Below are 57,671 nucleotides of genomic sequence, written 5' to 3'. Positions count from 1 at the left end.
AACTCGCGTTCGCCAAGCGGGACGCCGAAAGCGGCCGGGGCGAATAGCGCGGCAGCTGATGTGTCGACCTCGCTGACCACAGTCGGGGGTTGCGGTCAGCGAGGTCGGTGTCCCGCCGGTTCCGGCAGGCACGCCCGGATAGTCGTCGGGTCAGCGCATTTCGTTACCACCGGCGCGCCGTCGCCGTGTCGCCGCCGATCGGCGGGGGTTTCGATGCATACTCGACATTCTCGAGTGGTTGCCGCATCGGATGCGGCAGACGAACCGGAGGAATCCCTTGAACGACCACCACGTGCAGCTCTTCTCCGAGCTGCACAGCACCGCAGGATCCCAGGCAGGCGGAGAAGACGCCGGCGAGGCGCTACGTCCCGTCGACCCGGAACACCGCACCGCCACCGAAGTGCACCGCGCGCTGTTCAGCGACCAGTAGCGGGGCCGCACGGTAGCCCCGTCGTGGGTCGTCCGCGCGTTCATTAGACTCGACGGGTGACCAGTGCAGCTCCAGAAAATCCCCAGAACCGTGCCGATGCCCTCCCGAAGAGCTGGGACCCCAGTTCCGTTGAGGACGATCTGTATCAGGGCTGGGTAGACGCCGGTTACTTCCGTGCGGACCCCGACAGCGAGAAGCCGGGGTACTCCATCGTTCTGCCGCCGCCCAACGTGACCGGCAGCCTGCACATGGGTCACGCTCTCGACCACACGTTGATGGACGCGTTGAGCCGACGCAAGCGGATGCAGGGCTACGAGGTGCTGTGGCTGCCGGGCATGGACCACGCGGGCATCGCGACGCAGACCGTGGTCGAGAAGCAGCTCGCCGTCGACGGCAAGACGAAGGAAGACTTCGGCCGCGAACTGTTCATCGACAAGGTCTGGGACTGGAAGCGGGAGTCCGGTGGCACCATCGGCGGCCAGATGCGCCGCATCGGTGACAGCGTCGACTGGAGCCGCGACCGCTTCACCATGGACGACGGGCTCTCCCGCGCCGTCCAGACCATCTTCAAGCGCATGTACGACGACGGTCTGATCTACCGGGCCGAGCGACTCGTCAACTGGTCGCCCGTGCTGCAGACAGCGATCTCCGACATCGAGGTGAAGTTCGAGGACGTCGAGGGTGAGCTGGTCTCCCTGCGGTACGGCTCCCTGAACGACGACGAACCGCACGTCGTGGTCGCCACCACCCGTGTCGAGACGATGCTCGGCGACACCGCCGTCGCCGTCCACCCCGACGACGAGCGCTACAAGTATCTGATCGGGACGACGCTCGAGCATCCCTTCACCGGCCGCGACATCCCGATCATCGCGGACGAGTACGTCGACCCCGAATTCGGCACCGGCGCCGTCAAGATCACTCCGGCGCACGACCCCAACGACTTCGAGATGGGCCTGCGGCACAACCTGCCGATGCCGACCATCATGGACAAGACCGGCACGATCGCCGACACGGGAACGCAGTTCGACGGTCTCGACCGCTTCGAGGCGCGGGTCAAGGTGCGGGAGGCGCTCGCCGAGCAGGGCCGTGTGGTCGCGGAGAAGCGGCCCTACCTGCACAGCGTCGGGCATTCCGAGCGCACCGGCGAGTCCATCGAGCCGCGCCTGTCGCTGCAGTGGTGGGTGAAGGTCGAGTCCCTCGCGAAGGCGGCGGGTGACGCGGTCCGCAACGGTGACACCGTCATTCACCCCGCGAGTCAGGAACCGCGATGGTTCGCCTGGGTCGACGACATGCACGACTGGTGCATCTCGCGGCAGCTGTGGTGGGGTCACCGGATCCCGATCTGGTACGGCCCCGACGGCGAGGTCGCGTGCTTCGGACCGGACGAGACCGCGCCCGAGGGCTGGGTGCAGGACCCCGATGTCCTCGACACCTGGTTCTCCTCCGGGCTGTGGCCGTTCTCGACCATGGGCTGGCCCGAGAAGACGCCCGAGCTCGAGAAGTTCTATCCCACAAGTGTTCTCGTCACCGGTTACGACATCCTGTTCTTCTGGGTGGCGCGGATGATGATGTTCGGCACGTACGTGTCGGAGGACGACGCGATTGCCGGGCGGGGCGAGCGAAGCGACGGGGTGTTCAGCGAAGGCAAGTCCGGACCGCAGATGCCGTTCGAGGACGTGTTCCTGCACGGCCTCGTCCGCGACCAGTTCGGCAAGAAGATGTCGAAGTCGCGGGGCAACGGCATCGACCCCCTCGACTGGGTCGACCGCTTCGGCGCCGATGCGCTCCGCTTCACGCTGGCCCGCGGCGCCAACCCCGGCAGCGACCTGTCCGTCGGCGAGGACCACGCACAGTCGTCCCGGAACTTCGCGACCAAGCTGTTCAACGCGACCAAGTTCGCCCTCATGAACGGGGCCGCACCCGCGCCGCTGCCCGCCCGCGGCGAACTGACCGACGCGGACCGGTGGATCCTCGACCGACTCGACCAGGTGCGCGGCGACGTCGACACCGCGTTCGACCGGTACGAGTTCAGCAAGGCGTGCGAGGCGCTGTTCCACTTCGCGTGGGACGAGGTCTGCGACTGGTACCTCGAGTTGGCCAAGGTGCAGTTCGCCGAGAACGACACGGTCGGGGCGAACACGAGGGCAGTGCTCGGTAACGTCCTCGACGCGCTGCTGCGCCTGCTCCACCCGGTCATCCCGTTCGTCACGGAGACCCTGTGGAAGGCGCTCACCGGTAGCGAGTCCGTCGTCGTGGCGCAGTGGCCGCAGGCAGCGGAGGACGCCGCGGATGTGGTTGCGGCGCAGCGTGTCGAGGACATGCAGCGACTGGTGACCGAGGTGCGCCGGTTCCGCAGCGATCAGGGTCTCAAGCCGTCGCAGCGGGTGCCCGCCCGGATCAGCGGGATCGCCGAGGCCGATCTGAACACGCAGCTCGCCGCGGTCACGTCGCTGGCCCGGCTGACGGACCCGGAGGACGGGTTCGCCGCGTCGGCGTCGGTGGAGGTGCGCCTGAGCAAGGCGACCGTCACCGTGGACCTCGACACGTCCGGCAACGTCGACCTCGGCGCCGAGAAGGCGCGGCTGGAGAAGGACCTCGCGGCCGCGCAGAAGGAACTCGCGGGAACCACCGCGAAACTCTCCAACGAGGCGTTCCTGGCCAAGGCTCCCGACGCCGTCAAGGACAAGATCCGGACGCGTCAGCAGATCGCGACAGAAGAAATCGAACGCATCACCAAGCGATTGAAGGAGCTGGAAGGCGCGTGACCTCGCCCGACTTTACGCCGGAGGAAGTCAGCCCCGTCGACCTCGCGGAGTTGACGCTGGTCGAGGCCGAACTCGACAAGCGGTGGCCCGAGACGAAGATCGAGCCGTCGCTGAGCCGAATCGCGGCGTTGATGGACATCCTCGGGTCACCGCAGCACGGGTACCCGGCGATCCACGTCACCGGCACCAACGGCAAGACGTCGGTGACGCGGATGGTCGACGCACTGCTCACCGCGTTGAACCGGCGCACGGGCCGCACCACCAGCCCGCACCTGCAGCTCGCCACCGAGCGGATCAGCATCGACGGGCGCCCGGTGTCGCCGCGCCGCTACGTCGACACGTACCGGGAGATCGAACCGTACGTGCAGATGATCGACCAGCAGTCGCAGGCGGCGGGTGGCCCGGCGATGAGCAAGTTCGAGGTGCTCACCGCGATGGCGTACGCCGCGTTCGCGGAGGCGCCCGTCGACGTCGCCGTCGTCGAGGTGGGCCTCGGCGGGCGTTGGGACGCAACCAATGTCATCGACGGGCAGATCGCGGTGATCACCCCGATCAGCCTCGACCACGCGGAGTATCTCGGCGACGACCTCGCCGGGATCGCGCAGGAGAAGGCCGGCATCATCAAGAAGGGTCGCGAGGACGCGCTCGTGCCCCGCGACACGGTCGCCATCCTCGCCGAACAGACGCCGGAAGTGATGGACGTGCTGCTCCGCCGTGCCGTCGAGGTGGATGCCGCGGTCGCGCGGGAGGGCTCCGAATTCACGGTGCTCGCCCGGCAGATCGCCGTCGGCGGCCAGCAGCTCGAACTGCAGGGCCTCGGCGGGGTCTACACCGACATCTTCCTGCCCCTGCACGGGGAGCACCAGGCGCGTAACGCGTCCCTCGCGCTCGCGGCGGTCGAGGCGTTCTTCGGTGCAGGCCCGGAACGGCAGCTCGACCAGGACGCGATCCGGGAGGGGTTCGCCTCGGTCGTCAATCCCGGCAGGCTCGAACGCGTGCGCAGCGCACCGACCGTCTTCCTCGACGCCGCGCACAATCCGGACGGCGCCCGTGCGCTCGCCGCCGCGCTGACCGCCGAATTCGACTTCCGCAAGCTCGTCGGCGTCGTCAGCGTGATGGGGGACAAGGACGTCGACGGCATTCTGTCGGCGCTGGAACCGGTGTTCGACGAGCTCGTGGTGACCCACAACGGTTCGGCGCGGGCGATGGACGTCGAGGATCTCGCCAATCTCGCGGTCGCAAAGTTCGGCGACGAACGGGTCGTGGTGGCGCCGACCCTCGCGGACGCGCTGGAAACGGCCATCGGACTGGCCGAGGAGGTCGCCGAGCCCGGTGAGGCAGTATCGGGGGCGGGCGTCGTGGTCACCGGATCCGTGGTGACCGCCGGTGCGGCCCGCACCCTCTTCGGAAAGGACCCAGCGTGAGCGAGCAGGACCCCCGTGCTTCGGAACCGGAGTTCGGCCCGCCGACCAAGGACCCGTGGAAGGGCTTCCGCGGCGTGGTCGCGGGATCGCTGATCCTGGAAGCGATCGTGGTGCTTCTCGCCCTGCCGGTCGTCGCGACGGTCGGCGGCGGACTCACCTGGTGGTCCGGGACGTACCTGGTGGGGCTCGCGGTGCTCATGATCCTCGGGGCCGGCCTGCAGGGCCGCCCCTGGGCGATGAAGTACAACCTGTTGTTGCAGGTGGGGCTCCTGCTCGGTTTCTTCGTCCACGTGTCGATCGGTTCGGTCGGGGTGGTCTTCGCCATCCTGTGGGGCTACCTCCTCTACTTCCGCCGGAATGTGCGTCAGCGAATGGAGCGGGGCCTGCTGCCGGGGCAGCGCGGCTGACCATTTAGGCTGTGCGCCGTGACTGAGCGCACCCTTGTACTGATCAAGCCCGATGCCGTTGCCCGCGGATATGTAGGAGAAATCCTCGGTCGTATCGAGCGGAAGGGTCTGACGATCTCCGCGCTCGAGCTGCGCACCGCTCCCGGCGACATCGCCGCCGCCCACTACGCCGAGCACGAAGGCCGCCCGTTCTACCCCGGCCTGCTGGAATTCATCACGGGCGGCCCGCTCGTCGCGGCAGTCCTCGAAGGTCCCCGGGCGATCGCGGCGTTCCGGCAGCTCGCCGGCGGCACCGACCCGGTCGAGAAGGCTGTTCCGGGCACGATTCGCGGTGATTTCGGGCTCGAAGCCCAGGAGAACCTCGTCCACGGCTCCGACTCGGTCGAGTCCGCCGAGCGCGAGATCGCCCTCTGGTTCCCCCAGCTCGCCGCCAGCTGACCCACCCTCTCCACCCACCCCTCGATCCACCGACCTGCCCTCCGGGCCGGCGGCGCCATCGCGAACGGAACATGTTCCAGAACGATACGTGCGCCGCTGGCACGGACCGCGGCACACGTGTGGGATACTGAGGGTGGTCGGACCGCAATTTGTGCACCACGTGGCTTCGACCGGATGACACCACGGCTCGATGCCCTTCATCGCTGCCCCTACGTCAACAGGAAATACCTGGGCGTATCGGCACGCTGGATGATCAGGCGCTCGCACCGCGGACCACGGCCATCCGCAAGGCACTACATGGGTGTGCAGTGAAAACGGACACTGCACGCGCTGTGTGGAGCGAGACCAGACAATCTCGCGCTCACATCTGGGGCGCGAGTACACATACTGCGCCCTCGCGTGGCCGCGTGACATTCCCAGACAGGGGAGTGGACGCGCCCGGGGGCTGAGGAGACTACGTGGCCGATCAAGCGCCGCCCACAAATTCAGAGCCGAACGATACGGCCACCGCCGGGAGCGCGGTTCCCGCTCTTCCGGAGAAGATTCGCGTTCACGCCCTCGCGAAGTTGCTGGGCGTGACGAGCAAGCAGGTTCTCGCCGAGGCCGCGGCCCTCGGATTGGAACTGCGCAGTGCGCAGTCGAGCCTGCAACGCGACATCGCCGAGCGGGTATACGCCGGATTCACCGCTGCGGAGACCACTCCTGCCGAGGCGCCCGCCGAGGTTGCACCGGAAGCGGCGGCCCCGGCTGCGGAGGCCGTCGTCGAGGTGGCTCCGGAACCGGTTGCGGACGTCGAGGGAGCGGTCGCCGAGAAGGCTGCCGAGGCCGAGAAGGCTGCCGAGGCCGAGCAGCCGGAGGCACCGGAGGCTCCCGCCGAGGAAGCCCCGGCCCAGGAAAGCCCGGAACCCGTCGCCGAGGAGGCCGCGGTTTCCGAACCCGACCTCGGGCACGACCTGTTCACCACCGCCGCCTACCAGGCCGAGGCGCCCGCTGCCGAGGAGCCCGCCGAGACTCCCGCCGTTTCTCAGGTCCCGCTCTTCCTGCAGCCCGACCTCGCGGCGGTCGAGACGCCGCCGCGTCGCCGGCGCAGTCGCCGGGACGCCGGGACGCCCGAACCCACCACCGAGCAGCCGCCCGTCGCCGAGTCGCGCGAGGATGTCGCCGAGCCCGCGAAAACCACGGACACCGGAACCGCCGACACCGAATCGGACGAGTCCGACGTCGACGGCGATCAGCCGCGTCGTCGTCGACGTGGCCGTCGCGGCCGCGGCCGCGGCCGGGGCGAGCAGCCGAACGAACAGGACACCGATACCGACACCGAGGGTGCCGAGGCCGAGGAGTCCGCGGGCGAGGACAAGGGCCGCGAAGACACGGGCACGGAGAAGGGCGCGGAGACACCGAGCCGGGTGCCCGAGGAGGAGCCGAAGAAGGAGTCCGAGGAGAAGCCCGCGGACGTCGAGCAGGCGGAAGCGGAGTCCGGGGACGAAGAGACCGGTGAGGGTGACTCCGACGGTTCGAGCCGTCGCCGCCGCCGTCGTCGCCGTCGCAAGTCCGGTGGCGAGGGGTCGGGAGACGCCACGTCCGAGGACGATCCGCCGAACACCGTCGTGCACGAGCGTGAGCCTCGCAACAAGAGCCGCTCGAAGGACGAGGTCCAGGGGATCACCGGTTCGACGCGGCTCGAAGCGAAGCGTCAGCGTCGCCGCGACGGCCGCGATGCCGGCCGCCGCCGTCCGCCGATCCTCACGGAATCGGAGTTCCTGGCACGCCGCGAGGCCGTCGACCGTGTCATGGTCGTGCGCGACCGCGTCGCCACCGGGCAACCGCACGCGACGACGCAGGTCGCCGTGCTCGAAGACGGTGTCCTCGTCGAACACTTCGTGACCACGTCGGCGTCGGCCTCGATGGTCGGCAACGTGTACCTCGGGCGCGTCCAGAACGTGCTGCCCAGCATGGAAGCGGCGTTCATCGACATCGGCCGCGGCCGCAACGGCGTGCTGTACGCCGGTGAGGTCAACTGGGAGGCCGCCGGGCTCGGTGGCAACTCCCGCAAGATCGAGCAGGCGCTCAAGCCCGGCGACCAGGTGCTGGTCCAGGTCAGCAAGGACCCGGTCGGGCACAAGGGTGCGCGGTTGACCACGCAGATCAGCCTCGCGGGCCGGTTCCTCGTCTACGTGCCCGGCGGCACGTCCACCGGGATCAGCCGCAAGCTGCCCGACACGGAACGCAAGCGCCTCAAGGACATCCTGCGCGACATCGTGCCCTCGGACGCCGGAGTCATCATCCGGACCGCGTCGGAGGGTGTGAGCGAGGAGGAACTGGCCCGCGACGTGACGCGCCTGCAGGAGCAGTGGGCCGGGATCGAGGCTCAGGCCGCGAAGGCGGAATCCGGCAAGTCCGGCAACCCGCAGGCCCTCTACGAGGAGCCCGATCTCCTCGTGAAGGTCATCCGCGACCTGTTCAACGAGGACTTCTCGAAGCTCGTGATCGAGGGCGAGAAGGCCTGGTCAACGGTCGAGTCGTACATCAAGTCCGTCGCGCCCGACCTCATGCCGAGGCTCGCGCAGCACACGTCGGACAACGGCGTCGACGTCTTCGAGGCGCACCGCATCGACGAGCAGCTGGCGAAGGCGCTCGACCGCAAGGTCTGGTTGCCGTCCGGTGGCACGCTCGTGATCGACCGCACCGAGGCCATGACCGTGGTCGATGTCAATACCGGCAAGTTCACCGGTGCCGGCGGAAACCTCGAGGAGACCGTCACCCGGAACAACCTCGAGGCTGCCGAGGAGATCGTCCGGCAGATGCGCCTGCGGGACATCGGCGGCATGATCGTCGTCGACTTCATCGACATGGTGCTCGAGTCGAACCGCGACCTGGTGCTGCGACGTCTGACCGAGGCCCTGGGCCGCGATCGCACCCGCCACCAGGTGTCCGAGGTGACGTCGCTCGGGCTCGTGCAGATGACCCGGAAGAAGCTGGGCACCGGTCTGGTCGAGGCGTTCTCCACGACGTGTGAGCACTGCCACGGCCGCGGCATCATCGTCCATGCCGAGCCGATCGAGGTGAAGACGTCCGAGGACACCGGTGCACGCGGGTCTTCCCGCGGCGGCGACGCCGGCGGTTCCCGCAAGAAGCGGGGACGCGACAAGTCGTCCGGCGGGGACACTCCGCAGGCTCCCGTGCACGAGGAGGCCCCGACGGTGGATGCCACCGTGAAGCGGGCCCACCCGGTCGCTCTCGCGATGGCACACCACCATCACGAGGAGGAGGAGGCCGCGCACAAGGCGGAGGCTGCGGCCGCGGACAAGGCGGAGCTGCCCGGGATCGAGGAGGCCGTGGCCGAGGCGCCCGCAGCGGTGGCTGCGGAAGCCGTCGTGGCACCCGAGGCCGAGGTAGCCGTCGTCGAAGAGGCTGTCGTCGAGGAAGCCGTGGAAGCTGCGGCCGAGGCGCCCGTCGTCGAAGCGGCACCGGCCGAAGCGGCTCCGGTCGCCGAGACCCCGGAACCCGTCGTGGAGCGCGCACCCGAACCCGCACCGGAACCCGAGCCCGCACCGGAGCCGGTGGCCCCGACGCGGCGCAGGAGTCGCCGGGTGTCGAGGGCAGCGGCAGCGCCGGTGTCCGAAACCCCGAGTGCCGGGACCGTGTTCGTGATTCCGACGCCGGAGCCCGGCGCGGAGCACGTACCGGAACCGGAGCCGGCCATGTCGGCTTCGACCGTGAGCGGACCGGCGGCGTCCTCGTCGGACGGCGCGGATCCGCAGGCAGCGCCGCGCAAGCCGCGGCGTCGACGGGCCGCGGCACGTCCGGCAGGCCCGCCGGTCGACGCCGACCACTGACGAGGGAACGCGGGAAGGCAATCGACGCCGGTTTGTACGGAACGGTTGCCTTCCTGTAACCTTGACCAGTCGCTACTCGGCGATGAAGGTCAGCTGTGCCCTCACCTGTGAAGGCTGCGCGATCTCGACCGAGCTAGCCGTCACACCAGACCAGTCGCGCACACTGTGGCGCGAGCAAGTTCGAAGAAGCAAGGGGTAGCCCTCCGATGGCAACGTACGCGATCGTCAAGACCGGCGGAAAGCAGTACAAGGTCGCTGTTGGTGACCTCGTCAAGGTCGAGAAGATCGAGGGTGAGCCCGGCACTGCTGTCTCGCTTGCTCCCGTTCTCGTCGTCGACGGATCCGATCTGACGACCGACGCCGACAAGCTGGCCAAGATCTCGGTCACGGGTGAGGTCGTCGAGCACACCAAGGGCCCGAAGATCCGGATCCACAAGTTCAAGAACAAGACCGGCTACCACAAGCGTCAGGGCCACAGGCAGAAGCTGACGGTCCTCAAGGTCACCGGCATCAAGTAGCTAGAGCTTCAGAGCTGATTTCACCCGAGGAGGGTCAAGAACATGGCACATAAGAAGGGTGCATCCAGCTCCCGTAACGGTCGCGATTCAAATGCTCAGCGACTCGGCGTGAAGCGTTTCGGCGGCCAGTCCGTCAGCGCCGGCGAGATCCTGGTGCGTCAGCGCGGAACCCACTTCCACCCCGGCGTCAACGTCGGTCGTGGCGGCGACGACACGCTGTTCGCTCTCTCCGCCGGTGCCGTCGAGTTCGGCACCAAGCGTGGACGCAAGACCGTGAACATCGTTCCGGCGGCGGCAGAGGTCTAGTCCTGCCGCGAGTATGCATCGTCCCGTGAGGGACGTTTCAAGCTCCCAATAGGGGCGGACCTGGGTCGAGATACCCGGTCCGCCCCTATTGTTCGTTTCAGAGATCAACACAGTTTCAGAGATCAACACAATTGACTGAGGAAGGATCCGGCAGTCATGTCCCGATTCATTGACCGCGTCGTGCTGCACGTCAGCGCCGGAAAAGGCGGCAATGGCTGCGCCTCCGTACACCGGGAGAAGTTCAAACCGCTCGGTGGCCCGGACGGCGGCAACGGCGGGCGTGGCGGTGACGTCGTGCTCGAGGTGGACGGCAACGTCCACACCCTTCTCGACTTCCATTTCCACCCCCACGCGAAGGCCACCAACGGCAAGCAGGGGATGGGAAGCAACCGCGACGGCGCCCAGGGCGACGACCTGATCCTGAAGGTCCCCGACGGCACCGTCGTCCTCGACAAGGACGGCCGGATCCTCGCCGACCTCATCGGTGTCGGCACCCGCTTCGAGGCCGCCCAGGGCGGCCGCGGCGGGCTCGGCAACGCAGCCCTCTCGTCCAAAGCACGCAAGGCGCCGGGCTTCGCACTCCTCGGAGAGGAGGGCGTCGAGCGGGAACTGGTCCTCGAACTGAAGTCCGTCGCCGATGTCGGGCTGGTCGGATTCCCGTCGGCGGGCAAGTCCTCGCTGGTGTCCGTGCTGTCGGCGGCGAAGCCGAAGATCGCCGACTACCCGTTCACGACCCTGGTGCCGAACCTCGGCGTGGTGTCGAGCGGCGACACCACGTTCACGGTGGCCGACGTGCCCGGGCTGATCCCCGGCGCGAGCGACGGCCGCGGACTCGGGCTGGACTTCCTGCGCCACCTCGAGCGGTGCGCCGTGCTGGCCCACGTCGTCGACTGCGCGACCCTCGACCCCGGCCGCGACCCGATCTCCGACATCGACGCGCTCGAGGCCGAACTCGCCGCGTACAAGGGCGCGCTGTCCGGGGACACCGGCCTCGGTGACCTCGCGGACCGCCCCCGCATCGTGATCCTGAACAAGGCGGACGTGCCGGAGGCGGCCGAGCTGGCCGACATGGTGACCCCCGACCTCGAGGCCCGCGGATGGCCGATCTTCACGATCTCGGCCGTCAGCCGAGAAGGGTTGCGCCCGTTGACGTTCGCGCTGGCGAAGCTGGTCGCGGACTACCGGGAGGCGCACCCGAAGGCCGAGCCGAAGCGGCAGGTGATCCGCCCGGTGATCGCGAACGAGAACAGCTTCAGCGTCATCGCCGATCCCGAGATCCCCGGTGGGTTCATCGTCCGCGGCACGCGCCCGGAGCGCTGGGTGCGGCAGACGCAGTTCGACAACGACGAGGCCGTGGGCTACCTCGCCGACCGCCTCGCGCGGCTCGGTGTGGAAACCGAACTCGTCAAGCAGGGGGCGGAGCCCGGCGCGTCCGTGACGATCGGCAACGTGAGCTTCGACTGGGAGCCCCAGACACCCGCCGGCGTCGACCTCACCCGGACCGGCCGCGGCACCGACCCGCGTCTGGATCAGGTGGAGCGCATCGGCGCGACCGAGCGTAAGCACGCATCCAGGGTCCGTCGCGGTCTCGAAGGCCTCGACCCCGAAGACCAGTGAGCGCCACCCGGCGCACGGTCGCGTCGGCGGGCAGCATCGTCGTGAAGATCGGCTCGTCGGCGCTGACCAGTCTGGTCGGCGGGCTCGACGTCGGTCGGCTCGACGCGCTGGCCGACGCGATCGAGGCACGGATGCGTGCCGGTTCCGACGTGGTCGTCGTGTCGTCCGGGGCGGTGGGCGCGGGTCTGGCCCCGTTGGGGCTGACCAAGCGGCCGCGGGACCTGGCGACGAAGCAGGCCGCCGCGAGCGTCGGCCAACTGGCGTTGGCCCACGCCTGGGGTACCTCGTTCGCCCGGTACGGGCGCACGGTGGGACAGGTGCTGCTGACGGCGGACGACATCGCCCGCCGCGCACAGCACCGCAACGCGCAGCGCACCCTCGACCGCCTGCGCGCCCTGCACGCGGTCGCGATCGTCAACGAGAACGACACCGTCGCCACCGCGGAGCTGCGATTCGGCGACAACGACCGGCTCGCGGCACTCGTCGCGCACCTGGTCGGCGCGGACGCACTCGTGTTGCTGTCGGATGTCGACGGGCTGTACGACGGCGACCCCCGCAAGGGCAATGCGACGCTGATTCCCGAGGTGAACAGCCCCGAGGATCTGGACGGGGTGGTCGCCGGCTCGGGCGGCGCCCTCGGCACCGGCGGGATGGCGTCCAAGCTGTCCGCGGCGCGCCTCGCGGCCGATGCCGGTGTTCCGGTGCTGCTCGCCGCCGCCTCGGACGCCGGGGCGGCGCTGCGGGACGCCAGTGTGGGGACCGCGTTCGCGGCCCGGCCGTCCCGGTTGTCGGCGCGCAAGTTCTGGGTGCGGCACGCCGCGGACGAGCAGGGGATCCTGCACATCGACGAGGGCGCCGTCCGGGCCGTCGTCACCCGGCGCCGGTCGCTGCTGCCCGCGGGCATCACGGCGGTGTCGGGACGGTTCTACGGCGGCGACGTCGTGTCACTCCTCGGCCCCGAGGAACGTCCCGTGGCCAGGGGAGTGGTGGCCTACGACTCGGCCGAGATCAGCGACATCCTCGGCAAGTCGACCCAGGAACTGCCTGCCGAAATGCAGCGCCCCGTGGTCCACGCCGACGACCTGGTGCCGCTCTAGAGGTCAGGCGGGCAGCGCGGACGACGCGTCGAGCAGCGCGGTGAGGGCTTCCGAGCAGCCGGCGTGCACGGTGAGTGTCGCGAACTCGTCGCCGCGCGTCGCTCCCCGGTTGACGATCGCGATGGGGATTCCGCGTTTGGCGGCGCGCCGGACGAAGCGCAGTCCCGACATGACGGTGAGCGAAGACCCGGCCACCAGCAGTGCCTCGGCCTCGTCGACCACGTCGTAGGCGGCCGCGACCCGCGGTTTCGGGACGGACTCGCCGAAGTACACGATGTCGGGTTTGAGCATGCCTCCGCACGCCTCGCAGTCGACCATCCGGAAATGCTCGGTGCTGGTGACGACCGCGTCGGCGTCCGGTGCGATCTCCACTCCCTGTGCGGCGGCGACGGTTTCGGCGAATCCCGGGTTCGCGCGCTCGAGCCGGTCGGCGAGCGTCGCCCGCGAGATCAGTGCGTTGCACGTCAGGCACCGGACCTGGGCGTACGTGCCGTGCAGGTCGATCACCCGGCGACTTCCGGCCTTCGTGTGCAGTAGGTCGACGTTCTGGGTGACGACCGCGCTCGCGACCCCGGCCCGTTCGAGCCCGGCGAGGGCGCGGTGGCCGGAGTTGGGCCGGGCGGCGTCCATGTGCCGCCACCCGAGGTGGTTCCGTGCCCAGTAGTGGCGGCGGAATTCGGGGTCACCGGTGAACTGCTGATACGTCATGGGGTTGCGCGGGGGTGAATCCGGACCGCGGTAATCGGGGATCCCGGAGTCCGTCGAGATGCCGGCGCCGGTGATCACACACAGGCGCCGGCCCCCGAGTACGTCGATCAGTGGGGCGAACACGCACTCCAGAATAGCGCCGGTTCAGTACCCGACGACGGGATCGATCAGAGCGGTGAGATTCTCACCTGCGACGAAGCGGGTGACGTTCAGCGCTACGTGCTCGGCGAACGCCGGGGGACGCACCGCAGGCGGGTTGGAATCGTGCGGGGTGATGATCACGTTCGGCAGATTCCACAACGGGTGACCGTCGGGTAGCGGCTCGGGGTCGGTGACATCGAGTCCCGCTCCGCCGATCGTGTTGTCCCGCAGCGCTTTCACCAGTGCATTGGTGTGGACGAGTGAGCCGCGCGCGACGTTGATGACCCACGCGGTCGGCTTCATCTGCGCGAACTCCGCCGCCCCGACCAGATGGTGGGTGGCGTCGGTGGCGGGAGCGCCGAGCACGAAGTGATCCGCCCGGGCCCACACCTCGCCCAGCCGGGTGGTGGGGAGCGTCTCGATCGCGCCCGGCACCGGGCTGCCGGAGCGATTCACCGCGATCACGTCGGCACCGACGCCCGCGAGCATCGGGATCAGCGCCCGGCCGATACCGCCGGCGCCCACGATCGCGACCGTGGTGCCCCGCAGGGTGCCGACCTTCGAGAAGAACTCCTGCTGGCGCCAGGTCTTCGCCTCGAGGTGCTCGGGCAGCGCCCGCACCCCGGCAAGCAGCAGGGTCAGCGCGTGCTCGGCGACGGTGGCGGCGAACGCGCCCGCCGCCGACGTCCACAGCACGGTGGACTCGGGTCTGATCACCTTCGCGGCGAACCACTCCTCGACACCCGCGGAGTTCAGCTGCACCCAGCGGATCTTCTCGGGAAGCGGATCCGGGAACCCGATCGGACCCGTGGTCCAGACCAGTGCGTCCGCGGACTCGAGGGGTGCCACACGGGCACCGCCCCGGCGCACCGCATCCTCGAGGAGCGGGTCCGGGGCGGGTCCGATGGCTATAGCTGGAACAGCAGCGTCGTCGGCCATGGGTCGAACTTACGCGGGAACCTCGATCAAGGGGTAGACACCGTTTTCGTCGTGGACCTCACGGCCGGTGACGGGCGGGTTGAACACGCACAGCATCCGCATTTCGGTCTCCGGCTCGACGCGGTGACGTTCGTGACCGTTGAGCAGGTACATCGAACCCGGGCCGAGTTCGTAGACCTTGTCGTTGTCGAGGTCGATCAGTTTGCCGGTTCCCTCGACGAGCCAGACGGCCTCGACGTGGTTGGCGTAGTGGAACTCGTTGACCGAACCGGCTTTGATCGTGGTCTCGTGGAACGAGAAACCCACTTTGTCGCCGCCGAGGATGATGCGCTTGCTGCGCCAGTTCCCGTCCTCGCTGGTGATGTCGCGCTCGGTGTCGGTGATTTCTGCGGTGGTGCGAACGATCATGGGTGTCAGTCCTCTCTCTAGCTGCAGACCTTGCCGGTGGCGTCGGCGAGAATGGCCAGGCCGTGGTCCAGTTCCTCGTCGGTGATGGTGAGCGCCGGCAGGAGCTTGACCACCTCGTCGGACGGTCCGGACGTCTCCGCGAGCAGTCCCTCGTCGAAGGCGAGTGCGCAGACCTTGCCCGCGCGCTCCGGCTCGTCGAAGACGAGGCCCTGGACGAGGCCGCGACCGCGGGTGGAGACGGAACCCTCGAACTGGTTCGCCAGCTCGGTGAACGCCTGGTGGATCTTCTCGCCCTTGGCCAGCGTCGACTTGTGCAGGGTGTCGTCGGACCAGTAGTGGTCCAGGGCGACCTTCGACGTGACGAACGACGGGTTGTTGCCACGGAACGTGCCGTTGTGCTCGCCCGGGCCCCACACGTCGAGCTCACGCTTGAACAGGGTCAGCGCCATCGGGAGGCCGTATCCGCCGATGGACTTCGACAGGCAGACGATGTCCGGGGTGATGCCGGCGATTTCGAACGAGAAGAACGGCCCGGTGCGTCCGCAGCCCATCTGGACGTCGTCGACGATCAGCAGGATGTCGCGTTCGGCACACAGGTCCGCGAGGGCGCGCAGCCACTCGGGGCGAGCGACGTTGACGCCGCCCTCACCCTGCACCGTCTCGACGATCACGGCGGCCGGACGGTTCAGGCCACTGCCCGAGTCGTCGAGCACGCGGGAGAACCAGTGGAAGTCCTCGGTGACTCCGTCGAAGTAGTTGTCGAACGGCATCGGGGTGGCGTGCACCAGCGGGATTCCGGCGCCGGCGCGTTTCATCGAGTTACCGGTGACCGACAGGGCGCCGAGCGTCATGCCGTGGAAAGCGTTGGTGAAGTTGATGATCGACGAACGACCCGTCACCTTGCGCGCCAGTTTCAGTGCGGCCTCGACCGTGTTGGTGCCGGTGGGTCCGGGAAACTGGACCTTGTAGTCGAGACCTCGCGGTTTCAGGATCTTGTCCTGGAAGGTCTCGAGCAGGTCACGTTTGGCCACGGTCGACATGTCGAGGCCGTGCGTGATGCCGTCGCCGACGATGTAGTCGACGAGCGCCGACTTCAGGACCGGGTTGTTGTGGCCGTAGTTCAGCGAACCGGCGCCGGCGAAGAAGTCGAGGTAGTCGCGGCCGTTCTCGTCGCGGATCCACGATCCGGACGCCGACTCGAAGACGGCGGGCCAGCCGCGGCTGTAGCTGCGAACCTCGGACTCGAGGCTCTCGAAAATGTTCGTATCGATGTTAGTCATGTTGCTGCATTCCTCCGGGGCATGCTCTTAGCCGATCGTGTACAGATCTTCGGCTTCGTGTCCATCGGGAAAATCGTTAGGGGAGAACAGTTCCTGCTTGTTGATCGCCGTATCTCGGCGACGCGCCAATGCTGTGAACAGTGCGATCGAAGCCTCGTTGTCGGGGCTGATCGTCGTTTCGAGATGGGTAATCCCTTCGGGTGCAAGGCGATCGAGCAGCGCGCTCAACATACGACCTGCAATTCCCTTGCCGCGCTGGTCGGCGTCTACGGCAACCTGCCAGACGAACAGCGTCGCAGGGGATTCTGGGCGGATGAAGCCCGATACGAACCCCACGACGCGTTCGTCGACGACTGCGACGACCGACGATCGGCTGAAATCTCTACACCACAACAGGTATGCGTAGCTCGAATTGAGATCGAGCACTTCCGTGTTCCTGGCGATCTCCCAGAGCCGGACTCCGTCAGTGATCTCTGGACTTCTGAACAACACCGCGTCCGGCGCGGTGGTCGGGATGGCACTCTTCTGAACAGGCGTCATTGGAAATTCGAACCTAACAACCATCCCCTTCGATTTCACGTGCCTCGCGAAATTGGACAGTTCAGGCGGCAGAGCTTTGCAGGTGAGACATGCAAAGTGATGCTGATCACATTATGTAACTTTTGGGTGAACCGCAAGCGACACACTGCGCCTATTTGAGACTCGCGAGCGCGAAGGGGAGAACCGACGCGGCACCCGCCGCGCGGACCGTCCGCGCGGCCATCGTGAGGGTCCACCCGGTGTCGGTGAGGGTGTCGACGAGCAGCACCGGTCCGGTGCCTTCGGGAACGCCGGGGGTCTCCCAGGCGTCGACGAGCCCCGCCACCCGGTAGGCGGAGTTGGCTGCGGACACCGGCGGATGCTCGGGGCGCAGCCGCAGAACTCCCAGGTCGGTGAGCCGGCCCACCGTGGCCAGCTGCCCCGCGATCGACGCCGACAGAAGCGGGTGGGTGGCCGATTCGACCGCCATCACCGCCGTGGGACGCTCGGCCCAGTCCCAGGACGCCAGCACCTGGATGCAGGCCTTCAGGACGGCGTCGGGCGCCGGTCCGTCCGGTTCGTCGAGCAGGGAGCGCAGGCGCTGACCCCAGCCCAGATCGGACAGCCGGCCCAGCACGCGACCCGGTTCGGGACCGTCGGAGATCTTCCCGGACAGCTTCACGCCGAGCTTCGCGAGGCCCGTGGGCCACTGTTTGCGGGGCGCCAGATCCACGCCTGGGCGCTCGAGGCGCGCTCTGGTCTGTTGCACCGCCTCGGCGTCGACGGTCGCGTCGTGGCGCTCTCCGGTGCAGTTGTCGCACCGCCCGCAGTCCGACGTGCCCGCCGCCAGACCCGGGTCGTCGAGCTGCTCGCGCAGGAACGCCATCCGGCACGTGGTGATCCGCTGGTACTCGATCATCGCCTGCTGCTCGGATTCGCGGGCCCGCTCGAGGCGCTCGTACCGGTCGGCGTCGTACGCCCACGGCTCCCCGGTGCCCACCCAGCCGCCCCGCACCCGGCGCACGGCGCCGTCCACGTCCAAAACCTTCAGCACCATCTCCAGCCGGGTGCGGCCGAGCTCCACGAGTGGTTCGAGCGCCTGCGTGGACTGCGGCCGATCGGTATCGAGGACCTCGATCACCCGGCGCACCACGTGCTCGCGGGGGAACGCGACGGACGCGAAATAGCTCCAGATCTGCTTGTCCTCGGATCCGGGCAGCAGGATCACCTCGGCGCGGTCGGTGGACCGGCCTGCGCGCCCGACCTGCTGGTAATAGGAGATGGGCGACGACGGCGCACCGAGGTGTACCACGAACCCCAGGTCGGGCTTGTCGAACCCCATCCCGAGCGCGGACGTGGCCACCAGCGCCTTGACGCGGTTGCCGAGCAGGTCCTGCTCGAGGGTCTCGCGCTCGGCGGCGTCGGTCTGCCCGGTGTATGCGGCGACCGTGTGCCCCTGCTCGGACAGCAGGCTTGCCAGATCCCGGGCCGCCGACACGGTGAGCGCGTAGATGATGCCCGAGCCGGGCAGACTGTCGAGCTTCTGGGCGAGCCACGCGGCCCGGGCGGTGGCCTCCGGAATCTGCACGACCGACAGGTGCAGCGACTCGCGTTCGAGGCCGCCGCGCAGGACGAGGGTCTCCGCGCCGCCCACCCCGAGCTGCGTGGAGACGTCGGAGACGACGCGGTCGTTCGCCGTGGCCGTGGTGGCCAGCACGGGGATACCCTCGCCCAGCTCGGCGATCAGCGTGCGGATCCGCCGGTAGTCGGGACGGAAGTCGTGACCCCAGTCCGACACGCAGTGCGCCTCGTCGACCACGACGAGGCCGGCGTCGGCGGCGAGGGAGGGCAGGACCTGGTCGCGGAAGTCGGGGTTGTTGAGCCGCTCGGGGCTGACCAGCAGCACGTCGAGTTCGTTGTCCGCGACCCGTGTGTGGATGTCGTCCCACTCGGTGACGTTCCCGGAGTTGATGGTGGCGGCGCGCACACCGGCGCGCTCGGCCGAGGCCACCTGGTTCCGCATCAGCGCCAGGAGCGGCGACACGATGACGGTGGGACCGTGCCCGTGTGCCCGCAGGAGCTTCGCCGCGATGAAGTAGACCGCCGACTTGCCCCAGCCCGTCCGCTGGACGACGAGCGCCCGTCTGCGGCCCACCACGAGCGCCTCGATCGCCGTCCACTGGTCGTCGCGGAGGGTGGCGTGCTCGCCTGCCAGCTCGCGGAGCAGCCGTTCGGCCTCGTCACGGAGTGCGGGTTCGGTGGCGGTCGTCATGCCCCCATGGTGCACGACCGGGGTGACACGGACGATCCAGGCGAGTGCAGGGGGCGCTCAGCCGGGAATGGCCGCCTCGATCTCGGTGCGGGTGGGCGACGACGTGGAGGCGCCGCGGCGGGTGGTCGCGAGTGCGCCCGCCGTGCACGCGAACGGGACGGCGGTCCCGGGGCCGCCGCGCCACGACACGCTGAGGGCGCCCGCGAAGGCGTCGCCCGCGCCGGTCGTGTCGACCACCTCGACCGCCGGGGAGCCGGCGTGGAGCGTGGTGCCGTCACTGCCCGCGTAGTCCGCGCCCGACGACCCCAGCGTGGTGACGACGTGGGAGACGGCGCCGATGACCTCGGCGCCGAGTTGCGCGGCCTCGGTCTGGTTCACCAGCAGCACGTCGATCAGCTCCACGAGTTCGGTCGGAAGTGGCTGCGCCGGTGACGGATTCACCATCACGACGGTGCCGTGGGCCGCGGCGTGCGCCGCCGCGGCCACCACGGTGCCGAGAGGTATCTCGAGTTGGCAGAGCAGGACGTCGGCGTCCGCGACCGCGGCGAGTTCGGCGGGTGTCAGGTCCACCACGGTGCTGTTGGCGCCCGGGACCACGACGATGCTGTTCTCGCCTGCGGCGTCGACGGTGATCGCCGCGATCCCGCTCGGCCCGTCGACCTCCCGCAGGTACCGGGTGTCGACCTCGGCGTCGACGAGGGCCTGCCGCAGATCGAGGGCGAACACGTCGGAGCCGACCGCCCCGATGAATGTCACGGCCCCGCCCGCCCGCGCCGCGGCGATCGCCTGGTTGGCGCCCTTGCCGCCGGGGGTGGCGGCGAAGGCGCTGCCCAGGATCGTCTCCCCGGGCCCGGGTAACCGTTCGGTCGCCGTCAGCAGATCCATGTTGACGCTGCCGACCACGGCGACCCTGGGAGCGGACATATTCCGAGACTAGCCCGCGTCGGCGGCCGCCGTCTCCTGTGCGGGCGTCGTGGATGCCTCGCCCTTGGTGCGGCGGAGACGCTTCAGGATGCGGCGGGCCTCGGCGTCCGTGGCCACGGCGGGCGGCGAACCCTCGAGGGGCTTGCGGGCGGTCTCCGAGATGAGGAGCACCGCGATCCCGCCGACGACCGCCGCGGCCATCATGTACATCGGTGCGACGAGGTCGCTGCCCGTCGCGTCCTGCAGCGCCGTGAGCACCAGGGGAGTGGTGCCACCGAAGATCGACACCGCGAGGTTGTATCCGATCGCCAGGCCGCCGTATCGGATCCCGGTGGGGAACAGCGCGGGAAGGACCGATGGGAACACACCGACGAACAGCAGCAGCAGGCCGCCGAGGATTGCGAGGCCGAGGAAGACGGTGAAGTAGTGGCCGACCCCGATGAGGAGGTACGCCGGCAGCGACAACGCGAAGAATCCGACGAAACCGGCCAGCAGCAACGGTTTACGACCGACCCGGTCGGACAGCTTTCCGACGAAGCTGATCGCTACCATCATGATGAGCATGACGATGATCATGAGGACGAGACCGTGCGATTCGTCGTAGCCGAGCGTGTTCGACAGGTACGTCGGCATGTAGCTGAGCAGGCCGTAGTGGGCGATGTTGTAGGTGGCGACCAGGATCACGCACAGCACCAGTGGACGCCAGTTCTCCACCAGCGTCTCGCGCAGTTTGCGTCCCGTGGATTCGTCTGCGAGCGAACGCTCTTCGGCCTGCTCCATCTGCTGGAACGCGGGCGTCTCCTCGAGCCGCAACCGCAGGTAGAGACCGATCAGACCCAGCGGACCGGCGAGCAGGAACGGAATCCGCCAGGCCCAGTCGACCAGGGCGTCGGCGCTCACCACGGTGCTGATGATGGTGACCAGTCCCGCGGCCGCGACATACCCGGCGAGGGTGCCGAATTCGAGGAAGCTCGCGAAGAACCCGCGGCGCTTGTCCGGTGCGTATTCGGCGACGAACGTGCTGGCGCCGCCGTACTCGCCGCCCGTGGAGAAGCCCTGCACGAGCCGGAACAGCACCAGCAGGATCGGTGCCACGAGCCCGATGGATCCGTAACTCGGGATCAGGCCGATGGCGAACGTGCTGCCCGCCATCAGGATGATCGTGGTGGCGAGCACCTTCTTGCGGCCTATCCGGTCGCCGAGCGGACCGAAGAACAGTCCACCGAGCGGGCGGACGACGAAGGCGGCGGCGAAGATCGCGAACGTCGACAGCAGCTGTGCGGTGCCGCTGGCCTCGGGAAAGAAGACCTTGCCGATCGTGGTCGCCAGGTAGGCGTACACGCCGAAGTCGAACCACTCCATGGCGTTACCGAGCATGGTGGCCTTGACGGCGCGTTTGACGGAGGCTTCGTCGGTGACCGTGACATCAGGTGATTCGGCCACCTCGGCCGACGTGATCGAGTGATCTGGTGCATTCATGTCTTGCGCTCCCCAGCGCAGTTATCACCCGCACGGGGCACGTACCTGATGCACGCATCTTTTCGTCGCCCGCACGGCGATTGCTGGTCGGGTTCGGCAACCCACGGCCCTTCGGCGCGATGCGGCCCCCGCCGATCGGCTCTGGCTCGTCGGTCGGTCCCGCTCCACCGTCCGGGGTGCGGGACTACCAGCTGTAAGAGCGATTACCGTAGCAAAGGATGTGGGGGCTTGTCGGCCCGAGCGTCAGTACGCCCGTGCGTACTGCGCCGGAATCTGCGGCGTCACCTGGGCATTCAATACCAGTGCGGCTTTTCGTGGCCAGTACGGGTCGCGCAGCAGTTCACGCCCGAGGAACACCGCGACGGCCTCTCCCGACTCCACGATCCGCTCGGCCTGCTCCGGCTCGGTGATGAGCCCCACCGCGGCGGCCGGGACCGTGGTCTCGTTCTGGATGCGGCGGGCGAACGGAACCTGGTATCCGGGGCCGACCGGGATCCGCGCGGACGCGACGCCGCCGCTGGAGACGTCGACGAGGTCGACGCCCAGGTCGGCGAGCGCCTGCACGAGGGCGACGGTCTGATCCGGGGTCCAGCTGTCCGCGTCCAGCCCCGGCTCCTCGGACAACCAGTCGGTGGCCGACACCCGGACGAAGACCGGCAGTTCGGCCGGCCACACGCTGCGCACCGCGTCGACGACCTCCAGCAGGAGACGGATGCGGCCCGCGAAGCTGCCGCCGTACTCGTCGGTGCGGTGATTGCTGACCGGCGAGAGGAACTGGTGCAGCAGATAGCCGTGTGCCGCATGGACTTCCACCACCTTGAAGCCTGCGCGCGACGCCCGCTCGGCGGCGGCGGCGAAGTCCGCGACCACCTTCCGGATGTCCTCGTCCGTCGCCGCCGCGGGCGGGGTGTGGCCGCCGAAACCGATCGCGCTCGGCGCCACCGTCCGCCACGACAACGGATCGTCGTCGTCGAGGCTCCCCCCGCCGCGCCACGGGACGTGCGCGGACCCCTTGCGCCCGGCGTGACCGAGCTGGATGCCGGGAACCGCGCCGAAGTACTCGAGCTGCGCGTTGATCTGCGCGAAGGCTTCGGTCTGGGTGTCGTTCCAGATGCCGAGGTCGGCCGGGCTGATGCGGCCCTCCGGGCTGACGGCCGTCGCCTCGGTGAGGATCAGGCCCGCACCGCCGATGGCCCGCGTCACGAGGTGCGTCCGGTGCCAGTCGCCCGGCACCCCCACGTCGCTGCCGCTCACGTCGGCCGAGTACTGGCACATCGGCGCCATCCACACTCGATTGGGGACGGTGACTCCACGGAAGGTGATGGGTTCGAACAACACGCTCACTGCAGCACTCCTACCTCTGATGGTCTCGACCAGTCGCAACCCGTCCTGGGGATGAAATCATTCCCGCCCTTCCCGCTCCGCGGGGTGTCCAGCCCTGTATATAGGCTGTGTTCATGACTGCAGTGACTTCCACCTCGTCGGCCGGTGCCACGGTGGATACCCGTGAAGCCGTCCACGCAGCGGCCCGTCGCGCCCGCACCGCGTCGCGGGTCCTCGCGCTGCTCACCACCGCGCAGAAGGATGCGGCGCTCCACGCGGCGGCCGACGCCGTGCTCGCCGCGTCCACCGACATCCTCGCCGCCAACGCCGCCGACATCGAGGCGGCCAGGGCGTCGGGCACCGAGGACTCCCTGCTCGACCGGCTGCGGCTGACCGCGGAACGGATCGAGGGGATCGCGTCCGGTCTGCGTCAGGTTGCCGGGCTGCCCGACCCGGTCGGTGAGGTGGTGCGCGGCTCCACACTCCCGAACGGTCTCGAACTGCGTCAGCTGCGGGTTCCGCTCGGCGTGGTGGGCATGGTGTACGAGGCCAGGCCCAACGTCACCGTCGACGCGTTCGGGCTGGCCCTGAAGTCGGGTAATGCGGCCCTGCTGCGCGGCTCCTCGTCCGCGGCGAAGTCGAATGCAGCGCTGGTCGTGGCGCTGCGGGCGGCGCTGGCGGCGCAGCAGCTGCCGGAGGACGCCGTGCAGTTGCTGCCGAGCGAGGACCGCTCCAGCGTGACGCACCTGATCCAGGCCCGCGGGCTGGTGGACGTCGTGATTCCCCGCGGCGGGGCCGGTCTGATCAGCGCCGTGGTGCGCGACGCGACCGTCCCGACGATCGAGACGGGCGTCGGCAACTGCCACGTCTACGTTCACGCGGCGGCCGATCTGGAGATGGCGGAACGGGTCCTGCTCAATTCCAAGACGCGGCGGCCGAGTGTCTGCAACACCGCGGAGACCGTGCTGGTCGACGCCGCGATCGCCGAGACGGCGGTGCCGAAGCTCCTGCAGGCCCTGCAGATGCACAGTGTGACCGTGCACGGGGACCTGCCCGGGCTGGTGCCCGCGACGGAGTCGGACTGGTCCGAGGAGTACCTCACCCTCGACGTGGCACTCAAGGTGGTCGACGACCTGAACGCCGCGGTCGAGCACATCGACCGGTACGGCACCGGCCACACCGAGGCCATCGTGACGTCCGACCTCGCGGCCGCCCGCGAGTTCACCGCCCGGGTCGACGCGGCCGCCGTCATGGTCAACGCCTCCACCGCCTTCACCGACGGCGAGCAGTTCGGATTCGGTGCCGAGATCGGGATCTCCACGCAGAAACTGCACGCCCGCGGACCGATGGGCCTGCCCGAACTGACGTCCACCAAGTGGATCGTGTGGGGAGACGGGCACACCCGCCCGGTCTAGACCCCGCCGGCCGTCCCTTCCGTCAAGCCCCCTCTGCCCGTCACCCCTTCTGAAAGGAGCGAGCGTGGACCGCGCACTGCCCACCACGAAGCCGTTCTTCGCCAGCGTCGACGACGTCATCGCTCGGCTCGCCGAAACCGGTTACCTGTCCGACAAGGGCACCGCGACCGCGGTGTTCCTCGCCGACCGGCTCGGAAAGCCCCTGCTCATCGAGGGTCCCGCCGGAGTCGGCAAGACCGAGCTGGCCCGCGCCGTGGCCGAGACCACCGGCGCCGAACTGGTGCGGTTGCAGTGCTACGAGGGCGTCGACGAGGCCCGCGCCCTGTACGAGTGGAATCACGCGAAGCAGATCCTGCGCATCCAGGCGGGCAGCGACCACAGCTGGGACGCCACCAAGGCGGACGTCTTCTCCGAGGAGTTCCTGCTGTCGCGGCCGTTGCTGACCGCCATCCGGCGCGAGGACCCGACGGTGCTGCTGATCGACGAGACCGACAAGGCCGACGTCGAGATCGAGGGCCTGCTCCTCGAGGTGCTCAGCGATTTCGCGGTCACCGTCCCCGAACTGGGCACCATCACCGCCACGCGCAAGCCGTTCGTCGTCCTCACCTCGAACGCCACCCGCGAACTGTCGGAGGCGCTCAAACGTCGCTGCCTGTTCCTGCACCTCGACTTTCCCGACGCCGAACTCGAGCGGAGGATCCTCGCGAGCCGGGTGCCGGAACTGCCCGAGGYGGTGGCCGAGCAGCTGGTCAAGACGATCCGTGTGCTGCGCGGCATGCAGCTGAAGAAGCTGCCGTCGGTGGCCGAGACCATCGACTGGGGTCGCACCCTCCTGGCGCTCGGGCTCGACACCCTCGACGACGACGCCGTGCGCGCGACGCTGGGTGTCGTTCTCAAGCACCAATCCGACCAGCTGCGGGCCTCTGCCGAGCTGCGACTGAACTGAAGGACTCCCCATGGCTGCTGGTGGTCCCCTCGCGTCCCCGTCGAAGCCGGGCGGTCCCGCGGCGCCACACGGGCTGCCGGGGCATCTCGTCGACTTCGTCGAGGCGCTGCGGCGGCGCGGGATCACGGTCGGACCGTCCGAGACGGTCGACGCCGGACAGGTGATGTCGGTCCTCGACCTGCTGGACCGCGAATCCCTGCGGGAGGGTCTGGCGTGTGCGTTGCTGCGGCGGCCCACCCATCGGCCCACCTTCGACGCGTTGTTCGAACTCTGGTTCCCGGCGGCGGTCGGGAACCGGGCGGCCGGGGCGATCGACACGAGCCTGCCGCGCAACGCGAAGGGTGACATCGACTACGAGGCGCTGCGCGAGCTGATCGTCGACCTCCTCACCGACGGGTCGCCGGAGGCGCTCGAGCTCACCGAGTTGCTGACCGCGCAGATGGTCGAGGAACTGGGGCAGTACCAGTCGGCGAACGGCCCGTCGTTCTCCGCCTACCAGGCGCTGCGGGACGTCGCACCGGAAACCCTGCTGAAGAAGATCCTCGACGGACTGCTGGGCAATCAGCAGGACACCGGGGCCCGGACGACGGAAAGCTACGAATCCGAGGTGGCCAAGCGCACCGCCGCCCAGCGGATCGCCGACTTCCGCAAGATGATCGAGAAGGAGACGCGGCGCCGGTCGGCCGAGAACCTCGGCAAGGAACGGGTGGCGTCGTACGGCGTCCCCCGGCTGACCGAGGAAGTCGACTTCCTGCGCGCCTCGGACGCCGAGCTGACCGCGCTGAAACGCAACGTCACCCCGCTGGCACGGCTGCTCGCCAGCCGACTGGCCGTGCGGCGCAGCCGGGCGAGTGCCGGTTCGATCGACCTGCGCCGGACCCTGCGCAAGTCGATGTCCACCGGCGGCGTGCCCATCGACCTCGTCCAGCGCAAACCCCGGCGGGCGCGTCCCGAACTCGTCGTGATGTGCGACGTGTCGGGTTCGGTGGCCGGCTTCAGCCACTTCACCCTGCTGCTCGTCCACGCGCTGCGCGAACAGTTCTCCCGGGTGCGGGTGTTCGCGTTCATCGACACCACCGACGAGGTCACCCGATTCTTCGACGCGGGGGCCGACCTCGGCAGCGCCATGTCGCGGATGATCCGGGAAGCCGACCTGGTCGGCTACGACGGGCACTCCGACTACGGCAACGCGTTCGGGGTGTTCGCCGAGCGGTTCACCCAGAGCATCACGTCCCGCACGTCCCTGCTGGTACTCGGCGACGGCCGCAACAACTACCGCGACCCGAACCTGGAGGCACTGGCCGGACTCGTGTCGGTGGCGAAACACGCGCACTGGCTCAACCCGGAGCCCAGCGGTCAGTGGGGATCGGGCGACTCGGCGGCCAAGGTGTACAACGAGGTCATCAGCATGCACGAATGCCGATCCGCTCAGCAGCTGGCGTCGGTGGTCGCCGGATTGCTGCCGGTGTGAACACGTAAGCTCGACACTCGTGGAACAGGGAGCAACGGGCGCGCGTCGGCGCCGCCTGGGAGTCATGGGCGGCACCTTCGACCCCATTCATCACGGTCACCTGGTGGCCGCCAGCGAGGTGGCCGACCGATTCAGCCTCGACGAGGTCGTCTTCGTACCCACCGGCAGGCCGTGGCAGAAGCAGGGCAAGGGCGTCAGCCCGGCCGAGGACCGGTACCTGATGACGGTCATCGCCACCGCGTCGAACCCGCGGTTCTCGGTCAGCCGGGTGGACGTCGACCGCGAGAAGGTGACGTACACCGTCGACACCCTGCGGGATCTGCGCAGCTACCACCCGGACGCCGAGCTGTACTTCATTACCGGTGCGGACGCCCTGGCGAGTATCCTGTCCTGGCAGGACTGGGAGGAACTGTTCTCGCTGGCGAAGTTCGTCGGGGTGTCGCGTCCGGGATTCGATCTCAACACCGAACATCTGGCCGGGCACCTGGATGCATTGCCGGAGGACGCGGTCACGCTGATCGAGATCCCGGCTCTGGCGATCTCCTCGACGGAATGTCGGCGGCGCGCCAGTCGCCATCGTCCTGTGTGGTACCTCGTGCCGGACGGTGTGGTCCAGTACATCTCCAAGCGGAACCTGTACCGGCCACCGGACTCCGAGCGCCTCGACGGCGCGACGACGATGTCCGAACCGGCCCCGGACAAGACCAAGAGTTAGACAGCACTTTCCGAACGAACTGGGAGAACATCGCGTGAGCGCAACGACCGAAGCCATCGAGATGGCACGCATCGCGGCAGTGGCTGCCGACGAGAAGCTGGCCTCCGATGTGGTGGTGCTCGATGTTTCCGAGCAGCTGGTCATCACCGACTGCTTCGTCATCGCCTCCGCCCCCAACGAGCGTCAGGTGAACGCGATCGTCGAGAACATCGAGGATCGGCTGCGTGAGGCAGGTCACAAGCCGGTGCGGCGCGAGGGCACCCGCGAAGGCCGTTGGGCACTGCTCGATTTCGTGGACGTCGTCATCCACGTCCAGCACAACGAGGAACGCAACTTCTACGCCCTCGACCGGCTGTGGAAGGACTGCCCGGCCGTGCCGGTCGAGGGCATCGGCCAGCACGGCCCGGCGGACGCGAACGGTGCGGGCGCCCCCGAGACCGAGGAGTCCGAGCTGTGACGGATGCTCCCCGTGCCCCGCGGCGACTGATACTGCTCCGCCACGGACAGACCGAGTACAACGCCGACAACCGCATGCAGGGCCAGCTTGACACCGAACTGTCGGAGCTGGGGCGGTCGCAGGCCCGCGCCGCCGCCACCGCGCTCGTCGGTCGCAGACCGATCTCCATCGTGTCCTCCGATCTGCGGCGGGCCTACGACACCGCCGTGGAGGTCGGCGACAACGCCGGTCTGCCGGTGCAGATCGACGAACGCCTCCGTGAGACGCATCTCGGCGACTGGCAGGGGCTCACGCACCTCGACGTCGACGCGCGCGCACCCGGTGCTCGCGCCGCTTGGCGCGGCGACGCGACGTGGGCACCGCCCGGCGGTGAGAGCCGCATCGACGTCGCCCGCCGGAGCAAGCCGGTGGTCGCGGAACTCGTCGAGAAGCACGAGGACTGGGCCGACAAGCCGGTGGTCCTGGTCGCTCACGGCGGATTGATCGCCGCGCTGACCGCCGCCCTGCTGGATCTGCCCGTCGACCGCTGGCCGGTGCTGGGCGGGCTGGGGAACACCAGCTGGGTGCAGCTGAGCGCGTACGGGAACCCCGATTCGCTCAGCTGGCGCCTCGACGTGTGGAACGCTTCCGCGAGTGTGGCCAGTGACGTCCTCTGAGGTGGGTGCCGGTTCCGGGGAACGCCCCGTCCTGCTCGTGCTCGCCGATTCGCTGTCGTATTACGGACCCAAGGGCGGGCTCCCGTCCGACCACCCCGGCATCTGGCCCAATATCGTTGCCCGTCAACTCGGCTGGGATGTCGAGTTGGTGGCGCGGATCGGCTGGACCAGCCGCGACGTGTGGTGGGCGCTGACCCAGGACCCGCGGGTCTGGTCCGCGGTTCCCCGCGCCGGCGCCGTGGTGTTCGCCGTCGGCGGCATGGATTCGCTGCCGTCCCCGCTCCCGACGGCGTTGCGGGAACAGTTGCGCTACGTCCGCCCGCCCGCGCTGCGGCGCGTCGTGCGGAGCGGCTACCAGTGGCTCCAGCCCCGCCTCGCCCCGCTGGGGTGGCCGGTGGCGTTGCCGCCGCGGCTGAGTGTCGAATACCTGGAGAGCTCACGGGCGGCGCTCGAGTACATGCGCCCCGAATTGCCCGTCATCGGAACACTGCCATCCGTGCACCGCAGTGAGGCCTACGGCAAGGTCCACGCGGGACGTCCCGGTGCCGTCGCCGCCATCACCACGTGGTCGGAGGAGAAGAACGTGCCGCTCGTCGACCTCGCGGAGGCGGTGCGCGCGAACGTCTTCAGCAATCAGGGCAACCCGGACGGCATCCACTGGGGCTGGGACGGACACACCGAGGTGGCCGCGGCGATGCTGACCGCGATCCGCGCGGCGGCTGTCGTGCCGGACTCCGCCGAGGGCGCGGTTCCGGCCGACCCGGTGTCGAGCGGAGCCGAGTAGTCCGATGCCCGTCATCGTCGTCACCGATTCTTCGGCATCGATCCTGCCCGAACACGTCGAGCAGTACGGGATCCGGGTGGTCCCTCTCCACGTCCTCAGTGGCGGCCGGGACTTCCGGGAGGGAATCGACGAGGTCCCCGAGGACCTCGCCGGCGTCACCACGTCGGGCGCCTCGCCCAGCGAGCTGTCCGAGGCCTACGCCGAAGCGCTGGAACTGAGTGAGGGCGCAGGCGTTCTCGCGGTCCACATCTCGCGGCAGCTGTCCGGCACATGGGAGGCGGGCCGCCAAGCGGCGCAGGAGTTCGACGGCCGCGTGCGGATCGTCGACTCCCAGTCCGCCGGAATGGGATTGGGGTACCCGGTGCTCGAGGCGGCGCGGGCCGCGCAGGCCGGCGCGAACCTCGAGACGGCATACCGGCGGGCGGTCGACGTCGCGAGCCGTGGGCATTGCCTGATCGTCGTCGACCGGCTCGACCAGTTGCGTCGCGGCGGGCGGATCGGCACCGCCGCCGCACTGCTCGGCACCGCACTGGCGATGAAGCCGGTGCTGCATCTCGTGGACGGCCGGCTGGTGCTGAAAGAGAAGACGCGGACCTCGACCAAGGCCATGGCCAGGATGGTCGACGCCGCGGTGGAGCAGGCAGGCCTGGACAGGACGGCCGTCGCTGTGCATCACATGCACGCCCAGCGGCGCGCCGAAGCGGTGGCGCAGCAACTGAAAGACCGGATTCCGCAGGTCAGCGATCTGGTCGTCACCGATTTCAGTTCGGTTCTCGGTGCGCACGTCGGGGCGGGCGCCATCGGCATCGTGCTGTGCCCGGAACCCGCATTGCAGGACGAAAACCACGATTCATCCACAACTTCGCACTGATCCACAGGCCGATTCGAATGCCGGGTCGGCGCCGCGATCCTGAGGGCGCCGCACTCTAGCGTCGCGTCCATGGGCATCAGGGAAGAACGTTCGAGAGGGCGAACCCGGCTCGCGTTCCTGACGTCGGGGGAACGCGAAGTGCTGCCGCCCGACACTCCGGCGGCGCCGGAGTGGCTGGCCGAGCCGGGTGAGGCCGGCCTCGACGGCGACCAGACGTGGTCCGCTGCGCGCCGCCGAGTCGGCTTCTCGCTGCCCGACCGGTGGCGGGACGCACGATTCGACCCCGGGCGGTCCGGGGCGATCGCGCTGATCGTGGTGGGAATCGTCGTCGCCACGGTAACTGTGCTGGCGGTGCGCAGCGATCGGCCGGCGACGCAGGCGGTTCCGTCGCTGCCCGCCGCGGGAGTGCATTCCCTGAGTCCGGCGCCGGAACCGACGGCTCCCGCCGCCGCAACGGCGCCTGCAGCCGCACCGGAGGAGGAGATCGTCGTCAGCGTGGTGGGCCTTGTGGTGTCGGCAGGCCTCGTCCGGCTGCCACCGGGCGCCCGGGTCGCGGACGCGCTCGCCGCGGCCGGGGGAGTGCGCGCCGGCGGTGACACCCTCGGATTGAATCTGGCGCAACGGCTTTCGGACGGCGATCAGGTGCTCGTGGGCGCCGCGACCACCCAGGCGCCGCCGAGTGCGGTGGGCGGCACCTCCTCGGGATCGCCGGGAACCGCGGGTACGGCGACCCCCGCGGCCGGTGGACTGGTGAACCTCAACACCGCGACGGAGACGGAACTCGACGCCCTTCCCGGTGTCGGACCCGTCACGGCGGCGGCGATCGTTGCCTGGCGCACGACGAACGGCAGGTTCACCGACATCTCACAACTGGGGCAGGTGGACGGGATCGGGCCGGTGCGGCTGGAGAAGCTGCGCGCCCAGGTCACCCTCTGATGCCCGAGAGCGAGCCGCGGCTCCTCGACCTGCGGCTGCTCCCGTTCGCCGGGATCTGCTGGGCGGCAACGCTGATCGGCATCCTCGGCGGCTCCCGTGCGGCGTGGATGCTTCTGGCGACCCTGTCGGGGACGGCCGCCCTCCTCGCCGGTTGTGCCCTACGGTCACCGCGGCGATGGACGGCGGGAACGCTCGCGCTACTGCTCTTCGGGTCGTGCTGCGCGGCAGGGGTGGCCTGGCGGGTTCAGGCAGTGGAACGGCACCCGCTGACCGAACTCGCCCGGAACGAGACGTGGGTCACGCTCGTCGTCACCCCGGTCGACGACCCCCGGGAGATCGCCGGCTTCGGACGGCACGTCCTGGTGAACGCGAACGTCGTCGAGATCCGCCGGGCAGGCGAGACGATCCACGCGGGCGGCGCGGTGGTCCTCCTCGCCCCGGCGGACGGTTGGCTCGGGCTGCTGCCGGGACAGGACGTGGTGCTGCGCGGGCAGCTGAGCCCGCCGCGGCGCCGGGACCTGAGCCTGGCGACGGTCCGGGTGTCCGGACCACCGGCGGAGGTCGGTCCCGCGCCTGCGCACCAGCGGTGGGCCGGCGCCCTGCGAACCCGGTTCGCCGCGGCCGCCGCCGTCCTGCCCGCCGGCGAGGCGGGACTGCTGCCGGGGCTGGTGGTGGGCGACACCTCGGCACTGCCCCGGGAGGTGAAGGACGACTTCACCGCGACCGGACTGACGCACCTCACGGCGGTGTCGGGGGCGAACGTCAGCATCCTGCTGGGGGCGGTGCTGCTCGTGGTCCGCGGGGTGGGGCTCGGTCCGCGGGCCGGCGCGGCGCTGGCCGCCGCCGCACTGATCGCGTTCGTGGTGGTCGCGCGACCGTCACCCAGCGTGCTGCGCGCCGCCGCGATGGGCTCGGTCGCCCTGCTGGCGCTCGTCACGGGGCGGCGGAAACAGGCGATGCCCGCGCTGGCGGCGGGCGTGATCGCCCTGCTGGTGTGGGCGCCGGAACTGGCGGTGAACTTCGGTTTCGTTCTGTCGGCGACGGCCACCGCCGGGCTGATCGTGATCGCGCCCGTGTGGGTCGACGCGCTGGTGGGTCGCGGGTGGCCGCGGGCGGCGGCGGAGACGCTGGCGGTGTCCGCCGCCGCCTTCGCCGTGACCGCGCCGATCGTGGCCGCGATGGCAGGCACCGTGAGTCTGGTGTCGATCTGCGCGAACATCCTGGTGGCCCCCGTGATCGGCGTGATCACCGTGACCGGCGCGATCACCGCGCTGATCGCGGGCATCAGTGTGCCCGTCGCGGAAGTGGTGGTGCGCCTGACCCAGTGGCCGCTGTGGTGGCTGGTGACCGTGGCCGAGCGGGGCGCGCGGATCCCCGGGGCCTCCGTTCCGGTGCCCTCGGGGCCCGCCGGTGCGGTCCTCGTCCTCGGTGCCGTACTGGCGATCGGCGCGGCGCTGCGCAGCCGGGGAACCCGGCTGGTGCTCACGGGAATCGTGGTCGGGGTGCTGGTGCTGTGGGCGCCGATCTGGCCGCCGTGGATGGGTCGCCTCGTGTGAATGCGCCCGAATGAAAACGTGAATCCAGTTGTGCTGCAATGGTTTGTACCGCATTGCTCCTGTGGGGAGTGGGCGCGGAGGGTGGCCGGCGGCACGCTGAAATTCCGGGGGTGGGGCGATTTCTGTATCGTTTCGAATTCGATTCCCGATGTGGGTATGAGACCCCCGAACACCGACTACCATCCGGTGGCAGATGTCGAGGGCGAACGGTCTTGGAACACCCGCGTTGGAGGGCGAGATGTCGGAATCGGAGCGGACGGATCTCGACGTGGACGACGAACTCGACGCCGGACAGGTGTGGAGAGCGCAGCGGGTCGTCGCTGCTCAGTCACTCGACGCCGAAGACTGCCGCATGCTGCTGTCCATGCTCGGCATCGCGGGTAACCCAGATTCGCCGGAGTCGGACTGACCCCGGTCAGGTGATCTTCCGGTGATGGTGCGCCACGATCTCCTGCGCCACAGTCGCCAGTTTGATGTTCATGTCCTGCGAGGTCGTACGGAGAATTTCCATCGCCTGGGTCTCGGAAATGTTGTGGAACGCCATCAGCAGACCCACCGCCTTCCCGATCTCACGGTTGCTCGCGAGGCCGGCTCGCAGCGTCTCGGCCTCGAGGTGCTCGTGCACCGCCGCCAGTGCCACCGCAGCGAACGAGGCGAGCATGATGCCCTGCTCGACCGAGGTGGTGTTCAGGGCCCCCGGTGTGTCGGAGAACAGATCGAGGGCGCCGACCTTGCGTCCCAGGATGACGAGACGGAATCCGGCCGCCCCGCGCACCGGCGTTTCGGCCAGCACCCGCTGCGAGAGCCGCGGCCATTGCGACGACGTGGACAGGTCCGTTTCGAATTGGGGGGTGTCGCTGACGATGGCGTCGACGCACGGCCCCTCGTTCTCGACGCGCTCGAGCTCGTCGACGCGGGCGGCGATGTCGTCGCTGGCCGCGACCGTCACGTAGCGGGACCCCTGCCGGAGCATCAGGCTCGCGTGCTGACAGCCCTCGACGAGTAGCGGTGCGGCGTCGCAGATGGCGTGGTGGACCTGCCCGAAATCCTGGCCCGCGTAGAGGAGATCGGCGAGGGTCGCGAACGTCACCGCAGACTTGCCGACAGCCTGCGAGCGTGTCGTATCGGGCACGGTGTCTCGCATCGGTTCCTCCAGCGTGCGGGCATGTGCCCGGCTCACTGATTCAGTCTGCCAGAGTGGGCGGTCGGCGCCGCTCCGAGCCGGAGGAATTCGAGAACGGACTCCGGGGGGCGGGCGGCCCGGGCCAAGATGACGTCATGGTTTCGCACACCGAGAACCCGCTCGTGGCCGTCGACCAGGGCCTGCTGCGAGGCGTCCACGAGGGCGGCGTTCTGTCGTGGAAGGGCATTCCCTACGCTGCGCCGCCGATCGGTGAGTGGCGGCTCCGCGCGCCGCGCGCGCCCGAATCTTTCGACGGGGTGCGCGACTGCTCCCGGTTCGGTCCGATCGCGCCGCAGAACGAGCACGGGCCGCTGCCCATCGATCCCGGACTGACCATCGACGAGGACTGCCTCACCCTGAACGTCTTCGCGCCGGCGGCGGATGCCGGGCGACCACGGCCGGTGATGGTGTGGATCCACGGCGGGGCGTACTACCTCGGCTCGTCCGGGCAGCGCATGTTCGATCCGGCTCGGCTGGTCGAACGCGGCGACGTCGTGGTGGTGACGTTCAACTACCGACTCGGTGCGCTGGGGTTCCTGGACTTCTCCGCGTTCTCGACCGAGGAGCACCCGTTCGACACGAACCTCGGCCTGCGCGATCAGATCGCGGCCCTGATATGGGTCCGCGACAACATCGCGGCGTTCGGCGGCGACCCGGGCGACGTCACCCTGTTCGGGGAGTCCGCCGGTGGCGGCTCGGTCACCACGCTGATGACGTCGCCGCAGGCGGAGGGGCTGTTCCATCGCGCGATCGCCGAGAGTTCGCCGGCGACGTCCGTGTACGGCAGTGCGCGGGCCGAGAGCATCGCCGAGTCGTTCCTCGAACTGCTCGACATCGCGCCCGCCGACGCGGGCCGTCTGCGCGACCTGCCCGTCGACGTACTGACGAAGGCGTGCATCGAACTCGTCCAGCAGGTGCCCGCGCGGGTCCCCGGGACGCTGGCCGTGGCCCCGACCGTCGACGGGGACGTGGTCCCGCACTATCCGGTCGCGGCGTTCCGCAAAGGCCTCGCGCATCGGATTCCGCTGCTGATCGGGACGAACAAGGACGAGGCCTCGATGTTCCGGCTGATGAAATCGCCCCTGATGCCGATCACCCCGGACGCCGTCCACCAGATGTTCGTGGCGATCGCCGCCGACCACCCCGACCTCCCCGCCGACGAGGAACAGGAGGTGGCCGCCGCGTATCCCGACTACCCGATGAAACGCTCGGCCATGGAGATCTCGCGGGACGCCGCGTTCCGGATGCCGACGTTGTGGATCGCGGAGGCGCACAGCCGTGTCGCGCCCACCTGGCTGTACCGGTTCGACTACGCCACGCCGTTCCTGCGCGCCGCACGGATCGGCGCCACCCACGGCACCGAGGTGCCCTACGTCTTCGGCAACTTCGGCGTCGTCCCGCACGACCCCACGTTCAAGCTCGGTGGGCACCGGACCGCCGGTCACGTGTCGGAGCGGATCCAGCACCGGTGGCTGTCCTTCGCCACCGAGGGAACCCCGGACGGAACCCGAGCGGAGATCGGCTGGCCGCGGTACGACGAGGCGGACCGCACGACCCTGCTGATCGGCCGATCCGACGCGGTCGTCGACGATCCGGACCGGGAACTGCGCCGGGCGTGGGGTGAGGAAGTCATCGGGTTCACCTGACCGGCGGCGCCCGGTTTCGTCTCCGCGGAAGTCGGGGATACCTGCTGAATGAGTCCTGCAGCAACGGAATCGGATCGCGACCTCAGTGTGGGCGTGGAGGAGGAGTTCTTCCTCGCCGACAAGTCCGGTCACCTCTCCTCCTCCGGACCCGACGTGGTCGCGGAGGCCGGCCACGACATTCACGGGCTCCAGCGCGAGCTGGCCCGGTGCCAGATCGAGACGGCGACGGGCGTGTGCCATACCGGGGAGGAACTGCACGAGGAGTTGCGGAGCCTCCGACGCCGGCTGGCGAAGGCGGCCGCGGGCCGCGACCTGTTGCTGGTGCCCAGTGGTACCTCCCTGATCGCCGAGGGGCTGCCCCCGGCGATCACCCCGAGCCCGCGGTACGAGGAGATGGCCCGCCACTTCGGGTCGATCGTGGATACCGTGACCACGTGCGGCTGTCACGTGCACGTGGGGATCCCGAGCCGCGACGTGGGTGTGCTGGTGAGCAACCAGGTGCGCAGCTGGCTCCCGGTGCTGCTCGCGCTCGCCGCGAACTCGCCGTTCCACAGCGGGCACGACACCGGCTATCACAGCTGGCGGCACATCATGTGGTCGCGGTGGCCGTCGGCGGGACCGCCGCCGCACTTCGATTCCGCGGACGAGTACGAGTCTTCGGTCGGCGCCATGATCGGGACCGGTGCCGCCATGGACCGGGGAATGATCTACTGGCACGTCCGGCTCTCCGACAAACAGCCGACCATCGAGGTCCGGATCGCGGACGTCGCCATGACCGCGGCGCACGCGGCGCTCTACGCGGTGGTGGTGAAGGGCCTCGTCGGGTGGGCGCTGCGCTCGATCAGGGACGGCGTCGCCGTGCCGTGGTTGCGCGTCGAGTTGCTGCGGGCGCAGTTGTGGCGTGCGGCCCGGGACGGACTCGACGGGGAATGCACCAGCCCGGCGACCGATCTTTCCCTGCCGATCCGCCGGCACCTGGAATTGCTGAACGAGTGTGTGGCCCCGGGGCTGGGCGCGAGCGACCGGGCCTTCCTCGAATCGGGACTCGACACCGTGCTGCGGGACGGCACCGGCGCCGAGCGGCAGCGTGCCGAGTTCGGGCGCGTCGGCACCCTCGCGGCGGTGGTCGACCTGCTGACCCGCGAAGTGGTCAGCTGAGCGGTGGTGGCGGAGTCAGCTCGGTGAGACCGGCTGCGGTGGTGGAGCCGAGGTAGCCGGGGTGCAGCAGCCCGGTGGATCCGGGCCCCGCGAGCAGGGTGCCCGCGCTGGAATCCGGTCCGGTGCGCAGCGGACCGGGATCGTCGATCAGCGCCTCCACCGTCGCGGTGTCGGCGAGGCTGAGGTCGATGCGCTGCCCCTCGGGGTGATACACGGCGAGGACGACCGGTTCGGGATAGTGGGCGGCGGTGCGGCGCATCACCTGGAATGCCGGATCGGTGCCCAGTGCGAGCACGGTGACATTCGCGAACGACGCGAGCCGGTCGGCGACCGCACGGCCGGAGACGTTGCGCCACGTGCGTCCGTACAGGGCGAGCGCGTCGGACAGATGACGCCTCTCGTCCTCGCCTCGCGGGCTGCCGCCCGCCGGGTCGAGCAGCGACCGCCACTGGTGCTCGTACACGCCGCACGCGGCGTCGAAGTCGTCGTCGGCGCCGTTCGCGGTGCCCACTCCGAGTACCGGCTCGAGGGCGGATCGACCACCGGCGAACACGGCCTCGGCGTGCCCGGAGACCGAGCAGCGGGCCACCAGTTGCACCGACCACCGCAGAAGCAGCCCGTCGCGGCAGGTGTACCGGAAACTCAGTTCGTACCGTTGCCCTGCCGCGCGGTCGTCGTCGAGGTCGATCGTGTGCGCGAAGCCCTCGCGCGTGACGCCGTCCACCTCGGATTCCGCGGTCATATCACGAGTGTCCACCGCCGACGCCGTCGTTGCGTGGTGATCGCCGGTGTTCGCCGTGCTCGGCCCGGTTCCGGGGTGTCGGCGAACGTGTCCGCCCCACGTGGCACGATCTTCGCGTGAGCACTCCAACTCAGCTCGAACAGCTCCATCTGGTCCTCGGCGACGAGGAGTTCCTCGTCGACCGCGCGGTGGCGCAGGTCGTCAGCCAGGTCCGCGCGAGCGCCAACGTGGCCGCCGGCGCCGAGCTCCCCGTCAACCGGCTGCGGGCGGGCGACGCCGGGGCGGCCGAACTCGCCGAACTGCTCAGCCCGTCCCTGTTCGCCGAAGACCGCGTGGTGGTTCTCGAGGCCGCCGCAGAGGCGGGCAAGGACGCGGTGGCGCTGGTCCTCGACGCTGCGGGCGACCCGCCTCCGGGCGTCGTCCTGGTGATCCTGCACTCGGGCGGTGGGCGTGCGAAAGCGATGACCGGGGCACTGGAGAAGCTCGGGGCCGTGGTGCACCCGTGCGCGAAACTGAAGTCCGGCGAACTCATCGGGTTCATCCGCGGCGAGTTCCGCACCCTCGGGGTCCGGGTGTCGCCGGACGTGGTGCAGAGCGTGTTCGAGGGAGTCGGCTCGAATCTGCGCGAACTGGCCGCCGCGTGCTCGCAGCTCACGGCGGACACCGGCGGAAAGATCGATGTCGCCGCCGTGCAGCGGTACTACTCGGGCAAGGCCGAGGTGAGCGGATTCGACGTCGCCGACAAGGCCGTCGCCGGCGACACCGCGGGCGCGATCGAGGCGCTGCGCTGGGCGATGCTGCGGGGCGTGCCCCATGTGCTGCTCGCGGACGCACTGGCAGACGCGGTGCACTCGATCGCCCGGGTCGCTCCGGCCGGGCGGGGCGACCCGTTCCGGATGGCGTCGGAACTGGGTATGCCGCCCTGGAAGATCAAGAAGGCGCAGGCCCTCGCGAAGGGATGGACACCGACGTCGGTCGGGGAGGCGCTGCGCATCGTCGCCGCCCTGAACGCCGACGTCAAGGGCGCGGCGGCCGACGCGGACTACGCCGTCGAGAGTGCCGTGGGACGCGTCTCCCGGCTACGCCAGATCTGACGACGACAACGCAGACACGACAACAGCCGCTCGGTCCGAGGACCGAGCGGCTGTTGGAGAGCCTACGACGGAAGAACCGTCAGATCTTGTTGACAGCCTGCGCAAGAGCAGACTTCTTGTTGGCAGCCTGGTTGGCGTGAATGACGCCCTTGCTGGCTGCCTTGTCGAGCTTGCGGCTGGTGGCGACGAGGAGCTCGTTGGCCTTGTCCTTGTCACCGGCCGCCGCAGCCTCGCGGAACGAGCGGATCGCCGTGCGCAGCGAGGACTTCACCGACTGGTTACGGAGTCGGGCCGCCTCGTTGGTACGGATCCGCTTCACCTGGGACTTGATGTTGGCCACGCGTAAAATCCTGTCGTCTTAAGCTGGTTACGGTCGAGAAAGCTCTGGGYGCACACATATGCACCGACAGGCGAGATTACCAGTGATCGGTGTCCGATCTCAAACCGGCGCCGGACGCGCCGACAAATCCTGCGGCTGTGCTGCTGAACGGGGGTACATGTAGCAGCATGTCTGGGATGACGCCCCCAGCATCGAAGTCGTCAACAATAACGAAGTCGTCGGCAACCTCGAAAGCCCCCGGCCGAAAATCGGGGGGCAGCACACAGGCGGGTGCGAAGGCTGCGGGAACCCCGCCGCGGACGCGGGTGACCGCCCGGCCGCGCAAGCCCGCGGAACCCGCCCACGTCTTCGACGGGTACACCGACATCGGCCGCTACGGGCTGGCGTTCGACGAGATGTTCGACCGCGACGGCACCGTACGCCCGCCCTACAAGGGCGTGTTCAAGGCGCTCGAGCCCGCGGACCGGGCCGACCTCGCCGCCCGATCCGACGCGCTGGGCAGGGCGTTCATCGACCAGGGCGTGACGTTCTCGCTGTCCGGTCAGGAACGGCCCTTCCCCCTCGACCTGGTGCCCCGCGTCATCGCGGCAGCGGAGTGGACGCGGCTCGAGAAGGGCATCAAGCAGCGGGTGCAGGCGCTCGAGATGTTCCTCGACGACGTGTACGGGGAACAGCGCATCCTGCGCGACCACGTGCTGCCGAAACGGTTGGTCACCTCCTGCGAGCACTTCCACCGGGAGGCCTCGGGGATCGTCCCGCCGAACGGGGTGCGGATCCACGTGGCCGGAATCGACCTCGTCCGCGACGAGAACGGGGTGTTCCGCGTCCTCGAGGACAACCTGCGTTCGCCGTCGGGAGTGTCCTACGTCATGGAGAACCGCCGCACGATGGCGCGCGTGTTCCCCGACCTGTTCATGTCGCACCGCGTGCGGTCCGTCGGAGACTACGCCTCGCACCTGCTGCGGGCGCTGCGGGCGTCCGCCGCCCTCAACGAGGCCGACCCGACCGTCGTCGTCCTGACGCCGGGTGTCGCGAACTCGGCGTACTTCGAGCATTCGCTGCTCGCGCGCCAGATGGGTGTCGAACTCGTCGAGGGCCGCGATCTCTTCTGCCGCGACAACATGGTCTACATGCGCACGACCGAGGGTGAACGCCAGGTCGACGTCATCTATCGCCGCATCGACGACGACTACCTCGACCCGATGCACTTCCGGCCGGACTCGGTGCTCGGGGTGGCCGGTGTGCTGAACGCGGCCCGCGCGGGCAACGTCGTCATCTCGAGTGCCGTCGGGAACGGCGTCGGCGACGACAAACTCGTCTACGCCTACGTGCCGCAGATCATCGACTACTACCTCGGGGAGAAGCCGCTGCTCGCGAACGTCGACACGTTCCGCTGCTGGCTCGACGAGGAATGTGAGGAGGTGCTGGACCGGGTCGACGAACTGGTGATCAAACCGGTGGAGGGGTCCGGCGGCTACGGCATCGTCTTCGGCCCCGACGCGTCACCGAAGGAGCTGAACACGATCACGAGGAAGATCAAGGCGGACCCCCGCGGGTGGATCGCCCAGCCTGTCGTCCAGCTGTCCACGGTGCCGACCAAGATCGGGGACGAACTGGTTCCCCGGCACGTGGACCTGCGGCCCTTCGCGGTCAACGACGGCGACGACGTGTGGGTGCTGCCGGGCGGGCTCACCCGCGTGGCCCTGCCCGAGGGATCCCTCGTCGTGAACTCCAGCCAGGGCGGCGGCAGCAAGGACACGTGGGTGCTCGCGAGCAGGAGCTCCGACGAGGAGCGCGAACTCGCAGGTGAGGAGATCGTGGCCGAACCGGCGCAATCGGCCGAGGCCGAGCAGGGACCCGAACTCAGCACCACGCAGCTGCAGCAACAGCAACAGCAACAGCAACAGGGCCCGGGAGGTGATCGCTGATGCTGGCGAGAAACGCGGAATCGCTGTACTGGATCGGCCGGTACGTCGAGCGGGCCGACGACATGGCCCGCATTCTCGACGTCGCCGTGCACCAACTGCTCGACGACGCGTCGGTGGACCCGGACCGCACGTCCCGGTTGCTGCTGCGGGTGCTCGGCATCGAGGCACCCGACACCGAACTCGACGTCCGGTCGGTGACCGAACTGGTGGCGTTCAGCCGCAACCAGGTGGGCTCGATCATCGACTCCCTCGCGAGCGCCCGCGAGAACGCGCGCGGCGCCCGCGAGGTCACGTCCAGCGAGATGTGGGAGTGCCTCAACACCACGTACAACGGCCTCGCCGAACGGGAGCGGGCGTCCAAGCGTCTCGGCCCGCACGAGTTCTTCCGGTACGTGGAGGAACGCGCGGCGATGTTCGCGGGTCTGGCCGACTCGACGATGAGCCGCGACGACGGGTACCGCTTCCTGCTGCTCGGCCGCTCGATCGAACGCGTCGACATGCTCGCGCGGATGCTGCTGTCCCGTGCCGGTGACCGCCCGTCCTCGCCCGCGTGGGTGACGGTGCTGCGCTCCGCGGGGGCTCACGACACCTACCTGCGCACGTACCGCGGCGCGCTGGACGCCAACCGGGTGGTCGAGTTCATCCTGCTGGACCGGCTGTTCCCGCGGTCGGTGTTCCACGCCATCCGGCAGGCGGAGCTGTGCCTCGCCGAACTCGACCACCAGCCGGACAGTCGCGTCGGGCCCCGGGCCGAGGCGCAGCGCCTCCTCGGCAGGGCGCGGAGCGAACTCGAGTTCCTGCCGCCCGGCGTGCTCCTCGAGGATCTCCAGGATCGGCTCGCGGGATTGCAGGAAACCTGCCGCGAGCTGGGAGAAGCCATCGCGCTGCAATATTTTCACGCCGCGCCGTGGGTGGCGTGGACCGATGCACGGGCCGTCGGCGGCGAATCCGTCGTGGAGGGAGAGCTGTGAGCTGGCGAATGAGAGTCGTGCACACCACCGGGTATGCCTACGACGCACCGGTTACGTCCTCGTACAACGAGGCGCGGCTCACCCCGCGCGGTGACAGCAGGCAGACGGTGATCCTGAACCGGGTGGAGACGACGCCGGCGACGCGGTCGTACCGCTACACCGACTACTGGGGCACCGCCGTCACCGCGTTCGATCTGCATGCGCCGCACAAGGAACTCGAGGTCACCGGACTGTCCGTCGTCGAGACCGAACCGTTCTGGGAGCCGGAGGAGAAGGCGGACTGGGACGAACTGGCGAGCCCGCCGCTCACCGACCGGTTCAACGAGCAGCTGAGCAACACCACATTCGTGCCGCGCAGCCGCAAGCTCGACACCATCGCGCGGGACCTGCGCAAGGGGCGGACCCCCGACGAAGCCGTTGTCGCGGCGGCGGACTGGGTGCACCGGGAGATGGATTACGTCCCGGGGACGACGGGCGTCCACACCTCCGCGGTCGACGCCTGGGCCGAACGGCAGGGCGTGTGCCAGGACTACGCGCACCTGACTCTGGTTCTGTTGCGCAGCATGGGAATTCCGAGTCGCTACGTGTCCGGCTATCTGCACCCGAAACCCGATGCGGCGGTCGACGAGACGGTGGCGGGGGAGAGTCACGCATGGGTGGAGGCATGGACCGGGGCGTGGTGGGGATACGACCCGACCAACGCCGTAGCGGTGAACGAACAGCACGTGTCGGTGGGCATCGGACGGGACTACGCGGACGTTCCGCCGCTCAAGGGCATCTTCTCCGGTGGCCGGGCAACAGATCTCGAAGTCGTCGTGGAGATCACACGCCTGGCGTAAAGTGCCACCCAGATCTATCTGTGGAAAGCAGGACTAACGATCCATTTCGACGAAGGTGGGTTCAATGTCTCCAACCGCACAGGAATACGTAGAAGTCGAACCGATCTCGGATCTCAAGAAATACGTAGCTGAGGCGGTCGGTACGTTCCTACTGGTCTTCGCGGCGGTGGGTACGGCGGTCTTCGCCGGGGCCAAGGTCGGGAACCTCGGTGTGGCACTGGCATTCGGACTGACCCTGCTCTTCCTCGTCTACGCCATCGGGCCCATCTCGGGCTGCCACGTCAACCCTGCCGTCACCGTGGGGCACCTCGCGCTCGGCCGGTTGTCCGTCGCGAAGGCGGGGCTGTACGTCGTCGCCCAGGTCATCGGTGGTCTCGTCGCCGGTGTGGTGGTCTACACGATCGCGCAGAGCCTGCCGTCGTACAACAGGGCGGACGACGGTCTCGGCGCCAACGGCTGGGGCGCGCACAGCCCGTCCGCCATCAAGGGACCGCTCGGCGGGGTCATCGAGAACGGTTACGGCATCGGCGCCGCGATGATCGTCGAAATCCTCCTCACCGCGCTGCTCGTGTTCGTGGTCCTCGCGTCCACCGACCAGATCTCCGACGTCCCCCTCGCGGGCGTGTCGATCGGATTCACACTCGCCGTGATCCACCTCGTGTCGATCCCGATCGACAACACGTCCGTCAACCCGGCTCGCAGCCTCGCCGTGGCGCCCTACCAGAACGGCGCGCTCGCGCAGGTGTGGTTGTTCATCGTGTTCCCGTTGATCGGCGGCGCGGTGGGCGCGCTGGTCTACCGTTCGCTGTTCGGCCGGTACGACCGATTGCAGAGCTGAGCTCCGACCGACCCGGGCCGGGTGCCCGGGGCCTGCGGGCCGGAATTCTCGCGTGCGCGGTCGTCGCGCTCACCGGAACGATCCCCGCGACCGCGACCGCCGAGGACGCGCTACGGCCGGGACCGTCGTATGTCGCCCTCGGCGACTCCCGCGCGTCCGGACCGCTCATCGAATTCTCTGAGCACCGCGACCTGTGCCTGCGATCGCCGGACCTGAACTACCCGGCGAAGCTGGCGCGGCTGATCGGCGCCGCCACTCTCATCGACGTCACGTGCTCCGCCGCCACACCCGCCCACGTGATCAGCACCGCGCAATTCGTGGGGACGCGCTTCGCCCCGCCGCAGATCGATGCGCTGCGGGCGGACACCGACGTCGTGACGCTCAGCATCGGGGGCGGCGGATCCAACCACCTGCCGGTGTCGGTGCGCTGCGGCGCCCTCGTTCCCGGCGCCGACGCCGACTGCCGCGACGACCCGCAGGCGGAGCAGCTCACGGTCGAGGGGATCGCGAAGATGGCGCCGCAGGTCGATGCCGTGGTGGCCGCGATCGTGGCGAAGGCACCGCACGCCGAGGTCTACCTGATCGGGCACGGCGGTTCCGTCGGCCGACGCGGCTGCTGGCCGAACCTGCCCGTGTCCGACGCGGACGCGGTCTGGCTCGACCGGTACTTCGAACGGTTCAACCAGATCTACGTCGACGCCGCCGCCCGGTACGGAGTGCACTACATCGACATCGCGAAGGCCGCGGTGGACGGCGGGCACGACGCGTGCGCGCCGACGGGGCAGCGGTGGTTCGAGGGCCTCGCGCCGCAGTCACCCGCCGAACCGGTACATCCCAACGCACTCGCGATGACCGCGATCGCCGAGATGGTCGCCGAAGACCTGGGTCGGTGACCGCGTCACTGCCAGCTGAAGTCCACACGCAGACGCTGCGCGACGATCTCGAACTTGGCCCGGTCCATGACGGCGCCCTCGCGGCGGATCCCCGCCTCCGGCACGTCCAGCACCCGATCCAGCCGGATCCAGCTCGGACGGCCTTCCGCGTCCCACGACCCCGTGCCGACCGCGATCCAGTCCCGGTCGCCGTCGTGCTTGCTCTGCGAGGACAGCATCAACCCCAGCAGGGTGTCGCCGTCTCGCCCGACGACGAGCACGGGCCGGTCCTTGCCCTGACTCGCGTCCTCCTCGTACGCCACCCACGTCCAGACGATCTCGCCCGGATCCGCGCGACCGTCCAGGTCGGGGGAGTACTCCACCTTCCGTGCCCGGTGGGCGGTCGGGGCGGAGTCGGCGGTGACCGGACGGCCCGGCGCCGGCTTCGGCGCGGCGGCCGTCGACCCGGTCAGGACACCGGCCGCGCGGTCCAGCGCGCCGGACTTCTGCAGCTGCGCCAGAAGCTGCGGTCCCTTGTCCCGTGCAAGTCGGCCCAACGTCTTCCCGATGCTGCTCCACGTGCTCGCCATGGCCGCCGAGCTTAGTGCGTGTATGCCGCAGCAGCCGCAACGCGGTGGCTTGGATATCCTGACAGGTGACAGTGGCCCGGAACCGGGCCGGTGCCGGTCCAGGTAAGGGGTCCCCCATCAGCAGCTTCGCCGACAAGACGTTCACGGATCCTGCCCGGATCCGGAATTTCTGCATCATCGCGCACATCGATCACGGCAAGTCGACGCTGGCCGACCGCATGCTCCAGCTCACCGGTGTGGTCGAGGAGCGGCAGATGCGTGCCCAGTACCTCGACCGCATGGACATCGAGCGTGAGCGGGGCATCACGATCAAGGCGCAGAACGTCCGGCTCCCCTGGAAGGTGGGCGACGACGAGTACGTTATCCACCTCATCGACACTCCGGGTCACGTGGACTTCACCTACGAGGTCTCCCGCRCACTCGAGGCGTGCGAGGGTGCGGTCCTGCTGGTGGATGCCGCGCAGGGCATCGAGGCGCAGACTCTCGCCAACCTGTACCTGGCGATGGAGAAGGACCTCACCATCATCCCGGTGCTCAACAAGATCGACCTACCTGCCGCCGACCCCGACCGGTACGCCGAGGAGATCGCGCACATCACCGGATGCGAACCGGGTGACGTGCTGCGCGTGTCCGGCAAGACGGGCATGGGCGTGAAGGAACTGCTCGACGAGGTCGTGAAGCAGGTCCCCGCTCCCGTCGGCGACCCCGACGGTCCGGCGCGCGCCATGATCTTCGACTCGGTGTACGACGCGTACCGCGGAGTCGTCACGTACGTCCGTGTCGTCGACGGCCGGATCTCGCCGCGCGAGAAGATCACCATGATGTCGACGGGCACCACTCACGATCTGATCGAGGTCGGCATCATCTCGCCCGAACCGAAGGCGAGCATCGGCCTCGGCGTCGGCGAGGTGGGTTACCTCATCACCGGTGTGAAGGACGTCCGGCAGTCGCGTGTCGGCGACACGGTCACCGCCGCGCGCGGCGGTGCGACGGAACCCCTCGTGGGATACCGCGACCCTAAACCGATGGTCTACTCCGGCCTCTACCCGCTCGACGGCTCGGACTACCCGGTGCTGCGCGACGCCCTGGACAAGTTGCGTCTCAACGACGCCGCCCTGGCGTACGAGCCGGAGACGTCGGTGGCGCTCGGGTTCGGGTTCCGCTGCGGATTCCTCGGACTGCTGCACATGGAGATCACCCGCGACCGCCTCGAGCGCGAGTTCGGGCTCGAGCTGATCTCGACCTCGCCGAACGTGGTGTACCGGGTGGTGATGGAGGACGGCGCCGAGCACGTCGTCACCAACCCGTCGTACTGGCCGGAGGGCAAGATCCGCGAGGTCTACGAGCCGATGGTGAAGTGCACCGTCATCGCCCCGAGCGAGTTCATCGGCGCGATCATGGAGCTCTGCCAGAACCGGCGCGGTGAACTCGGCGGCATGGACTACCTGTCCGAGACCCGTGTCGAGTTGCGCTACGAGATGCCCATGGGCGAGATCATGTTCGACTTCTTCGACGCCCTGAAGTCGCGGACCAAGGGGTACGCCAGCCTCGACTACGAGGAGTCGGGCGAGCAGCAGGCCGATCTGGTGAAGGTGGACATCCTGCTGCAGGGTGAGGCCGTCGACGCGTTCTCGTCGATCGTGCACCGCTCCGCGGCCGGCGCGTACGGCGGGCGGATGACGTCGAAGCTGCGTGAGCTGATTCCGCGCCAGCAGTTCGAGGTGCCGATCCAGGCGGCGATCGGCTCGAAGATCATTTCGCGTGAGAACATCCGCGCGATCCGCAAGGACGTGCTCGCCAAGTGCTACGGCGGCGACATCAGCCGTAAGCGCAAGCTGCTCGAGAAGCAGAAGGAAGGCAAGAAGCGGATGAAGACCATCGGCCGGGTCGAGGTTCCGCAGGAGGCCTTCGTGGCGGCGTTGTCGTCCGAGTCCGTCGGGGACAAGCCGAAGAAGTAGACGCCCGATCCTGTTGTCCGTCGACGTCTGATCGAAAGTAGGTGCGGCACGTGGCCCTCGAAACCTGGCTGACCCGGACACTGGGAATCGAGGTGCCGATCTTCGGCGCCCCGATGGGCGGACGGGCCGGCGGGACCCTCGTCGGCGAGGTGTCGAAGGCGGGCGGGCTCGGCCTGCTCGGCGCGGCCCGCTACGCAACCCCTGAGTGGGTCGCGAAGGAGACGGCGGTCGCGCGGGGCATCGGCGGCGACGCGTTCGGAATCGGGTTGATGACCTGGGCGCTCGACGACGACGACGCTCTCCTCGGCGCCGCTCTGGCGGAGAACCCGCGGGTCGTGTCGCTGTCGTTCGGTGACCCCGCCCCGTACGTGGAGCGGATCCACGCCACCGGGGCACTGGTGGCGTCCCAGGTGAACACGATCGACGACCTGCGGGTCGTGGAGGCGGCGGGCGTCGACTTCGTGATCGCCCAGGGCGGCGAGGCGGGCGGCCACACCGGCAGGATCGGGACGCTGCCGCTGCTGCAGGAGGTCCTGGAGGCCACGACGCTGCCGGTGCTCGCCGCAGGCGGTATCGCGACCGGCCGTGGTCTCGCGGCCGTGCTTGCGTCGGGCGCGGAGGGCGCGATGATCGGAACCGCGCTGCTGGCCAGCCCCGAGACGATCGGGCCGGAGTACGCCCGCGGCAAGCTGATCGCGGCGGGCAGCGCCGACACCGTGTACACGTCGGTGTTCGACCAGGCCCGCAGCCAGCCGTGGCCGACCCGGTGGGGTGGGCGGGCCCTGAGCAACGACTTCACGTCACGCTGGCACGGCGCGGAGGCGCCCGACGCCGAACTCGCCGCCGCCTACGATCCCGCGAACCCGGACCTCGGTGTCGTGTACGCCGGGGAAGCGGCGGGTCTCGTCACGGCGGAGCGGCCGGCAGGGGCCGTGGTGCGGCAGATCGCGGCCGACGCGGAGCGATTGCTTCACCGTTACGCGGAGTAACCCGTAGGGCCCGAGCCACCGAGTATGCGGCGGCAGGACCGATGGGTGACGAGCGCGGGTTGTACCCCTGGGAATCCGGGGTCGACGGCTCGGCGGTGGAACTCGACCGCGGAAGCCTGACCCAGATGCGGAGATCATCGCGACCGCCAACGGCAGCGTCGACGGCCTCGCCGACCGGCTGCCCGCGCTGGCGGGCAAAACGGCGGTGCTGTCCCAATTCATGTTCGCCACCGGGCAACTCGTCGTCGGCGCCGACCCCGATGACGGCGCGAGTGCGGTGTTCCGCAGGTTGGGGCTGACGCTGCCGCAGGCGCTCGTGGACGAGGCGGGGGCGACCGGGGGCCGTCTCGCCCTCAGCCCCGAGCGGGTGGACGCCCTGAACGCGGATCTCGTCGTGATGCTGCCCAACGGCGGCACCCGCGACGACCTGATGGCGCTGCCGGGGTTCGACCGGTTGCCGTCCGTGCAGCAGGGTGGTCTCGCCGTCGAGGATGATGCGACGGTGGTCGGTTTCAACACCCCGTCCAGTCTTTCCCTGCAGTACTCGCTCGGCCGGATCACACCGCAACTGGAGGCGGTCGGCGCCTGATCAGACCATGTTGTGGGCGGGCTGGAATCCGCCCGCCGCGGCCTCCTCCGCGCGAATGACGTGGACCACCGCGTTGATCAGCGCCAGATGGGTGAACGCCTGCGGGAAGTTGCCGAGGTGCCGCCCCGAGTCGGGGTCGATCTCCTCCGCGTACAGCTTGAGGGGGCTCGCGAATCCGAGCAGCCGATCGCACAGGCGTTTCGCGCGGTCCAGTTCACCGATCTCTACGAGCGCCGACACGAGCCAGAACGAGCAGATCGTGAACGTGCCCTCCTTGCCGCTCAGTCCGTCGTCCGTGGTCTCCACCCGATAGCGGAGCACCAGCCCGCCCTCGGTCAGCTCGTCCGCGATGGCGAGCACGGTCGCGCGGATACGCGGATCGTCCGCGGGCAGGAACCGGAGCAGCGGTGCGAGCAGCAGCGACGCGTCGAGGCTGTCGCTGCCGTACCGCTGCGTCAGGACGCCGCGCGCATCGACGCCGTGCTCGAGGATGTCGTCTTTGATCTCGTCGGCCAGCTCGGACCATTGCTGCGCATAACTCGTCTCACCCTGCTGATCGGCGAGCTTCGCGCCGCGGTCGAGGGCCACCCAGCACATGATCTTCGACGACGTGAAGTGCTGGGGCTCGCCGCGGACCTCCCAGATCCCGCGGTCGGGGAGACGCCAATGCTTGACCGCCTCCTCGACCTGGCGTTTGAGCATCGGCCACAGGGTTTCCGGGACCCTCTCACGGGATTTCACGTGCAGGTACACCGAATCGAGGATCGTTCCCCAGATGTCGTGCTGGACCTGGTCGTAGGCGCCGTTTCCGATCCGCACCGGTCGCGCACCGTCGTAACCGGAGAGGTGGTGCAACTCCGACTCCTCCAGCGTCTGCTCCCCGCCCACGCCGTACATCACCTGCAGCGGATGATGGTTGCCGTCCTCGGCGCTCGACACGTCGTAGATGAACGAGAAGAAGTCGTTGGCCTCGCGGTCGAGTCCGAGGCTGTACAGGCCCCACAGCGCGAACGTCGAATCCCGCACCCATGCGTAGCGGTAGTCCCAGTTCCGTTCGCCGCCCGGGGTTTCCGGGAGCGATGTGGTCGACGCCGCGAGCAGGGCGCCGGTGGGGGCGTACGTCAACCCCTTCAGTGCGAGAGCGCTGCGCTGCAGGTAGCCCCGCCACTTGTGGTCGGGAAAGCGGCCGATGGTGATCCACTCGCGCCAGCACTTCGCCGTCTGCCACATCTTGTCGGCCGCCTCGTCGAATGTCTGCGGTGCGGGCATGTGAGCCCACGACAGGGCGACGAACACGTTGTCGCCGTCGACCATCCGGGTCCGGGCCCGGGCCTCCCGCCCTTCGAGTCCGATCTTCATGTTCGTCGTCAGCCGCAACGTCGGGTGGTCGCCCGGGCGGCTCGACTTACACGTGGCGGTGGCCTCTTCGTAGACCTTGCCCGTGTACTCCCAGTGCGCCGCGCCGCGGTGGTAGTCGAACGCGGGCTCGCAGCTCATCTCCAGTTCGACGGTCCCGTTGACGCATTTCACCGTCCGCAGCAGGATGTGTTCGGCGTCCCAGTCGGTGGGGGTGCGGCGGTGCGAGCGCGAGCGCTGCTCGACGTTGTGCCACGGGCCGAGCACGAGGGCGTCGCGCACGATGAGCCAGCCCGTCTCGGTCTGCCACGTCGTCTCGACGATCAGTCCCCCCGGCAGATAGCGGCGGGCGGCGGGTACGTTCTGCCCGTACGGCCCGATGCGGAAGTGGCCCGCGCTGCGGTCGAGGACGGCGCCGAAGACGCTGGGGGAGTCGGGCCRGGGAATGCACATCCACTCGACCGAGCCGTTGCGGGCGATCAGGCAGGTGGACTCGCAGTCCGACAGGAACGCGTAGTCGTCGATCGGCGGGAACGAATGGTGGTGATGGTGCGGGGCCGCATGCAGCCGGCCGTGGGAGTGCGCGTCGCTGGACACCATGTGATCATCATCGACCGCCGCCGTCCCCGTCGTCCACCTGTCTGCCGTCCACCTGTCTGCCGGTCACGAGCCGGTCGACGATAGGCTGGCCCGGTGGACCGGATGGCGAGTTGGTGGGACGGCTTCGAGCTGTGGATCGCCGGACTCCCGTTCGTTCCGCAGGTCGCCCTCGTGCTGCTGGTGATGGTGCCGGTGTGCCGGGGACTGGCGTGGCTGCTCGATCGTGGGCTGGCCGCAGTCTTCGTCCTGCTCAGGCGGGACGTCTCGAAGGTGGAGGAACCCTGATGCCGCGCTCACGCGTCACACTCGCGCTGCTCGCGCTGATCGTCCTCGTCGTCGTCGCCTGGCTGCTCACCCGGTAAATCCTGTTCGATGTGGGACGTTGGTTCAGGCTCTGCTACATTTCACGGCGTGTCTGAAGCCGCTGTACACCAGGTCCGCCATGAATTGGCGTTGATCGCTGTCGGCATGCTCGCAGTCGCCGACATCGACTGTTGTTGATTTCTCCTCGCACACAGAAATGCGCGCGGATGACACCGCGCACGCTCGACCGGTTTCGCGCTGCTGATTTTCGTTCGCATTCCTGATTCCGTTCGGGCGGTCTTTGCGTTACTCCTCTCGCACCACCTCCCACGTTTTACGCAACACCCCTCTGTGACAGATCCCCAGGAAGGTTTCTCCCATGAAACGCCGTTCTCGTAGTCTTCTCACGGCCCTCGTGACGCTCGGAGCTGTGGCGCTGACCGCGTGCAGCGGCGGCGCCAGCGACACCGCCGGCGGCGACTCGGCCGGTGCCGACGGCAGCGCGGGCACCATCAACCTGTACGCGTACGCCGTGCCGAAGCCGGGCTTCGACAAGCTGATCCCCGCGTTCAACGCCACCGACGAGGGCAAGGGCGTGGCGTTCCAGCCGTCCTACGGTGCCTCCGGTGACCAGTCCCGCAAGGTCAAGGACGGCGCCGAGGCCGACTTCGTCAACTTCTCCGTCGAACCCGACATCACCCGCCTCGTCGACGCCGGCCTGGTGGACAAGAGCTGGAACCAGGACGCCTACAACGGAATTCCGTTCGGTTCGGTCGTCACCATCGTCGTGCGCGAGGGCAACCCGAAGAACATCCACGACTGGGACGACCTGCTGCGTCCCGACGTCGAGGTCGTGACCCCCAACCCGTTCAGCTCCGGATCCGCGAAGTGGAACCTGCTCGCGCCGTACGCCGCGAAGAGCAACGGTGGCCAGGACCCGGCCGCCGGTCTCGACTACATCACCGCACTGGTGAACGACCACGTGAAGATTCAGCCGAAGTCGGGCCGTGAGGCGTCGGAGGCATTCCTGCAGGGCACCGGCGACGTGCTGCTCAGCTACGAGAACGAGGCGCTGTTCATCGAGGGCAACAGTGACCCCGTCGAGCACGTGACCCCGCCGACCACGTTCAAGATCGAGAACCCGGTCGCGGTGCTGTCGAACAGCAAGAACCTGGAGAAGGCCAACGCGTTCAAGGACTTCCTCTACACCACCGAGGGCCAGAAGCTGTGGGCCGAGGCCGGATTCCGTCCGGTCGATCCCGCGGTCGCCACGGAGTTCACCGACAAGTTCCCGGCGCCGGCCAAGCTGTGGACCATCGCCGATCTCGGCGGCTGGGCCAAGGTCGACTCCGAGGTGTTCGCCAAGGACACCGGGTCCATCGCAGTGATCTACGACAACGCAACCAAGTAAGACCGACGTGAGCGACACATCGACGACGACGGGCGGACGCGGCATCACGGTGCCGCCTCCGCCCGTTCCGCCTGCGCGTAAGAAGGTCGCCCGGGTCACCGGTGCCGTGGGACCGCTCGGCATCGGCATCGCGACCCTGTGGCTGAGCGTCATCGTGGTCCTGCCCCTCGCGGCGCTCACCGTGGCCTCGTTCGGCGACGGGATCGCTGGCTTCGTCGACGCGATCACCTCGCCGGTGGCGGTGGCGTCCCTGCGGGTCACGGTCGTGGTGTCCGTGGTGGTGGCCGTGATCAACGTGATCATGGGCACGCTCATCGCGTGGGTTCTCGTGCGCGACGAATTCCCCGGCAAGCGGGTCGTGAACGCGCTGATCGACCTGCCGTTCGCGTTGCCGACCATCGTGGCCAGCATCGTGCTGTTGTCGCTGTACGGCCCGGAGAGCCCGATCGGCGTCCACCTCAACGCCACGCAGCCCGGCCTGATCGTGGCGCTGGCGTTCGTGACGTTGCCGTTCGTCGTCCGCTCGGTGCAGCCGGTGCTGATCGAGGTCGACAAGGAAGTCGAGGAGGCCGCGGCTTCCCTCGGCGCCGACAACGTGACGATCTTCCGCAAGGTGGTGGTGCCGACCCTGACTCCGGCGATCATCAGCGGCGCGGGGCTCGCGTTCGCCCGCGCGATCGGCGAGTATGGTTCCGTCGTCCTGATCGGCGGAAACATTCCCCGAGAGACTCAGGTCGCATCCCAGTACATTCAACAGCAGATCGAAATCGACAGGCCGGCCGCCGCGGCGGCCGTGTCGGTGGCTCTCCTGGCCATCGCATTCGTGACGCTGTTCGCCCTCCGGGTCTTCGCCAGCCGGGGGCAGCGTCGTGAGGAGCAGGCGGAATGAAGCTCTCTGGGTCCACCCGGATCACCCTGCGCACGGTCGCGCTGCTCTACCTGTTCGGCCTGCTGGTGGTGCCCATCGTCATCATCCTGTTCCGCACGTTCGAGAACGGGATCGGCGCCTTCGTCGATTCGATCAGCACACCCGCCGCGATCTCCGCGCTCAATCTGTCCCTGCTGATCGTGGCTATCGTCGTCCCGGTGAACGTGGTGTTCGGAATCGTCACGGCCCTCGCGCTGGTGCGGGGCCGGTTCCCGGGCCGCGGTCTGGTACAGGCGGTGGTCGACCTCCCGTTCGCCGTCTCACCCATCGTGGTCGGTGTGTCGCTGATTCTGCTGTGGGGCGCCAACGGCTGGTTCGGCGGGCTCGAATCGCTGGGGTTCAAGGTGATCTTCGGGCTCCCCGGGATGGTCATCGCCACCCTGTTCGTGACGTTGCCGTTCGTCGTGCGGGAGGTGGAGCCCGTCCTGCACGAGATCGGCGAGGAACAGGAACAGGCCGCCGCGACGCTCGGCGCGAGCCGCTGGCAGACGTTCTGGCTGATCACCCTGCCTGCCATCCGCTGGGGTCTGACCTACGGCGTGGTCCTAACGGTTGCCCGTTCGCTGGGCGAATTCGGCGCCGTGATCATGGTGTCCTCGGGCTTCCCCGGGGTGTCCCAGACCCTGACCCTGCTCGTGCATTCGCGCTACATCGACGACCACAACACGTTCGGTGCGTACTCCGCAGCCACCCTGCTGATGGGCATCGCGCTGATCACCCTGCTTCTGATGACTCTGCTCGACCGCAAGAGGAGCACCACATGATTACCGTGACCGGCGCCCGGAAGAACTACGGGTCCTTTGCTGCTCTCGACGATGTCTCCATCGACATCCCCTCGGGTTCGCTGACGGCGCTTCTCGGGCCCAGCGGGTCGGGCAAGTCGACGCTGCTCCGCTCCATCGCCGGGCTCGAGGCCCTCGACTCCGGCACCGTCGTGATCGGCGGGAACGACGTCACCGACATCTCCCCGCAGAAGCGGGACATCGGCTTCGTGTTCCAGCACTACGCGGCGTTCAAGCACATGACGGTGCGCGACAACGTCGCGTTCGGTCTGAAGATCCGCAAACGGCCGAAGCCGGAGATCGACAAGAAGGTCAACGAGCTTCTCGAGATCGTCGGCCTCGACGGCTTCCAGCACCGCTACCCGGCGCAGTTGTCCGGCGGTCAGCGTCAGCGGATGGCGCTCGCGCGGGCACTGGCGGTGGATCCGAAGGTGCTGCTCCTCGACGAGCCGTTCGGTGCGCTCGACGCGAAGGTCCGCACGGACCTGCGCACCTGGCTGCGCCGGCTGCACGACGAGGTGCACGTGACGACGGTGCTGGTCACCCATGACCAGGAGGAGGCGCTCGACGTCGCCGACCGGATCGCGGTCCTCAACAAGGGCCGGATCGAGCAGATCGGGGAGCCGGCGGACCTCTACGACCGCCCCCGCAACGACTTCGTGATGTCGTTCCTCGGGTCCGTGGCCAAACTCAACGGGCAGTTGGTCCGGCCGCACGACATCCGCCTCGGCCGCGACCCCGACCTGGCCCTCGCGCAGCAGGCGGGGACGGCCGAATCGCTCGGGGTCACGCGGGCCACGGTGGAGCGCGTGGTTCACCTCGGATTCGAGGTGCGGGTGGATCTGCGCAACGAGGCCACCGGCGAACCCTTCTCCGCCCAGGTCACCCGCGGCGACAGTGCGGCACTCGGCCTGCGCGAGGGCGAGACCGTCTACGCGCGGGCGACACGGGCACCCGAACTCCCGGAGGCCGAAGTTCCGGTCTCCCTGTAACTCCCCGCCGATGTAGGAGGCGACTGTGGCGACCCCGGTGAATCCCGTCCGTGACAACGTTCTGATCGTGCACTGGCACGATCTGGGCCGTCACCTCGGGTGTTACGGTGCGTCCGGGGTGCGCAGCCCGAACCTCGACCGGCTGGCCGCGGAGGGCGTGCTGCTGACCGACGCGCATGCGGCGGCGCCCCTGTGCTCGCCCTCGCGCGGCGCCCTGTTCTCGGGCCGGTACCCGCACAGCAACGGACTGATCGGACTCGCGCACCACGGCTGGCAGTACCACGACGACGTCCGCACGCTGCCGTCCCTGCTGGCGGAGGCGGGCTGGTACACGGCCCTGTTCGGGATGCAGCACGAGACCGCCTATCCCAAGCGGCTCGGCTTCCACGAGTACGACGTGTCGAACTCGTACTGCGAGTACGTCACCGATCGGGCGTCGCGGTGGCTGGCGCGGTTCCCTCCGCACCCGTTCCTGCTGACCGCAGGCTTCTTCGAGACGCACCGACCGTACCCGGTCGACAGGTACGCACCCGCAGATCCCGAGGGTTTCGACGTGCCCCCGTATCTGCCCGACCGTCCGGAGGTCCGTGAGGACCTGGCCGGATTCCACGGGTCGATCGAGGTGGCGGACGCCGCGGTCGGCAGGCTGCTGCAGACCCTGGAGGACGAGGGGCTGGACGACAGCACGTGGGTCGTGTTCCTCACCGACCACGGCGAGGCGTTCCCCGGTGCGAAATCGACGCTGTATGCGCCGGGCACCGGTATCGCGACGATCATCCGCCCACCGCGGAGGCTGCGGGCGGCCCCACGCGTCTACGACGACCTGTTCAGCGGGGTGGATCTGGTTCCCACCCTCCTCGAACTGCTGGGTGTCCCGGTCCCCGCGGCCGTGGAGGGCGTCTCCCACGCCGAGCAGTTGCTGGGCCGGTCGGAGGAGGCGGCGCGCGACGTCCTGTTCACGGAGAAGACGTTCCACGACAGCTTCGACCCCATCCGCGCGGTACGCAGCAAGCGGTTCAGCTACATCGAGAACTACGCGCCGCGGCCCAGGCTCGACCTGCCCCTCGACATCGAGAACAGCCTGTCCGGTGCGGTGCTGGGCACCGAGCATCTCCTGCCGCGTCCGAGCCGGGAACTCTACGACCTGCTCGCCGATCCCGGCGAGCGCGACAATCTCGCCGACACCGACGACTTCGCCGGGACGCAGGCCGAGTTGGCGCTCGAACTCGCCACGTGGCGACGGGCGACGGGCGACTCGATCCCGAGCGAGGAGGAGGGAACGGCCTACGCCCGGAAGGCGATGGAGGAGTACCTCGCCACGCTCGGCCGGGTGCCGGACGTGCGGTCGGCCTACAGCGAGGAACGCGGAATCCTGGACGAACCCCGGAGCGGCGTGGAGACGTAGCGGCGAGGTAGGGCGCCGCGGACGGATGATCGCGGTTCCGTCTTCGCGGCCTGCACACCAGTGATGGACTGGGAGGGTGAGCGTCGACTACCCGCGGTTCACCCCACCGAGGCCGCTGACCGACGTGCTGCGCCGCCTCGGCCGGTCGGCGACCCTCTGCGGGCCGGGCGACGCCGCGGTGACGGGGATCAACCAGGATTCGCGTCTCGTCCGGGCCGGGGACGTGTACGCGGCGCTGCCGGGCCGCCACCGTCACGGGATCGAGTTCGTGGCCGATGCCGCGTCGCGCGGTGCGGTCGCGATGCTCAGCGACCGGAAGTCGGACGTCCTGCCGACGATCGTGGTGGACGATCCGCGCCGGGTTCTCGGTCCGCTGGCGTCGTGGGTGTACGGCGATCCGTCCGAGGCGCTCGACGTCTACGGGGTGACCGGGACGAACGGGAAGACCAGCACCGTGTACCTCCTGGAAGCGGGACTGCGCGCGGCCGGGGCCGCCGCCGGAATGATGACGGGAATCGCGGTCCGGGGACCCGGCGGTTCACGGGCCGCGACCCGGACGACACCCGAGGCGTGCGAACTCCAGCAGACGCTCGCCGCGTTCGCCGAACAGCGGATCGGGGCGGTCGCGATGGAGGTGTCGAGCCACGGTCTCGCTCTGCACCGGATCGACGGGACGTCTTTCCGGGTGGGGGTGTTCACCAATCTCGCCCGCGACCATCTGGACTTCCACCCCGACATGGACGCGTACTTCGCGGCAAAGGCCCGATTGTTCGAACCGGGGCACTGCGCCGCGGCAGCGATCGGCGTTGACGACGAGTTCGGGCGCCGCCTCGCTGCCACCGTCACCGTGCCCCGCGTGACGTTCTCGTCGAGGACGCCGGCGGCCGACTTCTACGCCTCCGCCGTGCACGCCGACGAGGGCGGCACGTCGTTCACGCTCCGCGGCGCCGGGGACCGGAAACCGGTGCGGCTCCGGCTACTCGGAGTGCATCAGGTGGACAACGCACTCGCCGCGATCGCCGCCCTCGCCGCTCGCGGCGTGGACCTCGACGCGGCGGTCGCCGGGATCGAGACCCTCGACACCGTGCCCGGACGGCTGGAGGCGGCACTCCGCCGGCTCGTCGCACGCTAGGCCGACAGTGTCTCGTGCCGGGCGAGTTCGGCGAGAATCCGGGCGACGAGGTCGTCGAGATCGGCGCCGGTGGTGTCGAACGCGAGATCCGGGGTCTCAGGGGCCTCGTACGGTGCGTCGATCCCGGTGAGGCCTCGGAGTTCGCCTGCCCGCGCCCGGGCGTAGAGCCCCTTGGGATCGCGCCGTTCGCATTCGTCGACCGGGGTGCTCACGTGGATCTCGAGAAACGGCAGGCCCGCGGCCTCGTTGAGCGCCCGGGCAATCGCCCGGTCCGATCGGAGCGGCGAGACCATCGACGCGATGGCGACCACCCCGGCGTCCGCGAACAACCGGGTGAGGTGGCCGACGCGGCGGATGTTCTCGGCCCGGTCACCGGGTGAGAAACCC

The 57,671-nt window shown here is 69.0% G+C and carries 55 protein-coding genes and 1 pseudogene (1 of these 56 running past the window's edge); 41 read left to right on the top strand and 15 right to left on the bottom strand.

Annotated elements, in window-relative coordinates; genetic code table 11:
* The 11 genes from AC1DWT_RS17935 to proB all read left to right on the top strand — a co-directional run.
* Positions 1 to 47, top strand: partial view of an SRPBCC family protein gene (locus AC1DWT_RS17935; protein WP_206012734.1) — the end only. It extends 421 nt beyond the left edge of the window; the window shows 47 of its 468 coding nt (coding positions 422–468); its start codon lies off the left edge, out of view; it ends in the stop codon at positions 45 to 47.
* 230 nt (positions 48 to 277) lie between these two features.
* On the top strand, positions 278 to 430 hold the full coding sequence (locus AC1DWT_RS17930) for a hypothetical protein (protein WP_009474026.1): 153 nt from the start codon (positions 278 to 280) through the stop codon (positions 428 to 430).
* 56 nt (positions 431 to 486) lie between these two features.
* The gene (locus AC1DWT_RS17925; RefSeq protein WP_206012733.1) at positions 487 to 3,195 is read left to right on the top strand and encodes a valine--tRNA ligase; all 2,709 of its coding nucleotides are present in this window, start codon (positions 487 to 489) and stop codon (positions 3,193 to 3,195) included.
* A complete protein-coding gene (folC, locus tag AC1DWT_RS17920) occupies positions 3,192 to 4,619 on the top strand; it encodes a bifunctional tetrahydrofolate synthase/dihydrofolate synthase (protein ID WP_072946568.1) in 1,428 nt (475 codons plus the stop codon). Before AC1DWT_RS17925 ends, folC begins: the two co-directional genes overlap by 4 nt.
* Positions 4,616 to 5,026, top strand: a complete 411-nt coding sequence (locus tag AC1DWT_RS17915) for a DUF4233 domain-containing protein (RefSeq protein WP_012688270.1) — start codon at positions 4,616 to 4,618, stop codon at positions 5,024 to 5,026. Before folC ends, AC1DWT_RS17915 begins: the two co-directional genes overlap by 4 nt.
* An 18-nt stretch (positions 5,027 to 5,044) precedes the next feature.
* The gene (ndk, locus tag AC1DWT_RS17910) at positions 5,045 to 5,464 is read left to right on the top strand and encodes a nucleoside-diphosphate kinase (protein WP_206012732.1); all 420 of its coding nucleotides are present in this window, start codon (positions 5,045 to 5,047) and stop codon (positions 5,462 to 5,464) included.
* A 458-nt stretch (positions 5,465 to 5,922) separates the two neighbouring features.
* Complete coding sequence (locus tag AC1DWT_RS17905; protein ID WP_206012731.1) at positions 5,923 to 9,300, top strand: translation initiation factor IF-2 N-terminal domain-containing protein; 3,378 nt, start codon at positions 5,923 to 5,925, stop codon at positions 9,298 to 9,300.
* 206 nt (positions 9,301 to 9,506) lie between these two features.
* A complete protein-coding gene (gene rplU / locus AC1DWT_RS17900) occupies positions 9,507 to 9,818 on the top strand; it encodes a 50S ribosomal protein L21 (protein ID WP_005248081.1) in 312 nt (103 codons plus the stop codon).
* 42 nt (positions 9,819 to 9,860) lie between these two features.
* Positions 9,861 to 10,124, top strand: a complete 264-nt coding sequence (gene rpmA, locus AC1DWT_RS17895) for a 50S ribosomal protein L27 (RefSeq protein WP_012688267.1) — start codon at positions 9,861 to 9,863, stop codon at positions 10,122 to 10,124.
* A 156-nt stretch (positions 10,125 to 10,280) separates the two neighbouring features.
* On the top strand, positions 10,281 to 11,741 hold the full coding sequence (gene obgE, locus AC1DWT_RS17890; RefSeq protein WP_206012730.1) for a GTPase ObgE: 1,461 nt from the start codon (positions 10,281 to 10,283) through the stop codon (positions 11,739 to 11,741).
* Entirely contained in the window at positions 11,738 to 12,838 is a 1,101-nt protein-coding gene (proB, locus tag AC1DWT_RS17885) for a glutamate 5-kinase (protein ID WP_012688265.1), read from the top strand. Before obgE ends, proB begins: the two co-directional genes overlap by 4 nt.
* 3 nt (positions 12,839 to 12,841) lie before the next feature.
* Here proB and AC1DWT_RS17880 read toward each other — a convergent pair whose 3' ends face one another.
* The 9 genes from AC1DWT_RS17880 to AC1DWT_RS17840 all read right to left on the bottom strand — a co-directional run bounded on the left by AC1DWT_RS17880 (position 12,842) and on the right by AC1DWT_RS17840 (position 22,852).
* Positions 12,842 to 13,669: an NAD-dependent protein deacetylase gene (locus AC1DWT_RS17880; RefSeq protein WP_072946571.1), complete on the bottom strand. Its 828-nt coding sequence runs from the start codon at positions 13,667 to 13,669 to the stop codon at positions 12,842 to 12,844.
* A gap of 21 nt (positions 13,670 to 13,690) precedes the next feature.
* Positions 13,691 to 14,626, bottom strand: a complete 936-nt coding sequence (locus AC1DWT_RS17875; protein ID WP_206012729.1) for a D-isomer specific 2-hydroxyacid dehydrogenase family protein — start codon at positions 14,624 to 14,626, stop codon at positions 13,691 to 13,693.
* Positions 14,627 to 14,635: 9 nt separating this feature from the next.
* Positions 14,636 to 15,034 (bottom strand): ectoine synthase, encoded by a 399-nt coding sequence (locus AC1DWT_RS17870; protein WP_012688262.1) that lies wholly within the window; start codon positions 15,032 to 15,034, stop codon positions 14,636 to 14,638.
* 17 nt (positions 15,035 to 15,051) lie between these two features.
* Complete coding sequence (gene ectB, locus AC1DWT_RS17865) at positions 15,052 to 16,314, bottom strand: diaminobutyrate--2-oxoglutarate transaminase (RefSeq protein WP_095865163.1); 1,263 nt, start codon at positions 16,312 to 16,314, stop codon at positions 15,052 to 15,054.
* A 27-nt stretch (positions 16,315 to 16,341) separates the two neighbouring features.
* Entirely contained in the window at positions 16,342 to 16,854 is a 513-nt protein-coding gene (ectA, locus tag AC1DWT_RS17860; RefSeq protein WP_009474013.1) for a diaminobutyrate acetyltransferase, read from the bottom strand.
* Between the two features lie 151 nt (positions 16,855 to 17,005).
* On the bottom strand, positions 17,006 to 19,105 hold the full coding sequence (locus tag AC1DWT_RS17855) for a RecQ family ATP-dependent DNA helicase (RefSeq protein WP_095865164.1): 2,100 nt from the start codon (positions 19,103 to 19,105) through the stop codon (positions 17,006 to 17,008).
* Between the two features lie 57 nt (positions 19,106 to 19,162).
* Entirely contained in the window at positions 19,163 to 20,029 is an 867-nt protein-coding gene (locus AC1DWT_RS17850) for a ribokinase (RefSeq protein ID WP_072946575.1), read from the bottom strand.
* Between the two features lie 9 nt (positions 20,030 to 20,038).
* Positions 20,039 to 21,508, bottom strand: a complete 1,470-nt coding sequence (locus tag AC1DWT_RS17845) for an MFS transporter (protein WP_095865166.1) — start codon at positions 21,506 to 21,508, stop codon at positions 20,039 to 20,041.
* 243 nt (positions 21,509 to 21,751) lie between these two features.
* Complete coding sequence (locus AC1DWT_RS17840) at positions 21,752 to 22,852, bottom strand: NADH:flavin oxidoreductase/NADH oxidase (protein ID WP_072946577.1); 1,101 nt, start codon at positions 22,850 to 22,852, stop codon at positions 21,752 to 21,754.
* A gap of 113 nt (positions 22,853 to 22,965) precedes the next feature.
* Between AC1DWT_RS17840 and AC1DWT_RS17835 the strand changes: the two genes are divergently transcribed.
* The 11 genes from AC1DWT_RS17835 (at position 22,966) to AC1DWT_RS17785 (ending at position 33,047) form a co-directional block, all read left to right on the top strand.
* Positions 22,966 to 24,246 carry a glutamate-5-semialdehyde dehydrogenase gene (locus AC1DWT_RS17835; RefSeq protein ID WP_072946626.1) on the top strand — a complete coding sequence of 427 codons (1,281 nt, stop codon included), beginning with the start codon at positions 22,966 to 22,968 and terminating at the stop codon, positions 24,244 to 24,246.
* A 64-nt stretch (positions 24,247 to 24,310) separates the two neighbouring features.
* A complete protein-coding gene (locus AC1DWT_RS17830; RefSeq protein WP_477921582.1) occupies positions 24,311 to 25,192 on the top strand; it encodes an AAA family ATPase in 882 nt (293 codons plus the stop codon).
* Between the two features lie 10 nt (positions 25,193 to 25,202).
* Positions 25,203 to 26,663, top strand: coding sequence for a vWA domain-containing protein (locus tag AC1DWT_RS17825; RefSeq protein ID WP_477921581.1), 1,461 nt, complete (start codon positions 25,203 to 25,205; stop codon positions 26,661 to 26,663).
* A 19-nt stretch (positions 26,664 to 26,682) separates the two neighbouring features.
* Positions 26,683 to 27,378 carry a nicotinate-nucleotide adenylyltransferase gene (gene nadD / locus AC1DWT_RS17820; protein ID WP_072946580.1) on the top strand — a complete coding sequence of 232 codons (696 nt, stop codon included), beginning with the start codon at positions 26,683 to 26,685 and terminating at the stop codon, positions 27,376 to 27,378.
* Positions 27,379 to 27,412: 34 nt separating this feature from the next.
* A complete protein-coding gene (rsfS, locus tag AC1DWT_RS17815) occupies positions 27,413 to 27,835 on the top strand; it encodes a ribosome silencing factor (protein WP_072946581.1) in 423 nt (140 codons plus the stop codon).
* Entirely contained in the window at positions 27,832 to 28,491 is a 660-nt protein-coding gene (locus AC1DWT_RS17810) for a histidine phosphatase family protein (RefSeq protein ID WP_072946582.1), read from the top strand. Before rsfS ends, AC1DWT_RS17810 begins: the two co-directional genes overlap by 4 nt.
* Positions 28,478 to 29,275: a diglucosylglycerate octanoyltransferase gene (gene octT / locus AC1DWT_RS17805; RefSeq protein ID WP_072946583.1), complete on the top strand. Its 798-nt coding sequence runs from the start codon at positions 28,478 to 28,480 to the stop codon at positions 29,273 to 29,275. Before AC1DWT_RS17810 ends, octT begins: the two co-directional genes overlap by 14 nt.
* 4 nt (positions 29,276 to 29,279) lie before the next feature.
* Positions 29,280 to 30,146 carry a DegV family protein gene (locus AC1DWT_RS17800; protein ID WP_206012726.1) on the top strand — a complete coding sequence of 289 codons (867 nt, stop codon included), beginning with the start codon at positions 29,280 to 29,282 and terminating at the stop codon, positions 30,144 to 30,146.
* Positions 30,147 to 30,215: 69 nt separating this feature from the next.
* The gene (locus AC1DWT_RS17795) at positions 30,216 to 31,082 is read left to right on the top strand and encodes a ComEA family DNA-binding protein (protein WP_206012725.1); all 867 of its coding nucleotides are present in this window, start codon (positions 30,216 to 30,218) and stop codon (positions 31,080 to 31,082) included.
* Positions 31,082 to 32,638, top strand: a complete 1,557-nt coding sequence (locus AC1DWT_RS17790) for a ComEC/Rec2 family competence protein (protein WP_206012724.1) — start codon at positions 31,082 to 31,084, stop codon at positions 32,636 to 32,638. Before AC1DWT_RS17795 ends, AC1DWT_RS17790 begins: the two co-directional genes overlap by 1 nt.
* 238 nt (positions 32,639 to 32,876) lie before the next feature.
* Complete coding sequence (locus tag AC1DWT_RS17785) at positions 32,877 to 33,047, top strand: hypothetical protein (protein ID WP_206012723.1); 171 nt, start codon at positions 32,877 to 32,879, stop codon at positions 33,045 to 33,047.
* Between the two features lie 6 nt (positions 33,048 to 33,053).
* Here the strand turns inward: AC1DWT_RS17785 and AC1DWT_RS17780 are convergent, their stop codons facing one another.
* Positions 33,054 to 33,782 carry an ANTAR domain-containing protein gene (locus AC1DWT_RS17780; RefSeq protein WP_206015929.1) on the bottom strand — a complete coding sequence of 243 codons (729 nt, stop codon included), beginning with the start codon at positions 33,780 to 33,782 and terminating at the stop codon, positions 33,054 to 33,056.
* A gap of 134 nt (positions 33,783 to 33,916) precedes the next feature.
* Here AC1DWT_RS17780 and AC1DWT_RS17775 point away from each other — a divergent pair, with 134 nt between their 5' ends.
* Both AC1DWT_RS17775 and AC1DWT_RS17770 read left to right on the top strand, forming a co-directional pair.
* The gene (locus AC1DWT_RS17775) at positions 33,917 to 35,467 is read left to right on the top strand and encodes a carboxylesterase/lipase family protein (protein ID WP_072946589.1); all 1,551 of its coding nucleotides are present in this window, start codon (positions 33,917 to 33,919) and stop codon (positions 35,465 to 35,467) included.
* Positions 35,468 to 35,515: 48 nt separating this feature from the next.
* On the top strand, positions 35,516 to 36,625 hold the full coding sequence (locus AC1DWT_RS17770) for a carboxylate-amine ligase (protein ID WP_206012722.1): 1,110 nt from the start codon (positions 35,516 to 35,518) through the stop codon (positions 36,623 to 36,625).
* Here the strand turns inward: AC1DWT_RS17770 and AC1DWT_RS17765 are convergent.
* On the bottom strand, positions 36,618 to 37,367 hold the full coding sequence (locus AC1DWT_RS17765) for a hypothetical protein (RefSeq protein WP_072946591.1): 750 nt from the start codon (positions 37,365 to 37,367) through the stop codon (positions 36,618 to 36,620). The genes AC1DWT_RS17770 and AC1DWT_RS17765 overlap by 8 nt on opposite strands.
* Before the next feature lie 116 nt (positions 37,368 to 37,483).
* Between AC1DWT_RS17765 and holA the strand changes: the two genes are divergently transcribed.
* Entirely contained in the window at positions 37,484 to 38,461 is a 978-nt protein-coding gene (gene holA / locus AC1DWT_RS17760; RefSeq protein WP_095865173.1) for a DNA polymerase III subunit delta, read from the top strand.
* Positions 38,462 to 38,540: 79 nt separating this feature from the next.
* Here holA and rpsT read toward each other — a convergent pair whose 3' ends face one another.
* Positions 38,541 to 38,801 (bottom strand): 30S ribosomal protein S20, encoded by a 261-nt coding sequence (gene rpsT / locus AC1DWT_RS17755; RefSeq protein ID WP_012688238.1) that lies wholly within the window; start codon positions 38,799 to 38,801, stop codon positions 38,541 to 38,543.
* 305 nt (positions 38,802 to 39,106) lie between these two features.
* Here rpsT and AC1DWT_RS17750 point away from each other — a divergent pair, with 305 nt between their 5' ends.
* The 5 genes from AC1DWT_RS17750 to AC1DWT_RS17730 all read left to right on the top strand — a co-directional run bounded on the left by AC1DWT_RS17750 (position 39,107) and on the right by AC1DWT_RS17730 (position 44,270).
* Entirely contained in the window at positions 39,107 to 40,729 is a 1,623-nt protein-coding gene (locus AC1DWT_RS17750; protein ID WP_206012721.1) for a circularly permuted type 2 ATP-grasp protein, read from the top strand.
* Entirely contained in the window at positions 40,729 to 41,700 is a 972-nt protein-coding gene (locus AC1DWT_RS17745; protein ID WP_072946595.1) for an alpha-E domain-containing protein, read from the top strand. The genes AC1DWT_RS17750 and AC1DWT_RS17745 overlap by 1 nt, the downstream gene beginning before the upstream one ends.
* Before the next feature lie 8 nt (positions 41,701 to 41,708).
* The gene (locus tag AC1DWT_RS17740; RefSeq protein WP_072946596.1) at positions 41,709 to 42,539 is read left to right on the top strand and encodes a transglutaminase family protein; all 831 of its coding nucleotides are present in this window, start codon (positions 41,709 to 41,711) and stop codon (positions 42,537 to 42,539) included.
* 64 nt (positions 42,540 to 42,603) lie between these two features.
* Positions 42,604 to 43,377 carry an aquaporin gene (locus tag AC1DWT_RS17735; RefSeq protein WP_072946597.1) on the top strand — a complete coding sequence of 258 codons (774 nt, stop codon included), beginning with the start codon at positions 42,604 to 42,606 and terminating at the stop codon, positions 43,375 to 43,377.
* Positions 43,378 to 43,457: 80 nt separating this feature from the next.
* Positions 43,458 to 44,270 (top strand): SGNH/GDSL hydrolase family protein, encoded by an 813-nt coding sequence (locus AC1DWT_RS17730; RefSeq protein ID WP_206015928.1) that lies wholly within the window; start codon positions 43,458 to 43,460, stop codon positions 44,268 to 44,270.
* Between the two features lie 5 nt (positions 44,271 to 44,275).
* Here the strand turns inward: AC1DWT_RS17730 and AC1DWT_RS17725 are convergent, their stop codons facing one another.
* Positions 44,276 to 44,839, bottom strand: coding sequence for a type II toxin-antitoxin system PemK/MazF family toxin (locus AC1DWT_RS17725; RefSeq protein ID WP_206012720.1), 564 nt, complete (start codon positions 44,837 to 44,839; stop codon positions 44,276 to 44,278).
* 65 nt (positions 44,840 to 44,904) lie between these two features.
* On the opposite strand from AC1DWT_RS17725, the gene lepA reads away from it, so the two are divergent.
* The 3 genes from lepA (at position 44,905) to AC1DWT_RS17710 (ending at position 48,375) form a co-directional block, all read left to right on the top strand.
* Complete coding sequence (gene lepA, locus AC1DWT_RS17720) at positions 44,905 to 46,797, top strand: translation elongation factor 4 (RefSeq protein ID WP_477921573.1); 1,893 nt, start codon at positions 44,905 to 44,907, stop codon at positions 46,795 to 46,797.
* Positions 46,798 to 46,847: 50 nt separating this feature from the next.
* Entirely contained in the window at positions 46,848 to 47,786 is a 939-nt protein-coding gene (locus tag AC1DWT_RS17715; RefSeq protein ID WP_206012719.1) for an NAD(P)H-dependent flavin oxidoreductase, read from the top strand.
* Positions 47,787 to 47,991: 205 nt separating this feature from the next.
* On the top strand, positions 47,992 to 48,375 hold the full coding sequence (locus tag AC1DWT_RS17710) for a substrate-binding domain-containing protein (RefSeq protein ID WP_072946601.1): 384 nt from the start codon (positions 47,992 to 47,994) through the stop codon (positions 48,373 to 48,375).
* Here AC1DWT_RS17710 and AC1DWT_RS17705 read toward each other — a convergent pair whose 3' ends face one another.
* Complete coding sequence (locus AC1DWT_RS17705; RefSeq protein ID WP_477921571.1) at positions 48,376 to 50,331, bottom strand: glycoside hydrolase family 15 protein; 1,956 nt, start codon at positions 50,329 to 50,331, stop codon at positions 48,376 to 48,378.
* Between the two features lie 93 nt (positions 50,332 to 50,424).
* On the opposite strand from AC1DWT_RS17705, the gene AC1DWT_RS17700 reads away from it, so the two are divergent.
* From AC1DWT_RS17700 to AC1DWT_RS17665, 8 genes and pseudogenes are all read left to right on the top strand, one after another.
* Positions 50,425 to 50,616 (top strand): hypothetical protein, encoded by a 192-nt coding sequence (locus AC1DWT_RS17700; protein ID WP_005261263.1) that lies wholly within the window; start codon positions 50,425 to 50,427, stop codon positions 50,614 to 50,616.
* An 87-nt stretch (positions 50,617 to 50,703) separates the two neighbouring features.
* Positions 50,704 to 50,832: an Ms4533A family Cys-rich leader peptide gene (locus AC1DWT_RS17695; protein WP_369426194.1), complete on the top strand. Its 129-nt coding sequence runs from the start codon at positions 50,704 to 50,706 to the stop codon at positions 50,830 to 50,832.
* Between the two features lie 181 nt (positions 50,833 to 51,013).
* Positions 51,014 to 52,045, top strand: a complete 1,032-nt coding sequence (locus AC1DWT_RS17690) for a sulfate ABC transporter substrate-binding protein (protein WP_206012717.1) — start codon at positions 51,014 to 51,016, stop codon at positions 52,043 to 52,045.
* Positions 52,046 to 52,052: 7 nt separating this feature from the next.
* Positions 52,053 to 52,934, top strand: coding sequence for a sulfate ABC transporter permease subunit CysT (cysT, locus tag AC1DWT_RS17685; RefSeq protein ID WP_072946604.1), 882 nt, complete (start codon positions 52,053 to 52,055; stop codon positions 52,932 to 52,934).
* The gene (gene cysW / locus AC1DWT_RS17680; protein WP_206012716.1) at positions 52,931 to 53,737 is read left to right on the top strand and encodes a sulfate ABC transporter permease subunit CysW; all 807 of its coding nucleotides are present in this window, start codon (positions 52,931 to 52,933) and stop codon (positions 53,735 to 53,737) included. Before cysT ends, cysW begins: the two co-directional genes overlap by 4 nt.
* The gene (locus AC1DWT_RS17675; RefSeq protein WP_072946606.1) at positions 53,734 to 54,747 is read left to right on the top strand and encodes a sulfate/molybdate ABC transporter ATP-binding protein; all 1,014 of its coding nucleotides are present in this window, start codon (positions 53,734 to 53,736) and stop codon (positions 54,745 to 54,747) included. Before cysW ends, AC1DWT_RS17675 begins: the two co-directional genes overlap by 4 nt.
* A 25-nt stretch (positions 54,748 to 54,772) precedes the next feature.
* Positions 54,773 to 56,152 (top strand): sulfatase family protein, encoded by a 1,380-nt coding sequence (locus AC1DWT_RS17670; protein WP_206012715.1) that lies wholly within the window; start codon positions 54,773 to 54,775, stop codon positions 56,150 to 56,152.
* Between the two features lie 76 nt (positions 56,153 to 56,228).
* Positions 56,229 to 57,257, top strand: a pseudogene (locus AC1DWT_RS17665) (Mur ligase family protein); the annotation flags it as partial.
* Between the two features lie 23 nt (positions 57,258 to 57,280).
* Here AC1DWT_RS17665 and AC1DWT_RS17660 read toward each other — a convergent pair.
* A partial coding sequence (locus tag AC1DWT_RS17660) for an adenylyl-sulfate kinase (protein ID WP_477921568.1) occupies positions 57,281 to 57,671 on the bottom strand: 391 nt, incomplete at its 5' end.

Source organism: Rhodococcus sp. P4_B6, from assembly GCF_056402215.1.
This window is presented reverse-complemented; position numbering and strand designations above follow the sequence as displayed.

Bases quoted from the DNA above. Each gene is read 5' to 3' on its own strand.
- AC1DWT_RS17775 (WP_072946589.1), top strand. From the start codon at position 33,917: ATGGTTTCGCACACCGAGAACCCGCTCGTGGCCGTCGACCAGGGCCTG.
- AC1DWT_RS17835 (WP_072946626.1), top strand. From the start codon at position 22,966: ATGACTGCAGTGACTTCCACCTCGTCGGCCGGTGCCACGGTGGATACC.
- rpmA (WP_012688267.1), top strand. From the start codon at position 9,861: ATGGCACATAAGAAGGGTGCATCCAGCTCCCGTAACGGTCGCGATTCA.
- AC1DWT_RS17825 (WP_477921581.1), top strand. From the start codon at position 25,203: ATGGCTGCTGGTGGTCCCCTCGCGTCCCCGTCGAAGCCGGGCGGTCCC.
- AC1DWT_RS17695 (WP_369426194.1), top strand. From the start codon at position 50,704: ATGTGGGACGTTGGTTCAGGCTCTGCTACATTTCACGGCGTGTCTGAA.
- AC1DWT_RS17795 (WP_206012725.1), top strand. From the start codon at position 30,216: ATGGGCATCAGGGAAGAACGTTCGAGAGGGCGAACCCGGCTCGCGTTC.
- AC1DWT_RS17735 (WP_072946597.1), top strand. From the start codon at position 42,604: ATGTCTCCAACCGCACAGGAATACGTAGAAGTCGAACCGATCTCGGAT.
- AC1DWT_RS17850 (WP_072946575.1), bottom strand. From the start codon at position 20,029: ATGTCCGCTCCCAGGGTCGCCGTGGTCGGCAGCGTCAACATGGATCTG.
- AC1DWT_RS17870 (WP_012688262.1), bottom strand. From the start codon at position 15,034: ATGATCGTTCGCACCACCGCAGAAATCACCGACACCGAGCGCGACATC.
- AC1DWT_RS17740 (WP_072946596.1), top strand. From the start codon at position 41,709: ATGAGAGTCGTGCACACCACCGGGTATGCCTACGACGCACCGGTTACG.
- ectA (WP_009474013.1), bottom strand. From the start codon at position 16,854: ATGACGCCTGTTCAGAAGAGTGCCATCCCGACCACCGCGCCGGACGCG.
- AC1DWT_RS17725 (WP_206012720.1), bottom strand. From the start codon at position 44,839: ATGGCGAGCACGTGGAGCAGCATCGGGAAGACGTTGGGCCGACTTGCA.
- AC1DWT_RS17770 (WP_206012722.1), top strand. From the start codon at position 35,516: ATGAGTCCTGCAGCAACGGAATCGGATCGCGACCTCAGTGTGGGCGTG.
- rplU (WP_005248081.1), top strand. From the start codon at position 9,507: ATGGCAACGTACGCGATCGTCAAGACCGGCGGAAAGCAGTACAAGGTC.
- AC1DWT_RS17785 (WP_206012723.1), top strand. From the start codon at position 32,877: ATGTCGGAATCGGAGCGGACGGATCTCGACGTGGACGACGAACTCGAC.
- ectB (WP_095865163.1), bottom strand. From the start codon at position 16,314: ATGACTAACATCGATACGAACATTTTCGAGAGCCTCGAGTCCGAGGTT.
- AC1DWT_RS17675 (WP_072946606.1), top strand. From the start codon at position 53,734: ATGATTACCGTGACCGGCGCCCGGAAGAACTACGGGTCCTTTGCTGCT.
- AC1DWT_RS17855 (WP_095865164.1), bottom strand. From the start codon at position 19,105: ATGACGACCGCCACCGAACCCGCACTCCGTGACGAGGCCGAACGGCTG.
- AC1DWT_RS17800 (WP_206012726.1), top strand. From the start codon at position 29,280: ATGCCCGTCATCGTCGTCACCGATTCTTCGGCATCGATCCTGCCCGAA.
- AC1DWT_RS17765 (WP_072946591.1), bottom strand. From the start codon at position 37,367: ATGACCGCGGAATCCGAGGTGGACGGCGTCACGCGCGAGGGCTTCGCG.
- AC1DWT_RS17745 (WP_072946595.1), top strand. From the start codon at position 40,729: ATGCTGGCGAGAAACGCGGAATCGCTGTACTGGATCGGCCGGTACGTC.
- cysW (WP_206012716.1), top strand. From the start codon at position 52,931: ATGAAGCTCTCTGGGTCCACCCGGATCACCCTGCGCACGGTCGCGCTG.
- obgE (WP_206012730.1), top strand. From the start codon at position 10,281: ATGTCCCGATTCATTGACCGCGTCGTGCTGCACGTCAGCGCCGGAAAA.
- AC1DWT_RS17845 (WP_095865166.1), bottom strand. From the start codon at position 21,508: ATGAATGCACCAGATCACTCGATCACGTCGGCCGAGGTGGCCGAATCA.
- AC1DWT_RS17690 (WP_206012717.1), top strand. From the start codon at position 51,014: ATGAAACGCCGTTCTCGTAGTCTTCTCACGGCCCTCGTGACGCTCGGA.
- AC1DWT_RS17790 (WP_206012724.1), top strand. From the start codon at position 31,082: ATGCCCGAGAGCGAGCCGCGGCTCCTCGACCTGCGGCTGCTCCCGTTC.
- AC1DWT_RS17780 (WP_206015929.1), bottom strand. From the start codon at position 33,782: ATGCGAGACACCGTGCCCGATACGACACGCTCGCAGGCTGTCGGCAAG.
- AC1DWT_RS17875 (WP_206012729.1), bottom strand. From the start codon at position 14,626: ATGGCCGACGACGCTGCTGTTCCAGCTATAGCCATCGGACCCGCCCCG.